Origin of the sequence: Sciscionella marina DSM 45152 (assembly GCF_000379465.1) — a bacterium.
GTDB classification, from domain to species: domain Bacteria; phylum Actinomycetota; class Actinomycetes; order Mycobacteriales; family Pseudonocardiaceae; genus Sciscionella; species Sciscionella marina.
Genome location: NZ_KB905393.1, coordinates 1 through 57,175, shown reverse-complemented (window position 1 = coordinate 57,175; position 57,175 = coordinate 1). Strand labels below are relative to the sequence as shown.

The 57,175-nt window shown below is 65.8% G+C and carries 54 protein-coding genes (1 of these 54 cut by a window edge); 12 read left to right on the top strand and 42 right to left on the bottom strand.

The features are described 5' to 3' along the window. On the top strand, window positions 1–246 hold the end of the coding sequence (locus tag A37U_RS0121175) for a class I adenylate-forming enzyme family protein (protein WP_020498682.1). 1,386 nt of this gene lie to the left of the window's left edge; the window shows 246 of its 1,632 coding nt (coding positions 1,387–1,632); its start codon lies off the left edge, out of view; its stop codon occupies window positions 244–246. A gap of 197 nt (window positions 247–443) precedes the next feature. Here the strand turns inward: A37U_RS0121175 and A37U_RS0121170 are convergent, their stop codons facing one another. Further along, entirely contained in the window at window positions 444–872 is a 429-nt protein-coding gene (locus A37U_RS0121170) for an organic hydroperoxide resistance protein (protein WP_020498681.1), read from the bottom strand. A gap of 159 nt (window positions 873–1,031) precedes the next feature. Between A37U_RS0121170 and A37U_RS0121165 the strand changes: the two genes are divergently transcribed. Beyond that, the gene (locus A37U_RS0121165; protein ID WP_026197447.1) at window positions 1,032–1,475 is read left to right on the top strand and encodes a PaaI family thioesterase; all 444 of its coding nucleotides are present in this window, start codon (window positions 1,032–1,034) and stop codon (window positions 1,473–1,475) included. A gap of 19 nt (window positions 1,476–1,494) precedes the next feature. Here the strand turns inward: A37U_RS0121165 and A37U_RS0121160 are convergent, their stop codons facing one another. From A37U_RS0121160 to A37U_RS44515, 9 genes are read right to left on the bottom strand one after another with little or no spacing between them, the layout of a single operon-like run. Further along, window positions 1,495–2,994: a GMC family oxidoreductase gene (locus tag A37U_RS0121160; protein ID WP_020498679.1), complete on the bottom strand. Its 1,500-nt coding sequence runs from the start codon at window positions 2,992–2,994 to the stop codon at window positions 1,495–1,497. After that, window positions 2,991–4,193 carry an acyl-CoA dehydrogenase family protein gene (locus A37U_RS0121155; RefSeq protein ID WP_020498678.1) on the bottom strand — a complete coding sequence of 401 codons (1,203 nt, stop codon included), beginning with the start codon at window positions 4,191–4,193 and terminating at the stop codon, window positions 2,991–2,993. The genes A37U_RS0121160 and A37U_RS0121155 overlap by 4 nt, the downstream gene beginning before the upstream one ends. Before the next feature lie 26 nt (window positions 4,194–4,219). Continuing rightward, window positions 4,220–5,347: an acyl-CoA dehydrogenase family protein gene (locus A37U_RS0121150; RefSeq protein WP_020498677.1), complete on the bottom strand. Its 1,128-nt coding sequence runs from the start codon at window positions 5,345–5,347 to the stop codon at window positions 4,220–4,222. A 51-nt stretch (window positions 5,348–5,398) separates the two neighbouring features. Beyond that, complete coding sequence (locus A37U_RS0121145; RefSeq protein WP_020498676.1) at window positions 5,399–6,175, bottom strand: SDR family NAD(P)-dependent oxidoreductase; 777 nt, start codon at window positions 6,173–6,175, stop codon at window positions 5,399–5,401. Next, window positions 6,172–6,687 carry an aromatic-ring-hydroxylating dioxygenase subunit beta gene (locus A37U_RS0121140; protein WP_205622979.1) on the bottom strand — a complete coding sequence of 172 codons (516 nt, stop codon included), beginning with the start codon at window positions 6,685–6,687 and terminating at the stop codon, window positions 6,172–6,174. The genes A37U_RS0121145 and A37U_RS0121140 overlap by 4 nt, the downstream gene beginning before the upstream one ends. Next, window positions 6,684–7,964: an aromatic ring-hydroxylating oxygenase subunit alpha gene (locus A37U_RS0121135; protein ID WP_020498674.1), complete on the bottom strand. Its 1,281-nt coding sequence runs from the start codon at window positions 7,962–7,964 to the stop codon at window positions 6,684–6,686. The genes A37U_RS0121140 and A37U_RS0121135 overlap by 4 nt, the downstream gene beginning before the upstream one ends. Then, window positions 7,961–8,821 carry an alpha/beta fold hydrolase gene (locus tag A37U_RS0121130; RefSeq protein ID WP_020498673.1) on the bottom strand — a complete coding sequence of 287 codons (861 nt, stop codon included), beginning with the start codon at window positions 8,819–8,821 and terminating at the stop codon, window positions 7,961–7,963. Before A37U_RS0121130 ends, A37U_RS0121135 begins: the two co-directional genes overlap by 4 nt. After that, window positions 8,818–9,894, bottom strand: coding sequence for a DODA-type extradiol aromatic ring-opening family dioxygenase (locus A37U_RS0121125; protein ID WP_020498672.1), 1,077 nt, complete (start codon window positions 9,892–9,894; stop codon window positions 8,818–8,820). Before A37U_RS0121125 ends, A37U_RS0121130 begins: the two co-directional genes overlap by 4 nt. Next, a complete protein-coding gene (locus A37U_RS44515) occupies window positions 9,867–10,955 on the bottom strand; it encodes an amidohydrolase family protein (RefSeq protein WP_157182940.1) in 1,089 nt (362 codons plus the stop codon). Before A37U_RS44515 ends, A37U_RS0121125 begins: the two co-directional genes overlap by 28 nt. A 207-nt stretch (window positions 10,956–11,162) precedes the next feature. Between A37U_RS44515 and A37U_RS0121115 the strand changes: the two genes are divergently transcribed. Continuing rightward, window positions 11,163–11,882, top strand: a complete 720-nt coding sequence (locus tag A37U_RS0121115) for a FadR/GntR family transcriptional regulator (protein WP_020498670.1) — start codon at window positions 11,163–11,165, stop codon at window positions 11,880–11,882. A 27-nt stretch (window positions 11,883–11,909) separates the two neighbouring features. On the opposite strand, the gene A37U_RS0121110 is transcribed toward A37U_RS0121115, so the two are convergent. The 5 genes from A37U_RS0121110 to A37U_RS44510 all read right to left on the bottom strand — a co-directional run bounded on the left by A37U_RS0121110 (window position 11,910) and on the right by A37U_RS44510 (window position 17,921). Beyond that, window positions 11,910–13,352, bottom strand: coding sequence for an aldehyde dehydrogenase family protein (locus A37U_RS0121110; protein ID WP_020498669.1), 1,443 nt, complete (start codon window positions 13,350–13,352; stop codon window positions 11,910–11,912). Then, on the bottom strand, window positions 13,352–14,452 hold the full coding sequence (locus A37U_RS0121105; protein WP_020498668.1) for a zinc-binding dehydrogenase: 1,101 nt from the start codon (window positions 14,450–14,452) through the stop codon (window positions 13,352–13,354). Before A37U_RS0121105 ends, A37U_RS0121110 begins: the two co-directional genes overlap by 1 nt. Window positions 14,453–14,457: 5 nt before the next feature. After that, window positions 14,458–14,877 carry an SCP2 sterol-binding domain-containing protein gene (locus A37U_RS0121100; protein ID WP_020498667.1) on the bottom strand — a complete coding sequence of 140 codons (420 nt, stop codon included), beginning with the start codon at window positions 14,875–14,877 and terminating at the stop codon, window positions 14,458–14,460. 28 nt (window positions 14,878–14,905) lie between these two features. Further along, the gene (locus tag A37U_RS0121095; protein WP_020498666.1) at window positions 14,906–16,117 is read right to left on the bottom strand and encodes a cytochrome P450; all 1,212 of its coding nucleotides are present in this window, start codon (window positions 16,115–16,117) and stop codon (window positions 14,906–14,908) included. A 217-nt stretch (window positions 16,118–16,334) separates the two neighbouring features. Next, window positions 16,335–17,921, bottom strand: coding sequence for an AMP-binding protein (locus tag A37U_RS44510; protein ID WP_169526916.1), 1,587 nt, complete (start codon window positions 17,919–17,921; stop codon window positions 16,335–16,337). 301 nt (window positions 17,922–18,222) lie between these two features. On the opposite strand from A37U_RS44510, the gene A37U_RS44505 reads away from it, so the two are divergent. Together A37U_RS44505 and A37U_RS0121075 are read left to right on the top strand one after the other, a co-directional pair. Further along, window positions 18,223–19,089 (top strand): IclR family transcriptional regulator, encoded by an 867-nt coding sequence (locus A37U_RS44505; RefSeq protein WP_020498662.1) that lies wholly within the window; start codon window positions 18,223–18,225, stop codon window positions 19,087–19,089. Continuing rightward, a complete protein-coding gene (locus A37U_RS0121075; protein ID WP_020498661.1) occupies window positions 19,086–20,201 on the top strand; it encodes an NAD(P)-dependent alcohol dehydrogenase in 1,116 nt (371 codons plus the stop codon). Before A37U_RS44505 ends, A37U_RS0121075 begins: the two co-directional genes overlap by 4 nt. Before the next feature lie 15 nt (window positions 20,202–20,216). On the opposite strand, the gene A37U_RS0121070 is transcribed toward A37U_RS0121075, so the two are convergent. Then, window positions 20,217–21,656, bottom strand: coding sequence for an aldehyde dehydrogenase (locus A37U_RS0121070; protein ID WP_020498660.1), 1,440 nt, complete (start codon window positions 21,654–21,656; stop codon window positions 20,217–20,219). A gap of 26 nt (window positions 21,657–21,682) precedes the next feature. Further along, window positions 21,683–22,678, bottom strand: coding sequence for an MBL fold metallo-hydrolase (locus A37U_RS0121065; RefSeq protein ID WP_020498659.1), 996 nt, complete (start codon window positions 22,676–22,678; stop codon window positions 21,683–21,685). A gap of 209 nt (window positions 22,679–22,887) precedes the next feature. On the opposite strand from A37U_RS0121065, the gene fdxA reads away from it, so the two are divergent. Beyond that, window positions 22,888–23,205 carry a ferredoxin gene (fdxA, locus tag A37U_RS0121060; RefSeq protein ID WP_020498658.1) on the top strand — a complete coding sequence of 106 codons (318 nt, stop codon included), beginning with the start codon at window positions 22,888–22,890 and terminating at the stop codon, window positions 23,203–23,205. Between the two features lie 7 nt (window positions 23,206–23,212). Here the strand turns inward: fdxA and A37U_RS44500 are convergent, their stop codons facing one another. Genes A37U_RS44500 through A37U_RS0120990 form a run of 14 tightly spaced genes read right to left on the bottom strand, consistent with a single transcriptional unit; the run spans window position 23,213 to window position 38,174 of the window. After that, a complete protein-coding gene (locus tag A37U_RS44500) occupies window positions 23,213–23,803 on the bottom strand; it encodes an RNA polymerase sigma factor (protein ID WP_020498657.1) in 591 nt (196 codons plus the stop codon). After that, entirely contained in the window at window positions 23,772–23,969 is a 198-nt protein-coding gene (locus A37U_RS0121050) for a hypothetical protein (RefSeq protein WP_020498656.1), read from the bottom strand. The genes A37U_RS44500 and A37U_RS0121050 overlap by 32 nt, the downstream gene beginning before the upstream one ends. Before the next feature lie 44 nt (window positions 23,970–24,013). Further along, entirely contained in the window at window positions 24,014–24,226 is a 213-nt protein-coding gene (locus A37U_RS0121045; protein ID WP_020498655.1) for a hypothetical protein, read from the bottom strand. Further along, window positions 24,226–25,281, bottom strand: a complete 1,056-nt coding sequence (locus A37U_RS44495; protein ID WP_020498654.1) for a peptidylprolyl isomerase — start codon at window positions 25,279–25,281, stop codon at window positions 24,226–24,228. The genes A37U_RS0121045 and A37U_RS44495 overlap by 1 nt, the downstream gene beginning before the upstream one ends. Next, window positions 25,278–27,671, bottom strand: coding sequence for an RND transporter family protein (locus A37U_RS0121035; RefSeq protein ID WP_020498653.1), 2,394 nt, complete (start codon window positions 27,669–27,671; stop codon window positions 25,278–25,280). Before A37U_RS0121035 ends, A37U_RS44495 begins: the two co-directional genes overlap by 4 nt. A gap of 4 nt (window positions 27,672–27,675) precedes the next feature. After that, window positions 27,676–28,983, bottom strand: coding sequence for an MlaD family protein (locus A37U_RS0121030; RefSeq protein WP_020498652.1), 1,308 nt, complete (start codon window positions 28,981–28,983; stop codon window positions 27,676–27,678). Continuing rightward, on the bottom strand, window positions 28,980–30,272 hold the full coding sequence (locus A37U_RS44490; RefSeq protein WP_157182939.1) for an MlaD family protein: 1,293 nt from the start codon (window positions 30,270–30,272) through the stop codon (window positions 28,980–28,982). The genes A37U_RS0121030 and A37U_RS44490 overlap by 4 nt, the downstream gene beginning before the upstream one ends. Next, a complete protein-coding gene (locus A37U_RS0121020; RefSeq protein WP_020498650.1) occupies window positions 30,269–31,570 on the bottom strand; it encodes an MlaD family protein in 1,302 nt (433 codons plus the stop codon). The genes A37U_RS44490 and A37U_RS0121020 overlap by 4 nt, the downstream gene beginning before the upstream one ends. Continuing rightward, on the bottom strand, window positions 31,567–32,847 hold the full coding sequence (locus tag A37U_RS0121015; protein ID WP_040588349.1) for an MlaD family protein: 1,281 nt from the start codon (window positions 32,845–32,847) through the stop codon (window positions 31,567–31,569). The genes A37U_RS0121020 and A37U_RS0121015 overlap by 4 nt, the downstream gene beginning before the upstream one ends. A 2-nt stretch (window positions 32,848–32,849) precedes the next feature. Next, window positions 32,850–34,283: an MlaD family protein gene (locus A37U_RS0121010; RefSeq protein ID WP_020498648.1), complete on the bottom strand. Its 1,434-nt coding sequence runs from the start codon at window positions 34,281–34,283 to the stop codon at window positions 32,850–32,852. Then, a complete protein-coding gene (locus A37U_RS0121005; RefSeq protein ID WP_020498647.1) occupies window positions 34,280–35,536 on the bottom strand; it encodes an MlaD family protein in 1,257 nt (418 codons plus the stop codon). The genes A37U_RS0121010 and A37U_RS0121005 overlap by 4 nt, the downstream gene beginning before the upstream one ends. Before the next feature lie 2 nt (window positions 35,537–35,538). Beyond that, on the bottom strand, window positions 35,539–36,369 hold the full coding sequence (locus tag A37U_RS0121000; RefSeq protein ID WP_020498646.1) for an ABC transporter ATP-binding protein: 831 nt from the start codon (window positions 36,367–36,369) through the stop codon (window positions 35,539–35,541). Between the two features lie 48 nt (window positions 36,370–36,417). After that, window positions 36,418–37,266 carry an ABC transporter permease gene (locus A37U_RS0120995; protein WP_020498645.1) on the bottom strand — a complete coding sequence of 283 codons (849 nt, stop codon included), beginning with the start codon at window positions 37,264–37,266 and terminating at the stop codon, window positions 36,418–36,420. A gap of 11 nt (window positions 37,267–37,277) precedes the next feature. Beyond that, a complete protein-coding gene (locus A37U_RS0120990; protein ID WP_157182938.1) occupies window positions 37,278–38,174 on the bottom strand; it encodes an MlaE family ABC transporter permease in 897 nt (298 codons plus the stop codon). A 328-nt stretch (window positions 38,175–38,502) separates the two neighbouring features. Between A37U_RS0120990 and A37U_RS0120985 the strand changes: the two genes are divergently transcribed. Continuing rightward, a complete protein-coding gene (locus A37U_RS0120985; protein WP_020498643.1) occupies window positions 38,503–39,018 on the top strand; it encodes a hypothetical protein in 516 nt (171 codons plus the stop codon). Between the two features lie 38 nt (window positions 39,019–39,056). Here the strand turns inward: A37U_RS0120985 and A37U_RS0120980 are convergent, their stop codons facing one another. Further along, on the bottom strand, window positions 39,057–39,488 hold the full coding sequence (locus A37U_RS0120980) for an AMP-binding protein (RefSeq protein ID WP_157182937.1): 432 nt from the start codon (window positions 39,486–39,488) through the stop codon (window positions 39,057–39,059). A 213-nt stretch (window positions 39,489–39,701) separates the two neighbouring features. On the opposite strand from A37U_RS0120980, the gene A37U_RS44485 reads away from it, so the two are divergent. Together A37U_RS44485 and A37U_RS0120970 are read left to right on the top strand one after the other, a co-directional pair. Further along, window positions 39,702–40,493 carry an IclR family transcriptional regulator gene (locus tag A37U_RS44485; protein ID WP_020498641.1) on the top strand — a complete coding sequence of 264 codons (792 nt, stop codon included), beginning with the start codon at window positions 39,702–39,704 and terminating at the stop codon, window positions 40,491–40,493. Between the two features lie 87 nt (window positions 40,494–40,580). After that, window positions 40,581–42,866, top strand: a complete 2,286-nt coding sequence (locus A37U_RS0120970; protein ID WP_040588323.1) for a LuxR C-terminal-related transcriptional regulator — start codon at window positions 40,581–40,583, stop codon at window positions 42,864–42,866. 582 nt (window positions 42,867–43,448) lie between these two features. Here the strand turns inward: A37U_RS0120970 and groL are convergent. The 9 genes from groL to A37U_RS0120920 form a co-directional block, all read right to left on the bottom strand. Next, a complete protein-coding gene (gene groL, locus A37U_RS0120960) occupies window positions 43,449–45,140 on the bottom strand; it encodes a chaperonin GroEL (RefSeq protein WP_020498638.1) in 1,692 nt (563 codons plus the stop codon). Window positions 45,141–45,187: 47 nt separating this feature from the next. Next, the gene (locus tag A37U_RS0120955) at window positions 45,188–46,213 is read right to left on the bottom strand and encodes an NAD(P)-dependent alcohol dehydrogenase (RefSeq protein WP_020498637.1); all 1,026 of its coding nucleotides are present in this window, start codon (window positions 46,211–46,213) and stop codon (window positions 45,188–45,190) included. Then, on the bottom strand, window positions 46,210–46,938 hold the full coding sequence (locus A37U_RS0120950) for an iron-sulfur cluster assembly protein (protein WP_020498636.1): 729 nt from the start codon (window positions 46,936–46,938) through the stop codon (window positions 46,210–46,212). Before A37U_RS0120950 ends, A37U_RS0120955 begins: the two co-directional genes overlap by 4 nt. Continuing rightward, on the bottom strand, window positions 46,935–47,939 hold the full coding sequence (locus A37U_RS0120945) for an amidohydrolase family protein (RefSeq protein ID WP_020498635.1): 1,005 nt from the start codon (window positions 47,937–47,939) through the stop codon (window positions 46,935–46,937). The genes A37U_RS0120950 and A37U_RS0120945 overlap by 4 nt, the downstream gene beginning before the upstream one ends. A 51-nt stretch (window positions 47,940–47,990) precedes the next feature. Continuing rightward, entirely contained in the window at window positions 47,991–48,368 is a 378-nt protein-coding gene (gene mimD / locus A37U_RS0120940; RefSeq protein ID WP_020498634.1) for a propane 2-monooxygenase effector subunit MimD, read from the bottom strand. Further along, window positions 48,365–49,534, bottom strand: coding sequence for a ferritin family protein (locus tag A37U_RS0120935; protein ID WP_020498633.1), 1,170 nt, complete (start codon window positions 49,532–49,534; stop codon window positions 48,365–48,367). The genes mimD and A37U_RS0120935 overlap by 4 nt, the downstream gene beginning before the upstream one ends. A gap of 45 nt (window positions 49,535–49,579) precedes the next feature. Then, complete coding sequence (locus A37U_RS0120930) at window positions 49,580–50,638, bottom strand: NADH:ubiquinone reductase (Na(+)-transporting) subunit F (RefSeq protein WP_020498632.1); 1,059 nt, start codon at window positions 50,636–50,638, stop codon at window positions 49,580–49,582. 99 nt (window positions 50,639–50,737) lie between these two features. Continuing rightward, complete coding sequence (locus A37U_RS0120925; RefSeq protein WP_020498631.1) at window positions 50,738–52,387, bottom strand: ferritin family protein; 1,650 nt, start codon at window positions 52,385–52,387, stop codon at window positions 50,738–50,740. Window positions 52,388–52,568: 181 nt separating this feature from the next. Continuing rightward, the gene (locus A37U_RS0120920; protein ID WP_020498630.1) at window positions 52,569–52,814 is read right to left on the bottom strand and encodes a hypothetical protein; all 246 of its coding nucleotides are present in this window, start codon (window positions 52,812–52,814) and stop codon (window positions 52,569–52,571) included. Between the two features lie 214 nt (window positions 52,815–53,028). On the opposite strand from A37U_RS0120920, the gene A37U_RS0120915 reads away from it, so the two are divergent. Genes A37U_RS0120915 through A37U_RS0120905 form a run of 3 tightly spaced genes read left to right on the top strand, consistent with a single transcriptional unit; the run spans window position 53,029 to window position 56,302 of the window. Then, window positions 53,029–54,873: a sigma-54-dependent Fis family transcriptional regulator gene (locus tag A37U_RS0120915; RefSeq protein WP_020498629.1), complete on the top strand. Its 1,845-nt coding sequence runs from the start codon at window positions 53,029–53,031 to the stop codon at window positions 54,871–54,873. Window positions 54,874–54,899: 26 nt separating this feature from the next. Then, on the top strand, window positions 54,900–55,520 hold the full coding sequence (locus A37U_RS0120910) for a hypothetical protein (protein ID WP_020498628.1): 621 nt from the start codon (window positions 54,900–54,902) through the stop codon (window positions 55,518–55,520). Then, window positions 55,517–56,302, top strand: coding sequence for a DUF5131 family protein (locus tag A37U_RS0120905; protein ID WP_020498627.1), 786 nt, complete (start codon window positions 55,517–55,519; stop codon window positions 56,300–56,302). The genes A37U_RS0120910 and A37U_RS0120905 overlap by 4 nt, the downstream gene beginning before the upstream one ends. 476 nt (window positions 56,303–56,778) lie before the next feature. Here the strand turns inward: A37U_RS0120905 and A37U_RS49855 are convergent, their stop codons facing one another. Further along, entirely contained in the window at window positions 56,779–57,108 is a 330-nt protein-coding gene (locus A37U_RS49855) for a transposase (RefSeq protein ID WP_476707424.1), read from the bottom strand. Window positions 57,109–57,175: the final 67 nt, after the last annotated feature.

The window sequence follows — 57,175 nt, the reverse complement described above, 5'->3', positions numbered from 1 at the left end:
GACGCCGCGGTGGTCGGCGTCCCCGATCCGGAGGCGGGCGACCTGCCGGTGGCCTTCGTCGTACCCGACGGGAAACCGCCGGATCCCGGCGCACTGACCGAACAGGTCAACGGGCAGGTGGTGCACTACAAAAAGTTGCGGGGACTGTTCGTTGTCGACACGTTCCCCACATCGGCCGTCGGCAAGACGCGGAAGACCACGCTGCGCGAGATGGCCGGCGAACGGCTGAGCAACGCAACCGGTTGAACGGCGGGTGCCGGTACGAACGGATCCGTACCGGCACCCGTACCGCGCCGGTTCAACCATGACATCGCGCGCCCTATGGTGCGGGAGACGCGATCCGGCTGGAGCACCGCACCGGCCACCGTCCCGCCGATCACGGCGGTCCCCGGTGCCGGGCCTGCTCCCGAACATGGGCGGCTTCCGGGAACAGGTGCCCCTGATCAGCCGACTCCAGAAGCGGAACGGATCCGCACGCTCGCCTGTCCCCGGATCGCGTTGGAATAGGGGCAGACCTTGTCGGCGGTCTCGATCAGTTCGTCGAGCGCGGCGGGGTCGATGCCTGGTGCGGTGACCTCGAGAACGACAGCGAGTTCGAAACCACCGGAATCATTAGCTCCGATCGTGACCGATGCCCGCACCGAGGAATCCGAGACGTCCTGTTTCGCTTTCTTGGCCACCAGCCGAAGTGCATTGTGGAAACATGCCGAATAGCCGGCCGCGAAGAGCATCTCCGGATTGACCGCGCCCCCGGTTCCTCCCATTTCCTTCGGCATCGCGAGATCCAGTTCCACGAGCCCGTCCCCGGAGGACACCCGGCCGGAACGGCCATCACCTGTCGCGTTGACTTCCGCGGTGTACAACGGTTTCATCACTTCTCCTCACTGTTGGAACACGGCACGCAACACCGTGGGCGGTCGCCAGGATAACGGCGCGGTTCGGCGTACCGGCGCGTAATTCCGCCAGCCAGAATGCGCATTTTCACGCCTCGAATAAATCATCTGAAGGCGCGGTTCGACTAGACTGTTCTCATGAGTTCAACTGTCCCGGGGGCACCGGCAACGGCCGTCGAATTGCTGAATTCCCGCAGCGGCGAGATGTCCGAGCGGCTCGGCATCGTGGTCGTCGAGGCGAGCGCGGAACGCATCGTGGCGACCATGCCGGTCGAGGGAAACCGCCAGGCGTACGGGTTCCTGCACGGCGGGGCCAGCGTGACGCTCGCCGAGACGGTCGGCTCGGCTCTTGCCGTACTGGCGACGGATTTCGCCAAGACCGCGGTCGGCGTGGAGATCAACGCCACCCACCACCGCTCGGCCACCCGCGGACTCGTCACCGCGACCGCGACGGTGCTCGCCATGAACAGGATGGTGGCCACCGTGGGAATCACCGTGACCGATCAGGACGGTGCTCCGGTATGTACCAGTCGCTTGAGCTGCCTGTTGCGGGACAGGCAGCGGCCCGGCAGCGGGCACTGAGCGGCGAAGAGCCCGCGGACTATCCGGCGGGCATCATTTCGGCTACCCGCTCGGCGAGCATCACACAGCTGAGATAGGTGTTGCCGGATGGGATCGTCGGCATCACCGAAGCGTCGACCACTCGCAGACCGGCGAGCCCGTGTACCCGGCATTGCGTATCGACCACGGCCTCGGCCGGATCCGGGCCCATCGCGCACGAACCGGTCAGGTGGGCATAGCTCGCCAGACCGGATCCGGCGGCCGCGGCGGCCGCCCCCGGGCGGGCGAGCGAAGCACCCCCACCGACCCTGATGATATCGAATTCCCGCGCCACCGCACCGTTTTCCCAGGCATCCAGCACATCGAAGGCGTGCTGCTGCTCGGCCACCTCTTCCGTTCCGGGGGCGGGCAGCTCGATGATCGGACGACGCTGCGGGTCATCGGTGCGCAGCGAGACCCGCCCGGTCGCGCACGGACGCAGTGAGAACACCAGGACGGCGAAGGCCCCGTCCTGCCCGGGCAGCGGCACGGGGAACACGTGCGTGCCGGGTTCGGTTCCCACGCCCGTGATCCACACGGGCTGCGCGGGGCCTCCGGCCATCGGAACCGTGGTCGGCGTCCGGTACACCACCGCCGGGCCGAGATGATCCTGAAGGTTGGCACCGACACCGGGCAGCGCGCGCACCGGCTCGATGCCTGCCTCGCTCAGCAGGTGTGGCGGACCGAGACCGGAGCGCTGCAGTAGCCACGGCGAGCCGACCGCCCCGCAGCACACGATCACTTCGCCCGCGTGGATTCGCTGTCCGTCCTCGGTCTGCACGCCGACCGTCTTTCTGCCCCGCAGGCACAGCCTGGCGACCCGCACCCCGCTGCGGATGCGCAGATTGGGGCGGGCGCGTACGGCGGGAGTCAGATAGGCTCCGCTGACGGTCAGCCGGTCCCCGCTCTCCGGTGTCCTGCTCGCCGGGAAGACTCCGATCCCGCTCGCCGACTCCGGATCGTTCAAATCCGGTACCAGCGGTACACCCAGTTCGGCGAGCCCGTCGTGAAAGGCGGTGTGTGCCGGGGCGAAGGTGTCCGCGGTCCAGCGCTGGACCGTCAGTGGCCCGGAGTTCCCGTGCCACGGGGCTTCCGGGAAATCGAGGTCGTGCTCCGCCTTCCGGAAGGCGGGCAGCACGTCGGTCCACGACCATCCCGGATTGCCCCGAGCGGCCCAGTCCGCATAGTCGGCGGGCCTGCCGCGCACCGTGGCCAGGTAGTTGATCGCCGAGGTACCGCCGAGGACCCGGCCGCGGGCCAGCGGAACCGAACCCGCACCGACGCGCAGCGAAAGCCCCTCTGCGAACCGCTGCTCACGCGAGACGCGCATCGCCTGTTCCGGACGGGTCACCGTGGGGTCGTAGTCGGCGTCCTCCGGCCCTTCCTCCAGCAGCAGCACCGAGCGGCCGGAATCCTCGCTGAGCCGGGCGGCGAGCACGCAACCACTCGTGCCGCCACCCACCACGACCACATCAGCCGAGCCGTTCTCCGATCCGTTCACGCCGGCTGGTACTCCCCGCTACCCAACGACCGGGAAATGACGATGCGCTGAATGTTCCCGGTACCTTCCCAGATGTCCTGGATCTTCAGATCACGGTGCCACTTCTCGACAAGGCAGTCCTCGGAATACCCGTCCGGCCCCATCAGCTGCAGCACCCGCGCGACGACCCGCTCGGCGACCTGTGGAGCATACGCCTTGGCCATCGAAGCATGGCTGGCGTGCGGAAGACCTTGATCCACCCGCCAGGCCACCCTCCTGGCGAGGTGCCGGTTCGTGGTCAGGGCGGTGTTCATCCTGTCCAGCTCGTCGTTGAACCTCGCGGCCCTGGCGACGCTGAACGCGGTCCGGTTCTTCGCGAGGTAAGAGGCCGCTTCGTCCACCGCGGCCTGCGCAAGCCCCGTCGCCATGCTCGCGACCGAACCTCGGGTGGAATTCAGCGTCTCCATGGCCTTGACGAACCCAGCGGCATCCGGATTCGGCCAGCCGAGCATGTTCTCCGCGGGGACGACGAGATTCTCCAGGCCGAGCTCACTGGTGGAGAACACCCGGCTGCCCAGCTTGGATTCGTTGGCCCGGACGACGTTGAATCCCGGAGTGTCCTTCGGCACCACGAACCCGCGGATACCACGCGAGCCCTGCTCGGGATCCACGGTCGCGAACACGACGACGAAATCGGATATCGAACCTCCGGTACAGAACTGCTTGTGGCCGTTGATCACGTAGTGATCCCCGTCGCGAACCGCGGTGGTGCGCAATGCGGCGGCGTCCGAACCACAGTGCGGCTCGGTGAGGGCGAACCCGGAGTAGTGGAACTCGCCGCGGTCCATACCGCCAGCCCACCGCTCGATCTGCTCGTCATTGCCCATCAGGTTCACGACCTTGCCGCCGATGCCGTTGCCCTTGGTGATCACCAGGGCCAGCACATCGCCGTACACCATTTCCTCCGCGACGGCATAGGAGAGCACGTAGCTGCCGTCCGACTCGCTGGCCACGAAGGAGGGGTCGGTTCGCCTCGGATATTCCACCCGGCCACCGAACGGGCTGGTCTGCACCGGACAGGTGGCCAGCGCCCGCACCGCGCCCTCAGGCACCGAGTGGGTCCTGTCGGCTTCCCGCGCGAACGGGCGCAGCTCGCTCAGCGACCATTCCCGCAATTCGGCGAGCAGTTTGGTGGTCTCCGGGGACAGGCTGAGATCCATGTTCGTCCTCCGTTTTCTCGCGCCGGTCAGGCGATGTCCAGGTCGATGGCAAGTGGGTCGAAGTCGATAGCGGACAAGGTGCTCGCCGCGCGGTACCAACGCTCGACCGGATGGTCTTCCAGATAGCCATGCCCGCCGAGGCTGTTCACTCCGATCCTGGTCGTGTCCAAGGCTCGACGGGTGATGCGCTGCACGGTCTGCGTTGTGCGCCATTCGATTTCCGCCGGATCGTCGAGCCGGTCGAGCTCTGCCACGAGGGCGATCAGATCCAGCCGGGCGCCATCCAGGCCCGTAGCGCAGTCGGCGAGAGGGAAGGAGACGCCCTGGTTGGCGAACACGGGTTTACCGAAGGCGATCCGCTCCGTGGTGTAGCGGTGCGCGTAATCCAGTGCCGCGGTTCCCGTTCCCAGCGCAATGGCAGGTACCAATAACCGAAAACGGGCCACCGCGCGGTCCAGTGCCAGCGGGTGCTCACCGGCCAGCCGCTGATGTTCCGGCACGCGTATTCCGGAGAACTCCACGGTGGCGGTGCGGGCGGCGCGCAGTCCGAGTTTCCCGCGCGCCGCATCGTCACGCACCAGCCGCAGGGCGGCGAGTTGTTCACGTTCCAACACGAAGCCGGTCAGTTCACCATCGCCGGTACGGGCGATCAGCACGCCGAGTTCGGCTTCCGCGGCGCGCACTACCGTGCTCTTGGTTCCCCGGAGCACCCAGTCCTGGCCGTCTTTTTCCGCCGTGCTCGTCAGCTCGGAAGGGCCTCGGCCGAATCCCTCGTAGTAGAGAACCGTGGCGCACAGCCCCGGTTCCTCCGCGATGCGACGCAGATACCGTTCCCGTTGCGGTGCGGTGCCCGCGCTGGAGACCAGCGCGCCGAGCTGATGGGACATCAGCAGTTCGAGCGCGGCGCCAGGATCACCGTAGCCGAGCCGCTCGGCTAGCAGCAGGCTCTCGGCCGCCTCCGGAATCCCCTGTCCGCCGTACTCCTGAGCCACGGCGGGGGCGACCCCCATCCGATGCAGTTCACCGAACAGTTCGGCCGGAGTGGCCGCGGCACGCTCGGCCTCCGCCGCGCGTCCACGGATCCGCTCCGCGGCGAAATCCCGCACGACCGCGAGCAGCTGATCGGTTCCTTCCTCGACTGCCAGGCTAACCATATGTCCTCTCTCCTGCGATCGTTTCGTTGTGCCGTAAGGGCTCTGCCAGATTCAGCCCATGCTGCTTCCGCCGTTGACGCCGATGACCTGTCCCGTGACGAACCCGGCGTCCTCCCTGGCGAGGAAGGCGACGGCCGCGGCGACCTCGGCGACCTCGCCCGGCCTTCCCATCGGGATCAGCGCCACCGCCTCGTCGAGCACCCTGGCCAGGGCGGCGGGTATCTGACCGGACCGCTGTGCCTGCTCTACCGAGGGTGTCACCACATAGCTGGGGGCGACCACGTTGACGGTGACGCCCTGTGGGGCGAATTCCCTCGCCAGTCCGGTGGTCAGCCCGTGCACCCCGCCTTTGGCAGCGTTGTAGATGGCGTGGTCGCGCAGACCATTGCGCACCGATTCGGCGCCGATGTTGACGATCCGCCCACCGCCGCGCTCGCACAGATGCGGCAACACGGCAAGGCAGCAGCGGATCGTGGTCCACAAGTTGTTGTTCACCGTCGCCTGCAAGGATTTCTCGGTGTGTTCAAGCGTCGGCCGGATCACCCCGCCCCCCGCGTTGTTGACCAGGATGTCCACCCCGCCGAACGCCTCGATCGCCGACGCGAGCATGGCCCGCGCCCCGTCGGGATCGGCCAGGTCACCGGCGAATCCACGGCACCGATCGGCCTCGCCGGGACCGCCCTCGAGCTCACTCTGGGAGCGCGCGGCCACGAGCACCCGCGCGCCATCGTCGAGCAGCCGCCGCGTGATCGCCGCTCCGATACCGGTGGCTCCACCGGTCACGATCGCGGTGCGTCCGCGCAGGGGGGCGGTCGTCTCCGTACTCACAGGATGATCGCCACGTCGCCCGCCGAGCGCAGCGTGCTCATCGCCAGCACGCACCGCTTGGACCGGATGCGCAGCTGCCCGGAAGACAGCACCAGCCGCATCCGGTAATGCCCGACATAGCAGTCCTCGCGGCCGTTGCGGAAACGCCAGACGGTGAACTCCGCCTTCACCGGCAGTTCACCATCGGCGACCGGAGCGAGCCGCACATTGCTCACCTGATGGCTGGTGTTGGAGTGCGGATATTCGCGGTGTGCCTTGCGGCTCTTCAGCCGGGTCACCCTGGCAACCATGCGGACCCGGTTGTCGTCGATCAACACCATGTCCCTGCCCGATTCGCCACCGGGAAGGTCGTTGGCCGGCACCACATAGGAGGCATCCTCGGTGTAGAGATCCAGCCACTCGTCGAGGTCCCAGCGGTCGAGCAATTCGGCTTCGTGAAACAGCAAATCCTCCACCTCGGCCCGTCCGACGGCGTGCAGCCCGGCCGCGGCTGACTCGGTCATGACGCTCATCGGGCGCTCCCTTCCACAACGGCCTGCCACTGTCGCCAGAAGGCCCGGATCTGTTCCTCGTCATCGTGTTTGGCCCGATCGCGGCCCATTCCACGCGAAATGTCACTCCACTCGACACCGCCGCTGGCGAAACCCTGCTGACAGGACTCCAGTGCCTCGAGGTCGTCCGGGGTCGCGAACCCGCCCGGTCCGAGGAACGTCAGGAAGCTGTCCAGGCGCTGGGCGCGGACGTCCTCGGCTTCGTCGCGCGGAGCCAGCTGCCACGCGTTGACCTCGACGTGGCCGGCGGCGGTGGGCATCAGGGTCCGGACGGTGACCGCCATGATGTCGTTGATGACCAGGTTCGGGAAGATCAGCAGATTGCGGTTGGTGTGGGTCATCGCATGCCCGCGACTCTCGCCGAAGCGCCGCGCCAGATCTTGCGCGGTCTGCTCCATTCCAGGGCGTGCGTTCTCACCGAACAGCGGATCCCATTTGGCGATCGGGCGGCCCCACGGTGCGCCGTACTCGATCACTCCGTGCCCGTTGCCGAGGTCGTACCCGGCATTGCCGCCACCGGCTCCGCTACGGATGTCGGTGCCCTGCGAGACGATGTACTTGATGTAGGTGTCGTGTGTCGACGGTCCGTGGTAGCCGTCGATGCTGTTCTCCACCAGCAACTTCCAGTTGGCGTTGATGCTGTACTGGTTGCTGCCGGCCACGATCTCCGGTTCGCCCATCGCGTCGACGACCAGGTCGAGGTATTCCCTCGCCTGCCCGAGATAGGTCACCAGATCGACCGCTTCGGGGTCATAGCAGGCGAACACGAAACCGCGATACTCCTCGACCCTGGCCACCTCACGCAAGGACAGTTCGGCGAAGTCCGCCCCGCCCTCGTACGCGTCCCTTCCCGGCATCCCGGTCAATCTTCCCTCGGTGTCGAAGGTCCAGGCATGATAGAAGCACTGGAAGATCTTGGTGTTGCCGGTGTCGGCGCGGCACACGACGGCACCCCGGTGCGGGCAGGTGTTGTGGAAGACCTTCACCTGCCCACTCTTGCGGGCGCGCACCATGAAGACCGGACGGCCGCCGACCGAGCGGCGCACGTAGTCGCCGGGCTCGGTCACCTCGGAGGTGTGCCCGACATAGAGCCAGCACCGGTTGAAGATCTCGGCGAGCTCCCGGTTCAGCACCTCCGGAGCGGTCATCGCGCAGCGGTGCACACGGAACCGCCCGCGACCGGTGTCCTCGTCCACCAGGCCGGTTCCGGTGACGACATGATCGTCGAGAAGACTCACGGTTCCTCCTTGGTCCTCGCGCCCTGCGTATCCGAGTCGGCGAAAAAGTCTCCGACCAGTCGGTTGAACTCGTCACGGTGTTCGATCTGGGCCCAGTGCCCGCAGTCGTGGAACAGGTGCAGATCGGCGTTGGGCAGCAGATTGGCCATCTTCCAGCTGATCTCCGCGGAGAGCACCCGGTCGTCGCGACCGTGTACCAGCAGGGTGGGCGTACTGAGCGTACGCACCAGGTCCGGACTGAGCATCGGATTGTCACGCGCGGACTGGCCTGCGTGAATCGCCCGATAGTTCTCCTGTTCACCCGGCTCCGCGCTCGCCTGATACCTGCGCAGAACGAGATCCTCGGTGACCAATGCCGGATCATGGGCGAAATACTGACGGAGCAGGTCCCGCATCCCGTCCAGCGAGGGTTCGTAGGCCCGCAGCGCGCGCAGCCCTTCGGTCATGGTCATCCCGACGCCGGGTGCTCCCATCAACACCATCCTGCGCACCCGCTCGCGGTGTTCCAGGGCAGTGAAGATACTCACGATTCCACCGAGCGAGTTGCCGACCAGGTTCGCCCTTGGCAGCTCCAGCGCGTCGAGGAACGCGATCACGTGGTTCACCCAGGTGCGGATCCGGTACCGCAGCTCCGGCTCCCGCTCGGTCGCGCCGAACCCGATCATTTCCGGGGCAATCACACGATATCGCCCGGCGAGTCCGGGAATCGTCGCGGTCCAGTTCGCCTCGGCGGTGACGCCGGGCCCGGAGCCGTGCAGCAACACCACCGGCTCGCCTTCACCCGCTTCCAGATAGCGGGTCCGCACCCCGCCCGCATCGACGAACCGGGTGGTGAATTCAGTGACGGTCGCGGTCACGCGCCCTCCTGTCCGAAAATCGCGAAGCATTTGTTGGAGTTGAAGATGTAGGTCTCCACCAGCGCCGACCAGGAAAGCGGGGCCTCGATCTCGGTCATCGCGCCGAGCAGGCAGAACCAGTTGAGCATTTCCTGCTGGCCCGCCGCGGCCAGATCGTCGCCGCGGACTCGCAGCCAGGTGTCCAGATCGCCGTCCACCAAGGCCCGATACAGCGCGCGATCGGCATCCATGTCCGGCATCAGGTGCCACTGCTTGTCGTTCAGGAAGGCGTGCGACCAGCTCGATGAAGCGACGATGGCGACCCTGTGCTCGCTCTCGCGCAGAGTACGGGCGAGGGCCCTGCCCATCTCGAAACAGCGCACCGGGGACGGCCCCGGCGGGTCGAGCTCTTCACCGCGGGCGATGTCCGCGAACTTGGCCATGCCGCCCTTACGGGCGATCACATGCCGCCCGTAACAGTTCACCAGGATCGGCAGCATGGGATACGGGAACGTGGCACCCGCGTGCTCGTAGTCCAGGTAGAGCTGGGTGTTCGCGATGGCGTGCGGAAAGTGGATCCCCTCCCGCTGGCGGTAGGCGTAGGACATGTCGAAACCCGCTTCGAGCAGCCCGGTCGCCACCGACTTGCCCAGCTCCGGGGCGCCACGCAGCTCGAAACTGCTGTCCTCCGGCTGGCCCCAGGCGTTCGGCAGGCCGATCTCGTTCATCGGAGCATAGGGCTGCACCTTCACGTCGGGGAGGGCGAGCACGCAGAACGGCGGAATGATCTCCTCACGGAAGTTCTCATACTGGTCATCACCGAAGACGATCAGCGCATCCGGCCGGAACTCGTCCAAGGCCGCACGGCAGCGGCGCAGTCCATCGAGCAGTTCGGCCCGGTGCCCGGCCGCGGCGGCGAGTCCCCGGTCGTCCGACCATTCGGCGCGCATCTGTTCCGGCCAGTTCGCCGGGTCCTTCTCCCGCTCGGGGATGTCCGGGTCCCGCCGCGTCGCGCGCAACAGGGAGGACATGTACTTGTCCTGCACGGCCAGCAACGGGTAGTGCGTCAGGCCGAGGCCGAGGAGCTCTGCCATGATGGTCCTTTCTCGGTCGGTGCGAGGGCGGGTGGTGGGCCCGCGGTGCGCAGTTCGGGGAAGAGCGTGCATGCGTTGTCCCGCCCGATGGCCGCGCGGACCTGGTCCGGCAGCCCACCCGCGGCGGCGTCCACCGCGCGCCCGGCCGGCCGTTCTCGTGCGGGGAACGGATAATCACTGCCGAGCAGCACGTGATCGGGGCCGAACTTGTCCACTACTGTGGCCAGTGCCTGAGTGTCGTAGGTCAATGAGTCGCAGAAAATCTCCCCGGCCCTATCGCCGGCCACTCGCGTCGTGCCGCGATCGCGCAACCGCTCCCCCGCGTCCAGACGGGGCAGTAACGCGGGCAGGGAACCGCCGCCGTGCGCGAGACACAACCGCACCGGCCGACGGCGCTCGTCGACCTCCCGGCTCAGCAGCGCGGCACCCGCGATCCCGGTCTCGGTGGGCATTCCCGCCCCGAATCCGAGCCCGATGGCCGCCAGCGCGGGTTCGACGTCCCCGTCGACCGGGTGCACGAAGACCAGCGCCTGCAGTTCAGCGGCCACAGAGAAGAACGGATCGAGCACCGGATCGGAGAGCAGGCGTCCACCGACCCTGGTGCCCACCTCGACGCCGAGCATCCCCAGCTCGCCGACGCAGCGGCGCAGCTCGGCCGCCGCGGCCGCCACGTCCTGCAGCGGAACCGCGCCGAGGGCGCGCAATCGGTCAGGAGCATGGGAAACCAGCCCCGCGAGGAAATCGTTCTGCGCCCGGGACAGCGTGGCGGCGCCCTCCGGATCCGCACCGTGCAGCAGTGTTCCCGGCATCGGCGAGAGCACCTGGACACCGACCCCGTCGGCGTCCATATCGCGCAGCCGATGAGCTACCGACCAGCAGCGTTGATCGACGTTGCGATACGGCCGCTCGCCCATCAAAACCGCCGCCCGCCCCTCGGCCAGCGGCCGTACCCTCGGCCACCGGCCTGGGTAACGGCCATTGAGGTCGGGAAGCTCCGGGTCGAGCGCATGGGTGTGCACGTCGATCAACCCCCCACGCTCGAGACCCGCTGGATTCGGCAAGGTGCTTTCCTTCCCCTGCAAGGGTTTTGCCAACACTGGAAAGCTAGCCAATTGTTCATGAAGGTTGCAATGGACCGTGCCATCTGATGCAACGCCGTCCGGCACACAACCTTACGGCGGCGGATAAAGCCGTCTTGTCTCGTCACCGATCAAGTCGGAACAATTCGACTCAATGCCGTACGATGGCCCAATGAGGATCGCATCGTCATGACGGCCGAGAAGACCGTGCGCTCTCGTGCGGAGAAAGTCGCCGCCGAAGTCGAGGACGGAATCTATCGATCCCGGGCCGCTGTCGGCACCTTCCTGGGTCGACGTACCGATCTGATCGAAGAGCACGGAGTCAGCCCTTCAGTGATGAACGAAGCACTCCAGTTGCTGCGCGACCGTGGCATGGTCACCGTGCGGCCGGGGCCGAAAGGCGGCATCTTCGTGGCCAGCCAGCCCCCGCAGATCCGCCTCGGTGCGCTGGATCTGTGGTTCCAGGGGCTGAGCACCGATCCGATCAAGCTGTTCGAGACCCGGATGTACCTGGAGAATCTGTTCTCCGAAGTGGCGCTGTTAAGGGCGACCCCGGACGATATCGCCGACCTGGAATGGGCGTTGGAGGAGATGCGCAAGGCCACGGATCCCAAGGCGTTCCTGAACGCGAACATGCGCCTGCACCTGGCGATCGGCAGGGCATCGCGAATCGACATGCTCGTCAGCCTGTACGAGTCGATCGTCGTGATCATCAGTTCCACCCTGGTAAGGGTGGAGGCGACGCACGGATGGAAACGCCCGCACCGGCAAAGCATCGAGGTACACGCCAACCTGGTGAACGCGATCCGCGACCGCGACCGCGAGCGGCTTACGAAAGTAATGTCCTTGCACGATCAGGACATGGTCCGCGCAGCCGACCCTGGGCGCTCACCGCATATCGTCAAGTGAGCGCCCAGGGCCGGTACACGGCGACGCTCAGACGGCCCTGGTGTTGACCACGCGTGCCTCGGTGAAGGCGTGCAGTCCTTCGATTCCCATCTCCCGGCCGAGGCCGCTCTGCTTGACTCCGCCGAAGCAGGCCCTCGGATCCATCGCGAACAGGCCATGTGTGTTCACGTGCACCGTGCCCGCCTCGATCCGCTGAGCGATCCGCGCGGCATGCTCGCGGTCCGTGGACCAGACCGAAGAGGTCAGCCCGTACTCCGACGCGTTGATCAGCGCGATCGCCTGGTCGACATCCTCGTATGGCTGCACCGGCAGCGCTGGACCGAACTGTTCCTGCTGGACCAGATCGTGGTTCTCCGGAGCACCGGTGACGATCGCCGGGCGCAGGAAATAGCCGCGCTGGGTATCGGGGCCACGATCGCCGCAGTACCGCACCCGCGCTCCGGCCGTCTCCGCGTCGGCGACCAGGTCGGTGACGATCCGGTGCTGCCTGCTCGTGGTGAGCGGCCCGAGGGTGGAAGCAGGGTCGAGACCATTGCCCACAACGGAATCGGCCAGTGCGGCCGTCAGTCCCTCCGCCAGCTCGTCGACCCGGTCGCTGCGGATATAGACGCGCTTGATCGCCACGCACACCTGCCCGGTGGTGGTGAAGGCGCCGGTGGCCAACGCACCGCAGAGATCGTCGTCGATCGGCATATCGTCGAGAACGAGCGCGGCGTCGTTGCCGCCGAGTTCCAGGGTGACGTTCTTCAGCGAGGGTGCCGAGGCCGCGACCGCGATCCGGCCGGTCGGAGTGGACCCGGTCAGCGTGATCTTGCGGACGTCGGGGTGAGCGAGCAGTGGGCGGGAAACCTCCTCGTCGGTACCGGTGACCACCGAGACGACACCGCGCGGGAAGTGACCGACAAGCGCGGCAAGCGACTCCAATGTGGACAACGGCGTCACCGGGGATGGTTTCACCACCACCGCGCACCCGGCGATCAGCGCGGGAACCAGCTTCATCGCCATCAGGCCGAGCGGGTAGTTCCACGGGGTCACCGCGGCGACGACGCCGACCGGGCGCCGGTAGCACACTGTATCCCCGAGCGCGTCGGACAACAGCGATTCACCCTCGTCGAGCCCACCGGCCATGCCCGCGTACGCGTCCGCGAGCGCCTCGTAGTATCCGAGTTCGAAGGTGGCCTCCCAGCCGACCTTGCCCTGCTCGCGGATGAGGATCTCGTCTATCCCGTCCAGCGCGGCCACCTTGTGCGCGCTGTCGAGCACCAGCTTTGCCCGCTCCGCGGCCGGCGTCTGCGCCCATTCCCACTGGGCATGGCGAGCCGAGGCCACTGCGCGGTCCACTTCTTCCTTTGCCAGCAACGGATACGTACCGACCACTTCGCTGGTGTCCGCGGGATTGTGCACCTCGCCCCGCCGGGGAGCGTCCACCAGCTCGCCATCGATGAGGCACCGGCCGTAGATCTGGTCCATCAGAGGTCTCCTTCGAACGAGATCACCGCGCGACCGGGAGGAAGCGGGTGATCAGGACTCAGCAGCCGAGGTACCTCGTCGAGCGGGTAGGTCTCGGAGATCAGCACATCGAGCGGAAGCTTGCCGTCGGCATAGAGGTCCAGTGCGGCCGGAATGTCGATCTGTGGGATCAGCGAGCCGGCGAAGGTACCCGTCACCCGCTTCTGCATCAGCAGGCTGTAGAGATCGAGCTCGACTTCGTTGGTGGCGTCGTCGATCCCGATCGCCACCACATCGCCGCCGGGGCGTACACACTGGAACGCCAGTTCCACGGTCCCCTGCGCGCCGACCGCGTCGAAACCGAAGTCCGCGCCCCTGCCAGTGATCGCGTTGACCTCGCGGAGTACCCGATCCTTGCCTGGATCGAATGCGTGCGTGGCCCCGGCCTTCTCCGCGAGTTCCCTGGAGACCGGGTTGGGGTCCACGGCGATGATGGTGGTGGCACCTCGGACTCTGGCGCCCATGATCGCCGCCAGCCCGACACCGCCGCAGCCGACGACCACCACGCTGGACCCGATCGCGACCTGCGCCCTGCGTGTCGCCGCTCCGTACCCGGTTCCCGCGCCGCAGGCCAGCAGTGAGGCGGCAGCGAGCGGGACGTCCTTGCGGACCGGTACCGCCGACCGCGCGGAGACGACCGCGTACTCGGCGAGCGAGGATTGACCGAGCAGGGAGTACAGGTCCTCGTCCCCTTTGGTGAGCCGGGTGGTTCCGTCCAGCATCAGCCCGCCCGGCGACATCGCCGAGCCGACCTCACAGATCGACAGATTGCCGAGCTGACACTGATAACAGGTTCCGCAGGAGACCACGATACTGAGCACCACGTGGTCTCCGACCTGGACCGAGTCCACACCGGGGCCGACCTCGGCGACCACTCCGGCACCCTCGTGCCCGAGTACCAGGGGCAACGCGGCCGGGATACCGCCCCCAGCCATCGTCTTGTCCGTATGGCACACCCCGGTGACCGCCAGCTTGACAAGGACCTCGCCCATCTTCGGCACAGGGCGGTCGATCTCCTCGATCGCCACCTCGCCCACATCCCGTAGCACAGCCGCCCGCACCGCAGTCAGCCCTTCTCGATCAGGTCGTTCCGGCCGCTTTCGCGCAGCAGGCCTTCGTAGGCAGCGAACAGCGGCTTGGTCAACGGCAGCAGTTTCAGTGCCTTGGCTGTGGATCCCTCCATCGTGACCTTCTTCCTGGCCATCGCGACCGGGAAATTGAGCTTCCCCAGCCAGAAGGAATGCGCGTCATCGGATTTCATGTAGAGGTCCACCGTGGCGTTCGTGGCCGAAGCGGCCTCCTCGCCGTAGCTGACCTGCTGGCCGGGGAAATCCACCAGCATCACCGTGTCCGGGTCGGTGTAGTTGAGCCGGACCACCAGACCGGAGCCCTCCGTCGCCGTGACGAACTCCGGCTTGTCCACCACACTCTCGAACATCTTCCCGATGTAGGTGTTCACCTCGTCGGTGTCCGCGAAAATAGGCACCGGCTTCTCCTCTCTCGATAACTGAAACTCACGTGGTCTTCCAGGTCACCGGAAGACTGGCCACCATGCGGTTCTGCCCACCGTTGAACTGCACCGCCGACTCGTCGGCGACGCAGTAGTCGGGCAACCGTCCGAGAATCTTCTCCAGCACCACCCGCATCTCCAGCTGCGCGAGCGGAGCACCGACACACCGGTGGATCCCATCGCCGAAACCGAGATGACGGTTCCCCGTCCTGTCCACATCGAAGACCTCGGGGGTGTCGAACTGCCGGGGATCCCGGTTGCCCGCCGCGAACAACAGCCAGACCTTGTCCCCCTCCTTCATCTCCCTGCCGCGCATACAGACGTCCTCGGTAAGCGTCCTGGCGATGCCCTGGATCGGCGCCTCCATACGCAGTGCTTCCTCAACCGCCTTCGGGATCAGCGCGGGATCGGCGCGCAAGCGTTGCTGTAGCCCGGAATCCCGGGCGACATAGAGCAACAGCGAGCTGATGCCGCCGACGGTGGTCTCATGTCCGGCAACGACGGTGAGCAAGGTCAGCCCGAGTGCCTCGTCCTCGGTGATCGGACGACCGTCGATCTCGGCCTGCGTCACTCGGGTCAGCATGTCGTCCTGGGGGCTGCGACGGCGATCGTCGAGCGCTTCGGCAAGGTAGGTGCAGAATTCCAGAGCCGCCTCGATGTTCGATTCCAGATCGCCGGACTTGGCGGTCTCCAGCATGCGCTCGCTGTACTCGCGGAACATTCCCCAGCCTTCACGCGGGAAACCGAGCAGCTGGGCGATGACGATCGAAGGCAGCGGGGAACACAGCTCGGTGGCCAGATCAGCGGTGCCCTCCGCGACGAACCCGTCGATCAGCTCGTCGGCGAGGTTGGCGATGGCCTCCTCGAAGGCCGCCATCCGCGGGCGGGTGAACTCGCGCTGCAGTATCTTGCGGAACACCGAGTGCAGTGGTGGATCGGCCTCGATCGGAACCATCGGGACCGGTGAGCCGAAGTTCGGGATCGTCACGCCCCCTGCGCTGGAGAATGTCCGCGGGTCTCGCGCGGCGGCGACGACATCCTCGTACCTGCTCAGCACCCAGAATCCGTCGAATCTGCTCGACCTGGCGACAGGACATTTCTCCACCATGGTCTGGAACAGCTCGTAGGGCTGCTGCATGAACTCCTGGTCGGTGTGATCGAAGTCGATGTCGACTGTCTCGCCGGGATTCTGCTCGGCCTGCATACGTTCTCCCATCAGAGCTCTGTCGATGTCTCAGCGCTTGCCGCGCTCTGCCGTCCCACGGTGGTCTCGGCGACCGGAAGCCGCGGGATAGCCGGACCGCCGGTGATGACTGTCGGCGCGACGGCGGCGGCCTGTGCCGATGCGCCGAGCCTGGCAGATCCCGGCACCTGCCGGGAGATCGGTTCCATCTGCCGAAATCGGATGCGAGCCAGATCACCGGGACCAGTGTTCACTGCGCGCCTTTGGAAACCGGCTCCGTACCGACGAGGTGCAGTCCACGCGAAGTGACCCGAATCCCCCCGTCGAGTTCGGCATCCCAGGTCTCTCCTGAATTTCCGCGTTCGCGCAGGAGGAACTTCTGCACCTTCATCGAGGGATTTTTCGGCAGCGCTTCGGTGATCTCGTAGTAGCGGGGCACCATGAAATGCGGCAGCACCTCGACAAGGCGCCGCAGCACCTGCTCGAAGTCGAGGCGGGTATCCGGATCACGGACGATCCAGATCTTGATCTCATCGTCGACACCCACCGGCGAGGGAACCGCTACACAGGCGGCCTCGATGATCCCGGGGTAGTCGAGTACCGCGCGCTCGACCTCGAAACAGGAGACGTTCTCACCACGGCGGCGCACCGCGTCTTTGGCCCGGTCGACGAAATAGTATTCATCGTTTTCGTTCTGCCGGAACAAGTCTCCGGTGTGGAACCAGCCATTGCGCCAGGCACGGGCGGTGCCTTCCGGGTCGCCGACATATTCGGTACTGATCGCCCAGGGAACATCGTGACGAACGATGAGCTCACCCGCGGTGCCCTGTGGGACGGGGATATCGTTCTCGTCGACGATCCGCGCGTGATAGCCGGAATGGAAACGGCCGCATGCCTGGGGTTTGACCGGTTCCCCGGTCGGTGTGGACATCGCGGTGGACAGTTCGGTTCCTCCGTAGGCGCCGATCAGCTCCGGAATCCCGAACCGCCGCATGAACTCCTGCGCATCGGCCGGAATGGGAATCGAGATGAGAAAGCGCAGCCGGTGATCGCGATCGGCGTCCGACGGCTCGTGGGACAGCAGGAACCCGACCATCGAACTGAGGATCACGGCGATCGTCGCCCCCGTCTCCTTCATCGTGGCCCAGTAGTCGCGCAGCTCGGGCCGCGCCCGTACGGCGATCGGCGTTCTGGTGAGCAGACATCCGCCGACCATGCCCAGCGCGGCGGTGTGGAACAGCGGAAGGTCGATCAGGAAGACGTCGTCGGGGCCGAGACCCCGGTCCACGGTTCCGTACAGGCCGAGATTGTGGAAATGCAGATGCGAGCAGCGGGCCGCTTTCGACGGGCCGGTGGTCCCTCCGGTGAGCATCACGTGGTGGGTGTCCCAGAACTCGATGTCACGCTCCGGCACGGGTTCTTCGTCCCTGCCCGTGGACAGCAGCCGCGCTTCAATGCGGGCGGTCGGGATACCGGCCAATACCCCGGAGCGCTCTTCGTCGGTGACGATGAGCGCCGGCCGGGTGGTGCGCACCAGATGATCCAGCATGACGCCCTTGAAAGCCAGGTTCACCGGCACGATCGCCGCGCCGAGCAATATCGTGCCCAGCCAGGCGGCGAGGAAATCGGGGCCGTTGGGCAGGAGCACCGCGACGAGGTCGCCCTGGCGAACGCCGTTGTCGTGCAGAGTGCTCGCACTGCGCCGGGCCACGCTCAACAGCTCGGCGTAGGTCCACACCGTGTCGTCCTCGAACTTGGCCGCGGTGGCGTCCGGATATTCCGCGGCGTTGCGCCGCAACACATACGGCGTGACAACATCGTCACGTGCTGGCGTCACCACTATCGACCTCCACGAACACGGCAGTAAGGGACAGCCGAGTCTGGACGAAGACATCGGCAGACACAATCGACCGTTCCACGGAGCGAAAACGCTCGCCGTGCACGGCCGACACAGACGAGACACAGCTATTCATCATGATGGATCGTGTCGATGAGAACCAGGATTGCCGTCTTCCAGACCGAATGTGGACATCATGTCGACACGTATCGGCAATCAGGTTGAATTGTTCATGAAGGATAGCTACCGTTGGCGGACACAGCACTGAGCGATGGCGCCCGTAGGAGGAACGATGCAAGCCATGGATCCGCTGGGCGACACGAAACAGCACCAAACACCGCCTCTTCAGGAGACGAAACAGGTGAAAGTGTCCGCCACCACTGCTTCCTCGACCGCCGTCGGAAAAGCGCTCGCCCTGCTGGACGCCCTCGGATCGGGCCGTTCGGCCGAACCCTTGGCCGCCTTGGCGACTCGCGCTGGACTACCGAAGAGCACGGCCTGCCGGATTCTCGGGATGATGGAAGACCTTGGTTTCGTCGGCCGCCGGGATTCGTTGTACTGCCTGGGGGATCGGATTGCCGAACTCGGCAGGCAGGCGGGCGTTTCCGGCCACAAGAACTTGCGCAATGCCAGCCTCGGGCCGTTGGAACGCCTCTACGGTGAGGTGCGAACGACGGTGCATCTCGCTGTGCTCTCCAACGCCGAGGTACTGTATCTCGAGAAGATCACTGCGCCAGGTGGCAGCGGGATCCCGACCCGCGTCGGCCACACCGCTCCCGCGACCTGCACCGCCCTAGGCAAAGCGCAGCTTGCTTTCTCGGACACCGAATCGATCGACGCGGTACTGCGCCGACCGATGGCGCCGCTGACCGCGAGGTCGGCACGCAGCAAAAATCAACTGGTCGAGCAGCTCGCCGAGGTGCGCCGTACCGGGCTCGCCGTCGACCACGAGGAGTTCCGTAACGGCCTGTTCTGCGTCGCCGCTCCGATCGTGGTTCGGGGCAGGGCAATCGCGGCGGTCTCGGTGAGCAGCATCGGCGGCGGAAGCCAGACCAGCCGGCGCGCCGTGTTGGTTCGCGAGGCCGCGAGACGGATCAGCGGGCAGCTGGACCGAGCCGCGATCGTCGCGCCTTATCCTTCCCCCGCCCGGGAACAACAAAAACGATGAGCGCGACGATCCCGATCCGGGCGGCGGTGCTGCGCGCTGCCGATGCACCGTTGCGGATCGAGCGGCTGCGCCTGCCTGCCCCCGGCCCCGAGCAGGTGCTGATCCGCGTGGCCGGAACCGGGCTGTGCCACACCGATCTGCTTCCCCGCTCGGGCGGTCCGTGGGGGAGGCCACCGGTAATCCTCGGGCACGAAAGCGCGGGCATCGTCGAGGCCGTCGGCGAGCGGGTGGAGCGGGTAAAGCCGGGCGATGCGGTGATCGCCTCGTTCGCCTCGTGTGGCCGCTGTGGGCATTGCCAGACGGGCAGGCCGCCCTACTGCGAACACTTCTGGACGCTGAATTTCACCGGGGCCCCGGAAGGAGCTGAGCTTGCCGTCGACTCCGCGGGCAAACCGGTTTCCAGTCGCTGGTTCGGCCAGTCCTCGCTCGCGACCCACGCCGTCATCGACGTCGCCTCCGTGGTACCGGTCCGGCACACGCTCCCGCTTGAAAAGCTGGCCCCGCTCGGCTGCGGGATCCTCACCGGAGCGGCGGCGGTGCTGTGCGGGCTCGCGGTCCCGCCGGGAGCTCGCCTTGCGGTGCTGGGCACCGGTTCGGTCGGACTCGCTGCGGTGGCCGCGGCGCGGCTGGCCGGGGCCACGGAGGTCACCGCGGTGGACCAGCACGATGCCCGGCTCGACCTGGCGGCGGAGTTCGGAGCGAACCACCTGCTGCGGTCGGGCGAACCCGGTGAGCTCGGCGCGCGACTGCGCGGAGCGGTTCCGCGCGGGTTCGACTACCTCGTGGACACTACGGGGCTGCCCGCTGTCGTCTCTTCCGGCATCGAAGTACTCACCGCGACCGGGGTCGCCGGTCTGCTCGGCGCGCCGAAGGGTCCGCTACAGCTCGACAGGACCGCGCTCGCCAGCGGCAGAACGGTGCGTGGCATGTTGTTCGGCGATGCCGATCCCCAGGTCTGGATCCCACGGCTGATTCGGTACTGGAACGAAGGACTCTTCCCCTTCGACCGTATCGTCACCACTTATCCGCTCGACGAAGTCGATCGCGCGGAGCGGGACACCGTCCGCGGAGCGGTGATCAAACCGGTGCTGGTCCCGGAAACCGCCCGCTGAACGGCGCCGGTGCGGTCAGCCCAGGTAGACAGACTTCGCCGACTGGTAGCTCGCCAGCCCCTCGGGCCCCAATTCGCGCCCGAGTCCGCTGTCTTTGACTCCGCCGAACGGAGAGGCGAGATCGATCTGGTAGCCATTGATACCGACGCTGCCGGTGTGCATACGTGCCGCGATGTCTTTGGCGCGATCCACATCCGCTGACCAGACCGTCCCGCCCAGCCCGTACGGTGAATCGTTGGCGATGCGAATCGCCTCGTCCGTATCGGAATAGGGTGTCACCGCGAGAACGGGCCCGAACAGTTCGCGGCGGGCCAGGGCCGAGGAATTGTCCACATCCGCGAAGACCGTGGGCTCGAGAAACCAGCCGCGGTCGAAGCCAGGTGGACGGCTCCCGCCGGCTACCAGCCGGGCACCGTTCTCGATCGCGGAACCGATCTCGGCCTCGATCCGCTCTCGCTGGGCACGGGTGACCAGCGGGCCGATCTGCGTCGCCGGATCCAGTGGATCTCCGACGACAAGCGAACGAGCGAGATCCGCCAGTGTGTCGACGACTTCCGTATAGCGAGCGCGCGGCGCCAGGATCCGAGTGCTGAGATAACAGGTCTGGCCGTTGTTGGCCAGGCATGCGCCGAACAGCCGGGCCGTCTGCGTCCGCAGATCGGCATCATCGAGCACAACGGCGGCGGATTTCCCGCCCAGCTCCAGACTTACCGGGCGCAGCAGGCGGCCGCATTCCTCGGCGATTGCCCGTCCCGCCGTGGTGGATCCGGTGAAGGCGACCTTGTCCACACCGGGATGCGCGACCAGGGCCGCGCCGGTCTCGCGGCCCCCGGGGAGGATGGCGAGCGTGCCGGGCGGCAATCCGGCCGCTATCGCGGCCTCGGCGAGGACATAGGCGTCGAAAACCGTTTCCGGGGCAGGTTTGAGCACGACAGGACACCCGGCTGCCAGCGCGGGAGCCAACTTGAAAAAGGCGAGCGTCTGCGGATAGTTCCACGGCACGATCGCGGCAACGACGCCGATCGGTTCCTGACGGACGAAAGTGCTACCCCCGGTCAGCGACGTACGTTCCTGCTCCATGGGATGGTCCCTGATCAGTTCGGCGTAGTATCGCAGCAACGCCGCGGGCATGATCGCCTCGCTACGCTTGCCCAAGGTGACCGGCATGCCGTTCTGCGTGCTGACCGCACGTACCGTATCCGTGGTCCGTTTTCCCAATTCGTCCGCGAGTCGCTCCAGCGCTCTTGCCCGCTGCACCGCGGGCAGGGCGGACCAACCGGCAGGGTCCTCGAACGCCGCTCGCGCGGCGTTCACCGCGGCGTCCACGTCGGCATGGCAGGCCTGCGGGACCGCGCCGATCACTTTTTCGGTGACGGGTGAGGTCACCTGGATCTGTGTGCTCCCGGCAGGCGAGCGCCAGTTTCCGTCGATGAACAGCACGCCGTGTTCTTCCATGACTTCCTCTCGGTTTGACGGACAGATCAGCGTTGCGCGGCCGAGGAGGGCCAGTACCGGAAGGTGCCGCCGGAGTCCGTGGAACCCGTGAGCATGCCGTCGCCGACGAGCAGGTCCAGGTGTGCACCCGTCTCCAGCACGGCGAGGCCACGGTGCACCAGGTCAAGTTCGTCCAAGGGCAGATCGCGCCGGGTCCAGCGCAACGCCCCGGCCACCGCGAGAGCGGTCTCCTCGCCCGCGCCGACAAGCCCTCGTACCGCGGCAAGCCGGTCCCCGTGGTGGACTAGCAACTCGTCGACTCTGCGGTGAACACCCGTGTCGACCGGCCCATGTGCGGGCAGCATGGTGAGGTTGGGAAGCGTGCGAATCCTGCGCAGCGAATCGAGAAAACTGCTGACCGGCAGCGGCTCGGGCGCCCGTTCGAAACCGATGGAGGGAGTGATGCGCGGCAGTACGTGGTCACCAGAGAAGAGCAGACCGGCCTCGGCGATCTGGAAAACCAGGTGTCCGCGAGTGTGCCCCGGAGTCTCCAGCACGTCGAGCATGTACTCGCCCACCCGGATGCGCTCGCCATCGCTGAGCCACTCGTCCGGCTCGGCCCAGCGCACCAGCTCGGCCGGAAGTTCTTGATCCCGTAGCGCCCTGGCGAATTCCACGACCATGCCGGACGCCCCGCAGCGGCGAAGCAGACCTTCCTGGGCGAGCGGCCCGGACCGGAAACCAGCCAGCACGGTGGGGCGTTCGTGCTCACCGAGCAACACCCGGGCGCCGAATCGCTCGCGCAGCGACAAGGCGAGCGTGTAGTGGTCGTGGTGCGCGTGGGTCACCAGGACCCGCCGGACGTCATCGAGCTTCCTGCCCAGCTTCCGCAGCGCGAGATCCAGCGCCTCCTCGCTTTCTTGCCCCGCCCAGCCGCCATCGATCAGCGTGATCCCCGCGTCGTCCTCGATGGCGTAGACGTTCACCGCGTGCAGACCGGGATCCGGGACGGGCAGCGGGATCCGGTGGATCCCCGGAGACACTGGGTACGCACCAGGACGCGACCAGTCCCGCACACATATCACCTCCTCGGTTGCTCGAGAGTCGACCACAGCCGGCGGCCGAACGGTGGGTCCGATTCCGCTCAACGGCACCGAACCCACGCGATCCCCCCGATGCAGGGCAACATGACGATGATCGCTGAGACCGAAGCAACCGCGCCGAGGCGCGGTGGCCCGGAGGGAGAACAACCATGACCTATGTCGTCGCGATGCCGTGTGTCGACATCCTCGACAGGTCCTGCATCCAGGAGTGCCCGGTCGACTGCATATACGAGGGCGAGCGGATGATGTACATCCATCCTGACGAGTGCATCGACTGTGGCGCCTGTGAGTCGGCCTGTCCGCAAGAGGCGATCTTCTACGAGGAGGACGTTCCGGAGAAGTGGTCGGCATTCACTCAGTCCGCCACGGACTTCTGCGCCGATCTCGGTTCCCCGGGCGGAAGCGAGAGTGTCGGCAGGATCGGCACCGACACCCCTATGGTGGCCGCGCTGCCCCGCGACGACTGAGCCGGTCTCACCGCCGTAGCAGGTGTTCGCCTGCCGCGGCGGTGAACACGATTTCGGCGAGCTTGCGGACCGCCCGCATCTGCAGTGCCTTTGTCGCGCCCACCGTCCGGCGCATCGAGCTGGCGGTCTCGGCGACCGTCCGCCCTTCCACGAACCGCAACTCCAGGCAGCGGCGGTGATCGGGAGCCAGCCGCCGGACCGCGGACAGGATTTCCCGGCGTAGCATCGTGGCGAGGAACTCGCTTTCCGCGCTTGCCTGCGCCTCGGGCCGGTCGGGTACGTCCGAAACGGTCAGTTCTCGGCGCGTTCTGGCGGACTTCCAGCGATCGAGTATGATGTTGCGGGCGATCACCCTCAACCAGGCCCCGGGGTCGACGCCCTGGCGCTGCACCCGCCCGATCGCGCCGAGTGCCCGCACGAAGGTGTCCTGCACGATGTCCTCCACCGCCCCGGCGTCGTCACTGATCTTCGAACGCACGAACCGGTACACCATCGGGGCGAACTCACGATAGAGCCCGGCGAGCGCCTCCTGGCTGCCCTGCTGCGCCTGTCCTACCAGTTCCCAGCTATCGGCCTGCGGAGCGCCGGTCGTCGTCATCGTCGTCCCCTTCGTTCTTCTTGCCCGGCGGACCGAACAGCATCAGCAAATCGACCCCGATGCCGGGGATCGCGAGCACCAGCGCGAACACCAGCACCTTCTCCGGTGGGTAGGCAGGCTGCCCGCACAACAGCACGACAGCGACGACGCCGATCAGTACGGTCATCCCCGGCTCCGCTCCGCAACGCCGGGCCGGGACGGGTTCACGCCCTACGCCCTGATCGCCGTAGCCACCACTGCGACAGCCACGAAGATGGCGGCGAAGACCAGATACAACGTGGCATTGCGGCGCAGCCGACGCACTCGCAGCGCCCGCTCGTACGGCTCCATCCAGCTCGGCACCAGATCCGGCGCTCTGACCCGGCCCCACCAGCCGATTCCGAGCAAGCCAACGCCGAGCATCAACCACAGCAACTGGTTCATCACTTGGTGATGTCTCGGGGTGGGGAATCGGGATCGGCGGGCCGATAGGCAGACGCGTACTCCACCGCTGCCGAACGGATGGCTCCGGCAAGCCACTGAGACCACACCTTCGCTTTCGCCTGTTGCTGCAGCTCGTCACGTAACTCGTCATGCACCTGGGCAAGTGTGCGCGGCTTGGCCGGGGTGATCGACACGATCTGGCCGACATTCCAACCGTGCTGGGTCTGCACCGGCCCGAACAGTCCACCCCGTGGGGCGGCGAATGCTGTGTCCGCGTAGGGTTTTTCCAGCTGTGCGGCGCTCACCGAGCCGATGTCACCACCTTTTGTCTTCGTGCTTTGATCGGCCGAGCTCTGTTGCGCCAGTGTCGCGAAGTCCGTCCCTGCCTTGGCTTTGGCGAGTACCTGCGCCGCGGCGTCCTTGCTGGAGACGACGATGTTGCGGATCTCGCGCTTTTCGGGTTCCGCCATGTCCTTAGTGTGCGCGGCGTAGTAGTCCTTCACCTGCTGCTCGCCGACCTGCGGGGTTTTCGCGGTCATCCGGCCGAACAACTCGGTGCTCGAAAGGGTCCGCTTGATCTCACCAAGCACATCGCCTTCCGAGAGTCCGAGCGCACCCAGCTGCGCGACGAAAGCGTCCCGCCCTCCTTGGGTCTGCTGGATCACCGCGTTCAACTTGTCCCGCGCGGAGGAATCGGTGATCACAATGCCCTGCGCTCGAGCAGCCCTGTCGACGATGTCGGTCACCGCGACGGTCTTGGCCGCGGTGCGGTTGAATTTGTCCCGCGTGGCGGCGTCCCGCGGGACCTGGACTCCGTACACCGCGGTGAGAATGTGCAGCCGTTTGGCGAACTCCTGCTGAGTCATGACCGTGCCCTGAGCGCGGTACACCGCGCCGGAGGGCAGGTCGGTGATCCGGTGCACCACGATGGCACTCGCCGAGCCGGCCGAGACCAGTAACAGCAGGGCGACCAGGAATACTTCGAGGCGGGAGCGCCGTGCTGGCAACCGGACAACGCGGCGTGCCGACCGGATGACGACTTCCGGGATTTTCACGATGTGACCTCCTCTAATCTGTGTGATCGCGAAGCCGCCACGGGACGGGGTGACGGCGTGCGCGGCGGCGGCCCTGGGAGTAGCCGGATCACCAACAATGCCGACAGGTACGACAGCACGACCGCCCCCGCGAGCAGTAATCCGAAATCGCGTAGCGCGGTGAGCCCGGCTGCGGTCAGTACCAGGTAGCCCACAGCAGAGTTCGCGCACGCGCTGCCGACCCCCCAGAACATCGCCCGACTGTTGGTACGCCGTGCATCGGCGACAAAGACCGTGAACTCACATCCCACTGCAGTGGTCAACGCGCCAAGCCCGACGGTCAGCGGAGTGAGGCTGCCGCCGGCGATCCAGAGGATCGCCAGCCCCCACCCCGTTGCCAGCACACCGGCCAGCACCGCCCGACCAGCATCAGCCCTGCGGCGCAGGCCGAACACCAACACGACCCCTGCACCGAGGATCCCGCTCAACGTCGTCAGATAGCGGCCCCCGGACACGATGTCGTACGCACGCGCGGCAGCGACCGGCAGCCCGGCCACCTCGGTGTGCATACCCGGCGGGGCGGGGGGCATGGCCGCGCCGACCTTGGCCAGCGCGGCGCGCTGCACAGAGACATCCTGCAAACCCATGCCGAACACCATCAGCGCACTGTGGCGGTCCGGGGTGATCACCGCGGAGGTGAGATAGCGAGGGACGAGGTCGAGCGCGGCGGAGACTTGAGCACGATTCGGCTGGTTCCCGAGGAACTGCATCAGTTCTCCTGCGCCGACCAGTGGCCGTACCTGATCGCCCGCGGCACTGATAACGGAGTTCCGCGCCCGCTGATACCACGCCAGGGTCTGTGGACTCAGCACATCAGGTCCGCGCACCACAACACTGAGCTCTTCCGCCGAGCCGAGCACGGACTGCACATGCGCGGCGTCGTCTATAGCGGGCAGGCCCGACGCGAGTTGCTGGGGATCGGCGTTCACCTCGAGCTTCGGCAGCGCCACCCAGCCGAGTGCGGCGACGATCGCGGCCGCGGCGAGAACAAGCGCGGTCACCGACCGTCTTGGCCGCCGCCACGGTGGAGACGCGGCGCCCTGCTCCAGTGCAGCGCGAGGCACCAGTCCCCACCTGGCGAGCAACAGGCACAGCACGAGCACCAATACGATCCCGGCGGCCAGAGCCAGCCCCAGCTGGCGCACGATCGGCAGCGGACAGACCGCCAGGCAACCGGCAGCCGCTGCGCTGGCCAGCCCGACCACGAGAACCGTGTGCCGGGCGGCGCCCTGTATGAGATAGAGCGGGAAGTCGGTCCCGACACCGAGCAGGATCGGCAGCAGGGCAAGAACGCCGACCGATACCGGGAGCCCCACCCAGCCGAAGCTCGCCAGTACTGTCGCGGCCGAGGCGGCCATCACTGTCAGCGGCCAGAGCCGCACGCGCCATCCGCCCCTGCGCGGTACCAGAGCGAGCACGATCCCGCACCCCAGCATGGCCAACCCGGCCAGCCATGGAAGCACTGAGCGGATCGTATCGGCGAGAGCCGTGCTCACCACGGGGACACCACTCAATGTCGTCTTGGCCGGGGCTAGTCCGGCACCGGCGATCTCCCCGCGCACCCGCTGGATGAGCTCGCGGTTGGCCTGCTCACTGAGTCCAGGATGGGGCCGGACGAGGAGCGCCACCGCGTTCTGGTTGGGGACGATGACCCGCCACTGCTGTTTCGGCTCTCCGTTTCCACCGAAGATCACCGTCTGCACGAAATTCGGGTTGTACAGGGTCGGAAGCCCCGCGGGCAGGCTACGCACCAGGAACTGGCCATAGCGCAAGTCGAACTGTGCGAGCGCACGCTTCCCGGTCTGTTGTGCCGATGCCTTCGACGCGCCGCGCGCACGAGCCTGTCGTTCGGCGAGCTGCTGCACCGAGTGCCGCCTCCCACCGATCGAGGCGAGCATGTTCTTGGCGGACGAGGCGATCTGATTGAGTACCGTCCCGGGACCGTACACCGATGCGACGCCAGGCAACCTGGCAAGTTTTCCCTCCAGCTGCACCAGTTTCGGCAGCTTCCCTTTGTCCACGAGCAGTTGGCGTGGCTTGGCCGATTCCAACAGTGCCACCACCGGGTCTGCTCCGAAGCTCTTGTTCTTGGCCTCCAGCGAATGCATCGGCGCCTCGTCGCGCGGCAGCAGTGAGGACACGCTGGTGTCCAGTTCGATACGCGACAGTCCGCCGATTACGCCAGCGGCGAAGGCGAGACCGAGCAGGCAGACAAGCGAACGCCGCCATCCCAGCCTGCGCAACCAAGGGATCAGCCGGGTGGGCAGTCGCAGCGACCGTCCGGCGGACCGCAGCAGAAAAGCCAACCCGCGGACAAGACGGCGGCCGGAAGCGCGTAGCCAGACAATCATGTCGTTACTCCGGATCCTTCACTAGGCGCGGGAATTTCCCATTGAACGGCCCAAGATGCGACTGTTCACCGGGAGCCGGATAGGGGTTGGACTGCGTGAAAATCCCCTTACCGAGGTTCAGGGGATTACCCCGCACGCTCTGCTCGTTGGCGACGGTGAACAGATCGAGCACATTGTCGCCATTGGTGGTGGTGTGAGCGAACGACGAGCCGAAATTGGCCACGAACGAGCCGATGTCCTTGCCGTACGGCGAAAGGTAACGAAGCATCGGGTTCAGATCCCGAAGCCGCTCGCGCAACTGTGGCAGTGCGGCATTGAGATCGCCTGCAACGGTCGGGATCCGGTTGAGGGTGGCCGGTGCGCGGTCGAGGGTACCGTTCAGTGCGGGCAGCATGGCGCGCAGCTCGGATGTGGTGCCCGGAAGCTGACGCAACGCGGAGGACAGCGCAGGCGCGGCGGTCCGCAGGTTCGAAACCACCGGCGCGAGAGAGCCGGACAGCTGGCCGAGTTTGCCGGATGCGGTGCGGACTTTGCCGAGTGTGCCGGGCAACAGCCGCACCGTCTGTTCCAGATCGGCCCGTTGTCCCGAGGTGGCCTTGGCGAGCTGATCGGCAGAGTCCACCAGCTTGCCGAGATCGTCCTGGCCGCTGTTGAGCGCGTCGAGAGCAACTGGAAGCTGACGTGCCAGCCCCTTCAGATCCTCCGATTGCGCGGCGATGGCGTCCAATGCGGTCGAACCGGAGGCACCGAGCCTTCCGAGACCGTCCACGAGCTGGTGCAGATCTGTATGCGTGCCCCGGGTTCCGGCGCTGAGTGAGCGCACGGTGTCGCGCAACGCGCCGCGGGTCGGCGCGTCCAGACTGGCCAGCACATCGTGCAGCTGCACGCTCGGCTTCACCGAGGAGGCGGGCAGCACCGTACCGGAAGGAACCACCTGCCCGTGCCCGTCGGTCAATCGGATGTAAGGCTGGCCGACCAGCGATTTCTCGCTGACCTGGATGGTGGCGCCCTGGTGCAGTGGCGCCACCTCCGGGTTCACGCTGAACTCGACCCGCGCGGAACGCCCCACGTGGTGGATGGAAGTCACCTTGCCGACATTGATCCCGGCCGCTTCGACATCCGCGAACGGCACCAGGTTGTCCACATCGTTGATATCAGCCGACACACGGTACCCCTCGTCTGTCGAGGAGACACCCGGGATCGTGCCGCCCGCCTGCGTCCACAGATAGCCGATCAACACCAGGCAAGCGACGACGAAGGCGATGACTGCGAGCAGTCGCAGCCGGGACCGGCGCAGGCTCAGAGAACTCACCGCTGACCTCCTGGCAGACAGGGCAGGTAGCTGGGCAATGGCGCACAGCCATGCGGGCCGAACCCGAGCGGTTGCAACGGGTTGAGCGTGAGCTGACCGCGGACCATGGTTCCGTTGGTGTCGCTTGCCGCGGTCAGCGAGCTGGTGTTGTAGACGAAGGCGGCCACACCGTCGAGGTATCGGACCAGCTTGCCGGTTGCGGGATCCAACTGCCGGGTCACCGGACGCAGGTCGGTGAGACTCCCCTGCAGACTGGTGACGACCGGGCGCGCGTCGGCGACCACCGGCCGCGCCTTGTGCACTACCGGTGCAGCCTTCGGCACTGTCTGACCGAGTTTGTCTGCGAACGTGGTCAGCCCCCGCAATGAGCTGGGCAGGCGGTTCGCCGCCTGTGAGAGGTTGTCCAGCAACGGGTTGAGCTGGCCGGTCAGTCCGGAGGTTTTCGAGAGGGCGGAGCGCAAATCCGCGCTGAACTGGGGAAGCTGGCGCAGCGATTCACCGAGCGGGGTCTTCTTGTCGTCGAGTACACCGAGGGTCTGCTCGGTGGAGTCGACAAGATGACTCAGCCTGCTGTCGTTGTTTCCCACCGCGGTGGAGATCTGGGACAGGCTGGTCACCAACGTCTGGATCTTCGTCCTGCGGGTCTGTAGCGCGGCGACGACGGGTTGCAGGCTTCGCAACGTGGCATCCGTGGACTGCAGTCCCGCGGGCAGTGTCTTGTCAGCTCCACGGAGTGCGGTCGTGGAATCCGCGAGCAGGTTCGTCAGCGCGTTGCGGGCCCGCACGTCGAGGTGTCCGAGTGCCTGGTCGAGCTGGGTGGGCGTGGACGTCCGCGCGGCAGGGAGGATTCGATCACCGAGTGGCTTGCCCGGTGGACTACCCGGTCGCAGATCCACGTACATCTCGTTGAGCGGATTCGTCGGCCGCAGCGTCGCGTGTGCGTTGTCGTAGACCGGCTCGGCGTTGTCCAGTTCCAGGGTCAGTACCGAGCTGTTGTGGTCGGTGGCCCGTGCGTCGGTGATCGTGCCCACCGGCACTCCGGCGATGCGCACCTGCTGATTCTTGGTGGGATTTACCGCGACGGCGTTGGCGAACTCCACGTGCACGGTCTGTTCCGGGCTCTGCCACGGCAGACGGCCGATCTGGTTCTCCACGATGATCATCGCGGCGACCAGGCCGACCACCACCACACCCGCCAATGCGGCCACATCACGGCCGAGACCGGGCACGGTGCGCAGCCGCTGCCAGTAGCCGCGCAACCGCCGGGCGGACCTCGATCCTGCGCTCACTTCGGCGCTCCTCCGATCTTGGTGAGATCCAGCAGCAACCGGTCAAGCCCCGGCACACCGCCGATCGAGTTCGTGCCCGCACCGGCCTGCAGGTTGGCGAATGGCCCGTTGCGGTCGTGGTATTTCGACAGATTGTCGAAGCGCGCGGCGAGGTAACCGAGCTCCTGGAAGGTGGTGTGCCCATTGGCGCCGTCCCCGGCGAACGGCCCGGTGCCGCGCCACTGCTCGTTGAGTTTGCTGATGACCGGCCCGTTGACCCGGTCGAGCACCGGGCCCCGCACGTCGTCGAGTACACCGGTGGCCAGTTGGCTGGTCGGCACCAGCTGATCGACCAGCGGACGTGCCTCGGTCAGCAGCGGGCGCAGGTCCGCGACGAGCGGACGGGTTTTGACCAGCACCGGGTCGAGGTGGCTCAGCGTGGTGTTCAGAGTCGTGGCGGCCGGTTGCGCCTTCGGTGCGGTGACCGCCAGCTTGTCCAGGGTGGCGCCGAGGTCGGTGATACCGGCACGGGTGCTGCGCAGCGTCGCGGGCAACTGAGCGACGGTCTGGCCGAGCGCGCTGCTGCCCGAGCGCAGCCCGGCGGCTGTGCCTTGCAGCTTGTCCAGCACCGAGCCGAGCTGTCCGCTGCGTCGGGTCAGGGTGGTTGCCACCGAGTCCAGGTTGGTGACCAGTTGTGGTAAGTCGGTATCCGGATGCTGGCCGCGCATGGCGTCGAGCGTCCCTGCCGCGGGGCCGAGGCTGCCGGGCGCGTCGCGGGTGAGCGACTGCAGTGCGGTGGAGCCTCCGTTGCGCAGCGATCCGTCCAAAGTAGACACCGTCTGTCGGAGTCCCTGTCGCGAAGGCGGTTGCAGCGCAGAGAGAACCTGGTCGAGATCGACGGGAGTGGTGGTGTGCCCGAGGGCGATGTTGTCACCGGTGAACGTGCCATGGGCACCGCCAGGGGCGAGCTGGACGTAGTAGCGCCCACCGAGCAGGGTAACCGGGCGAACCGCGGCGGTCGGGGCGCTGCCCAGCTTCGCGCGCGTCCCGTTGTCGACCTTCATCGAGACGACGATCTTCGACGGAGTCGAGGTGTCCACCCCGCTGACCGTGCCGACCTTGGTACCGGCGATTTTGACCTCGCTGTTGCCCTGCTGAAGACCGACATCGCGATCGAACTCGGCGGTGATCGTCTCCCCAGAGCTGGCCCAGGTGAGCAAGGTGGGCTTGGCGAAAACCACGATCGCCGCGACCACGAGGACGGCGAAGAAGGCCAGTCCGTACACGACGGCACTGCGGGTGGATCCTGCGGACTTCATCGCCCACCCCCGAGTGGGTTGTAAGGACGGCCTGCTCCGTCTTGGTCGGCCGTTCCCGGTGCCGGGTACGGGTTATAGCCCTGCTGGGTCAGACCGGCCACCGAGCCCGCCGAGACCACGGGGAAGATGTGCACGTAACCGAACACGAGGCCTTGCTTGTCGTAGTAGCGCCCGTTGGCGAAGTTCGCGCCGCGCGCGGCGAGCGTCGGAAGGTCCACCGAGTACGGGGCCAGCGCGGCCAGGAACGGGTTGGCGCTGCTCAATGCCGCGGTGACGCGCGGGACCACCGGACGCGCGTCATGCAGTGTCGTGGTCAGGCCCTGGACCGCCGGATTCGCTGCGGTGGCGACGCCCGGTACCTTGCGCAGCGGGGTGACCCCGTGGGCCAGCACCGCACGCAGGTCGGGGGTGGCCGCGGCGAGTGACCGAATCCCCGGCGCCAATCCGGTTACCGCGGACCGGGTGTCGTCCAGTGGACCGTGCAGCGTGCCGGCGATCCGGCGTACGTCGGTGAGCGTATCCGGCAGCCCGGAAACCGTATCGCCCAGCGGACGACCGCCGTCGACGTTGACCGCTTGCAAGGTCGTGGTGGCTCGGCGCAGCAGATCGCGTAGCTGCGGGGTCCTGCCGACCAGCGTGGTGGACAACCGGTTGGCGCTGGCCAATAACGAAGGCAGATCAGCATCGCGTGAGCCGAGCGTTCCGGCGATCGCGCCGACATCGGTGAGCACACCGGGCGCACTGGTCAGAAAATCATGTAGTTGTACGCTCTGCCCGGCCACCCCGCTGCCCAACTCACGGACCGCGGAACGGGTAGCATCCCTCGTTTTCGGGTCGAAGGTGTCCAGCAACTGATCGATGTCCGTAGCGGAGGCCGTCTGGGTGCGCGGAACAGTCCGGTCACCGAGCCGGCCACTACCCGGCGATCCCGGTTCGAGTTCGACGAACTTCTGCCCCAAGGCGTTCACGTCCCACATGGCCGCCCTCGCGTTGCGGTAGACCGCGTAGTCACCGTGCAGGTCCATCGTCACCAGCGCCTGGTCACCGGAGTGCCGGATCTGTTGCACCTGCCCGATGCGGACGCTATTGCGCCGCACATCCGCTCCCGTATCGAGCTGGCCGACATCGGCGAACGCAACCGTGATACGGGTGTGTTCTTGGGCGGGCGGACCAGAGCCCGCGGTCAGCGCCACGTACCCACAAGCCACTACAACGGCCAGTAACGCGACCCCGACCAGCCATGACCGGCCCCGCGCCTTCGAGACGCGCACCTTCATGATCACTGCCCTCCGAAAATCAGCTGCTGCACGGAGTTCTCCTGTTGCTGAGTCAACCCGGTGGCACTGGTCGGGTCGGCCGAGACCGGTGGCTGCCGGCCGGATTCAGACTGCGCTGTCCCAGGCTGAGCGGATCCTGAACGTGTCGGTCCACTCCGCGTCTCCCCGCTCGCCGCACCGGAGTCCGACTGCGGTGGCGCGGATTTCGCAGCAGCGCCCTGGGTTCCGGGGCTGCCCGGCGCCTGTCCGCCGAGCAGCTGCGAGGGCACGAGATCCGGGGCGACTGTCTTGATGGTGTTGGCGTCGATGGGCACGTCGGCACGGAAGAAATGTCCGATCGCGTCGTAGCCGGCCGTCGCCAGCGCCCATCCGGTGACGAACTTGAGCAGATTCTCCAGGCTTCCCAGTGCCGCCGTGCCGATCGGCCGAGCCGATGCGGCGACACTGCGCAGCGTACCGCTGGCACCACTGAGCTGGCTTACCACCGGCCGTGCCTCGTCGAGCAGACTGTTCGCCCTGTCCAGCACAGGCCCGAGCGCCCCGAGCGCCGGTGTTCCCGCCGCGGTGAACTCGCGCAGTTCGTCGCTGATCGCGCTGAGATTGTCGGTGACCGGTCGCGCCGAACGCAGGGCCGGTGTAGCGGCATCAGCGACGCCGCCGAGCTGTGCGAGCACCTGCCGGGCATCGCCCAGGGTCTGTGGCAGCTGGGCTACCGCCGAACTCAGTTGCTGGCGCTGGCTGCTCACCGTGCCCAATGTCTTGTCGGCTGCCTGCACCAGGCTGTCGATGGTGTGTCCGTCATCGGCTGCCACCGCGGCCGCGACCGGGCTCGCCCGGTCGATGAGCTTGTCCAGCAAGCCGTTCTGCTGACGCAAAATCGTGGCGAGCGTGCTTGCGTTGGTCATCGCAGGGCGCAGCGCCTTGATGGCCGAGGCGACATTGGCGGCGTTGCCGTGCATTCCCTCGCCGAGTGTGGTCACCAGCGAGGCCAACGCCGTCGATGTCGGGGTGTCGAGCGTGTTGATTAAGTCCTGCACGTCCACCGATGTGCTGGTGCGGTTCTGCGCGATCCGCAGTGGCGCCGACATCACGGGCGCCCGTGGCGAGCCACTGTCGAGACTCACATACTGTTCGCCGAGCAAGCTGACCGGACGGATCTTCGCGGAGGCGTCGGTGTGCAAGGGAAGGGCACTGGGATCCAGCTCCATGTCCACTCGTGCGCGGCCACGATCCAGGGCCACGCCCCGAACGGAGCCGACGACGATTCCTCCTGCCCGAACGGTGTTGCCCGCGATCAGCGAGCCCGCATCCGCGAAGTAGGCCACCAATTCGCCGGAATCCGCGGAGGCCGGTGCGGTTGTCACTCCTGTCGCCGAGACCATCGCCACTACCGCGAGCAGGACGGCGCCGATGGTGAGATTCCTATGCCTGCTCATCGGATGGGCTCTCCACTCGCGTCGGTCCACGGCTGTCCAGCCGCGGTTCCAGGTGCGGTCGTTCGGTCGAAATTAAGGCCAGGCGGTTTGATCCCGGGGTTGTTGTTGACCGCGGTCGCCGAGAGCGTGAGCAGCAGATGTCCGTAGTGCCCCTGAGAGCTGTAACCGCCGAACACTCCGGCCCAATTGGACAACCAGCCGACGAGATCCGGTGTGTACGGCCGCAGAAAATTCAGCGCTGGAGCCAATCCGTTCAGCGCGGTCGTCACGCCAGGCACCACCGCGTGCGCGCTGTCGAGCAGCGAAGGTGTCTTGCGCAGCAACACGTTGGCGGATCGAATCGTCGGCGTCAGCTCGGCGACGGTGGGCCGTAGCTGCTGGAGCAGCGGGCTGAGATTCGCGGCGACCGAGGGCAACCGGGCGGCGGCCGGCCGCAACGAGGCGAGCAGGGGCCGGGTCGTGTCCACAGCGTGCGGAACCTTGTCGAGGGTGCCGTCCGCGGCGCGCAAGGTGGTCGGCAACTGGGCGAGTCCGGATCGCAGTTGCTGTTGATGCGCGGCGACATCCTGTGTCACTGTGGCGAGATTCGAGACCGCGGAGGACACGTCCCGATGCCGTGAAGCGACCGCCCCGACCATGCCGTTCAGCCGGGTCACCAACTGGTGGATGGCCGGGCCGTCGGATCCTACCGCAGCGAGCACCTGACCGAGGGCCTGCACCGCCGGTCCTGCGGTGCGCACCGTGGAGTTCAAATCCTGCTCGTGCCCACCGAGCGTGGTCTTGGTCTGCTCGAGAAGCGAGCGCAGATGCGCCCTCGTAGGGGGATCGAGGGTCTCCAGTAGATCCTCGATGTGCACCTGTGACCAATCGGTCCGCACTGTGCTGCCGTTCGCCAGCGGTCGTGCGCTCACCGGGCCGGGCTGCAGCTGTAGATAGTCCTCGCCGATCAACGAGCGAGAGGTGATCACCGGCCGCGTGCCTTGATGAAGAGGCGCCCGATCGGCGTCGATCCGGACCTCGACGACCGCCTTGCCGGACTGCGGATAGACATCGGTCACCGACCCGACATTGACGTTGGCGATACGGACCGGGACGCCGTTGAAGATGCCTGATGCCTGTGGCAGCACCAGCCGCAGGCGATAACCGGACGATGTCGAGACCCCGATCACCACCGCGGCCACGATCAGGAGAGCGACGACCAACACGGCCGTCAGCTTCCCTGGGACACGCAGCGGAACTCTCTTCGTGATCATGCTCAGTTCATCCCGAGGGGGCCGGCCGATTCGCCACGGAGAAATTGGCGCAGGAAGGGATCCGATGAGGCAAAGGCAGCCTCGGTTGGGCCGTAGTGCACCAGCCTGCCCTGCCAGATCGCGGCGACGTAATCGCTGACCTTGCGGGCGGTCGGAATGTTGTGGGTGACCAGGATGTAGGTGCCACCGTGTTCCGCGTGCATCTCCAGGATGAGATCGTTGAGCAGGCTGGTACGCACTGGATCCAACCCCGAGTCCGGCTCGTCGAACATCACGATATCGGGATTGAGCACCAGCGCGCGGGCGAATCCGGCTCGCTTGCGCATTCCGCCGGACAGTGAACCCGGCTCCTGCAGCGCAGCTCGTTCTAGGCCGACCTCCTTCAAACGCAGCATCACGATATCGCGAATCTCCTCTTCACTTTTATCGGTGTGCTTGCGTAGCGGGAAGGCGACATTGTCGAAAACGTTCATGGAGCCGAAAAGCGCGCCATCCTGGAACAGCACACCGAAACGCCTTCGTAACAGGTCCTGTTTCCTGCGGTCCAGCGACCAGATATCCTGCCCCAGAACAGTGACCGTTCCCCTGTCCGGCTCCAGCAGACCGACAATGTGCTTGAGCAGAACACTTTTCCCTGTTCCGGACGGGCCGAGCACCGTGGTCACCGAATCATCGACAAAATCCAGAGTAAGTCCACGCAGAATATCGAAAGAGCCGAACGACTTGTAGACATCGCGGATTTCTATCGAATTCTTGGTGCCAGGAGCCGGATCCACGACCGCGGTCAGGGTCTCCGTCGCAGGATCGTCCTGGTAGTGCGCCGGTCGGTTCATAGCCAGTTACCTCCGTGGGATGCGCGGGCGGGAAACGCGCCGCATCAGTCAGTTCGCGATGGGGGAGTTCGGGAATCCGCCCCAGAAAAGCTGTTCGAAAGCCATGCCGATGACACTGATCAGCACCATGTTGACGATCATGGACTTGGCCGTGTTGCGCCCGACACCGACCGGCCCCCCCTTGGCGGTGTATCCGTAGTAGCAGGAGACCAGGATGATGACAGTGCCAAGGGTCATCGCCCAGATCAACGAGAAGAGCAGATCCAGCGGGCTCTGGAACGCCCAGAAGGTGTGACCGTAGCCGCCGGAGGAATCCGTTTGCATGACCATGACCACGAAGAGCCAACCGGAAAGATATCCGAGACCCAGTCCAACCAGGTAGATGAACGGCATCGCGATCCACGCGGCAACCAGCCTGGTGCCCACCAGATACGGCCGCGGCGGAACACCCATCACATGCATCGCGTCGACTTCCTCGTTGATTCGCATCGAGCCGAGTTCGGCGACTATGCTGCATCCGACCTTCGCTGCGAGGATCCACCCCCACATTTCCGGAGCCGTCCCACGCAGCCCGACCAGAGTATTGACGCTGCCGATATAGCTGCGCACACCGAACTGCGTTGTCAGGTAATGATCATTGATCGAGACGACCGCCCAGATGGTTATCTGCATGAACCAGATGACCACGCCACTGGACAAGATCAGAATACCTGCCTGGCGCAGAGTCTCCGTAACATAACGCCAGGTCTGGCCGACCGATCCGACTGCCTGCAAAGTGAACGAGACGATCTCGCCCGCGCCGGCAAGCCCGCGGGTAACCCGCGCACGGATCGCGGTGCCCTGTCCGCCTCCCCGTTCGCTGCCCGTCGCCGTCGTATCGAAAGCGCTGGTGCTCATCGGTTCCTTCCTCAGCGGGCCGTGTTCAGGCTGGGCGTCCAGCCGAGCATCGTTGTAGTGAAAAAGAAGTCGATGACGAAAATGACCACGAAGGAGAGCACAACGGCCTGGTTGACCGCCCGCCCCACACCGATCGCACCGCCGCGGGAGTTGATCCCCTTGTACGAACAGATGACCCCGATCGCCACCCCGAACAATGCGCTCTTGAACAGCGCGAGCGCGATCTCGATCGGCGTTATGTTGGAGAAGAGGGTCGCGAAGTAGATGCCCGCGTCGACCTGCCCGACCCACCCGACCCCGATCAGTCCGGCGACGGTCCCGGCTACCACCGAGACTAGATTCAGCAGGCAAGTCATCACGATCGCGGTAAGGATCTTCGGCAAGACCAGCTCTCGGATCGGATCTATCCCGAGCACGACGAAGGCGTCGAGTTCCTCCCGGATTTTGCGGGCACCGAGGTCCGCGGTCATCGAAGCGCCGACGACCCCGGCCACCACCATGGCGTTGATCCATGGCGAGAAGGCACGCATGTTGTAGATCAGGAAGTACTGGCCATAGCGGTTGCTTGCCCCGATCAAGATCAACAGGGTCAGCGCGAGAATCGCGAACAGCAGGCAGAAAGTCAACGAGGACAGAATCAGCGGAAACCAGCACAGGCGAAGAGTTCGGTAGATTTCGTCCTTGACCGCTCCCCAGTAGCCGATCGGCCGCCGGATCGCGTCCCAGGCCGTCCTGCCGAGAAGCTGCACCATGGCCCCCGCTTCCGCGACAGGATGCAGTGCGGGGCCGGGAATCCGTCCGACAATGGCAGCGGATGGCTCCCGTAGAGGCGGAGGCGGGCCCACCTCGGGAACCTGGTACTCAGAAACCTGCGCGGCCGTCGCGCCACGGTCGGTGCGCTCGGTCATCCGGTTACCTCAGACTTCCTTGTCCTGTGCGCTGGTGCGCGATGCTTCACCGGTCACCAGAATCGCGGGGGTATCAGTGCAGACGAGTCACCACCGGGGGTCTCCCGGACGAGGGAGTGGCCCACGCCGACCGGTCGATGATCGTGAACGGCAGCCTCGACGCCACTCCCTTCGCTGTTGCCTGAGACACAATGCGATGTCGCTGCGAGGTCCACAAGCAGACGTTCCGTGGGTTGGAACACCGCTTGCTGGAGCGGATCACGCTCCTGCACGCTGACCGGTACAGCGCTACCTCTGGCGCGTTCTCAGCCCAACGGGAGGCAAATCCATGACGATTCTCGTACTGCTCGTCGTGGCGACCGCTGCGTTGGTCGTCGGACTTTTCACCCATGTTCTCGGTCTCGTCTGGGTCGCACTCGGCGTCTCGCTGCTCGCCATCGGTTTACTAGCGCTGCGCCGGATCCTGCACCGGCGTCGGCAGGTCGAACACGCCACCGAGACCGAAGAGCGGCCAGACGAGGCGCCAATCGAGGAAGCCCTGGAGACCGGACAGGAATCGAACCTCCCCAGCACCACGGCGGAACAGCCCGAAGATGAGAAACCCAAAGGAACACAAGCACCGCAGGAAGAAGCGGGCCCAGGAAACGAAAACCCTCCGCCTTCGGATACCGTGTCCAGCTTCGGCGTCGCTCGAAGCGCAGAGCTTGTGCGGATCATCGAAGGACGCCGCCGCTATCACCTGCCTGGCTGCCGCACACTCCAGGAGCATACGTACGAAGAGATCACCCGCGATGAGGCGCAGGACGAAGGATTCACCGCGTGTACGGTCTGCGCAACCAGTTGAGCCGCGCACGCTGACGAGGGGTTCGCCTCCAGTGTTCGCTATCGTCCGCCAAACAATTCCACCACGTCGAGGATAGGCGGACCGTCCACCGCGCGAATTCGCTCGATGAAAGTCCCGGTCGAGATCACCAGCGCCGGGTGGGCCAACTGCAGTGCGCGAGCCAGAGCGCGCCCTGCGGTTCCTGCGTCCAGCGATACCAGAGCCGCACCCACCATGCAGATTCCCAATCTCGCGCCGACCGCGGCAGGACCCTCCGGTAACAACACCCCGATGTGGTCACCCTCCCCCACACCGCTGGCTACCAGCGCATCCCCCGCGCGGCGGGCGACCCGCAATCCATCACGATAGGTCCAACGACTTCCGTCACCGAATACGGCCATGATCGCGTTCGGGCGCTTATCCGAACCCGCGTACAGCGAGGTCAACGTGAGGTCCTCTTCCGAAGACACTTCCATGGTCGTCTCCGTCATCAAGTGGGCACAGTGCGCTCTTATCCTGTCCTGCGGCCAGAAGCCGTGGGGATTCTGATCGAACAGCCGATATCTCTCAACGCACGGTTCCATTCCGCAAAATCGGATCAGTTCGTACCAGTTCTACGTAGTCATCTACGTAGTTTCGCGACTGTGATCCAGGGCACCAAGAGGCAAGGTAGTCGGAACCCGAACTGACCAGAGGAGGCCCGAATGCGGAACAGCGCAGACCTTGCTGCCTTCGCCTACTTTCCGGAACAAGACAGGTCGACCGCGCCGAGCGCCGTGAGCAAGGCGCTTTGCCTGCTCGACGCGCTCGGCTCGGGAAAAGAGGCCGAACCACTCGCTGTCCTGGCCGCCCGCGCGGGACTACCGAAGAGCACAGCCTGCCGATTGCTCAAGACGATGGAGACGCTGGGATTCGTGGCTCGTAAGGAATCACTGTACTGTCTTGGTCCGCGCATCCTCGAACTGGGCACGCAGGCGAACGTGGCGAGTCACCATGAACTGAGGACTGCCAGCCTGCCGATCCTCGAACGCCTCTACGAGGAGGTGCGCACCACGGTGCATCTCGGTGTGCTCGTCGGCAGCGAGGTGCTGTACCTGGAGAAGATCACCGCACCAGGCGGAGTCCGTATACCCACCAGGGTGGGCACGACCCTGCCTGCCGGATACACCGCGCTGGGACGTGCACAGCTGGCGTTCAGCACCGCTCGGGTCACCGCGGGCGGTCCGTCCTCGCCCGCGAATATAGGGCAACATCGTTGGCTCGCGGCCGTTCTCGGTGAGGTAAGGCGCAACGGCGTCGCCGTCGACCGTGGCAGCTACCGCGCCGGCCTGACCTGCGTCGCCACCCCAGTCACGGTGCACGGGCGCGTGGTTGCCGCCCTTTCCGCCAGTAGTACAGGGGAAGTTGCATACAGCACACTGCGCACCGAGCACGTACGGGCCGCCGCTTCGCGCCTTGGACGGCAACTTGAGCGATACACACAGCACGTCGGTTGACCGTGTATCAGCGCTGATCCCCCGTTTCAAGCGCACTCTTGGCCCGGGCTGAGAATTCCGCCTTGACGGGCGAACTAAAATCTCGGCGTGGCCGATGGCGTCCGAGGGAACCTGCCTATCGAGCTGACCAGCTTCGTTGGTCGGCGGCAGGAGTTGACGAGGGCCAAGGTACTCATGGAGCACACGCGGCTGCTGACCTTGGCCGGACAGGGCGGAGTCGGCAAGACACGGCTGGCTATACGTCTGGCCGCCGAACGTGCCAGGGCGTTCCGCGACGGCGTCTGGCTGGTGGAGCTGGCAAACCTGCACCAGGGCGAACTCGCAGCCCAGCTGGTCGCGGACGTACTCGGGCTCAGGCACGACTCCACCACGCCGCTGGAACAGCTGTGCGACTACATCCGGGACCGGAGTCTGCTACTGGTCGTGGACAACTGCGAGCACCTGATCGAGGAAACCTCGCAGCTGATCACGACGCTGCTCAGCGTTGCGCCGCACCTCCGCGTCGTCGCGACCAGCCGCCAGTTCCTCGGTGCGTCGGGAGAGCAGGTACTCCCGGTCACCCCGCTCTCATTGCCGTCCGCCGATACGAACGAACCCGTCCGCACCGCCGATGCGGTCTCACTTTTCACCGACCGCGCGCAAGCGGCGGATCCTGAGTTCCGGCTCACCGAGGCCAACAGCGACACCATCGTCGGCATCTGCAACCGCTTGGAGGGCATCCCGCTGGCACTGGAACTCGCCGCCGTGCGATTGCGCGCTTTCACCGCCGAGCAGATTCTCGCCCGCCTGGACGACACACTGGGGCTGTTGAACACCGGGCTGCGCACATCACCGGTGCGCCAGCAGACGCTTGCCAACACGGTCCAATGGAGTTACCGGCTGTGCACTCCCGCCGAACAGCGGCTGTGGCGCCGCCTTTCGGTGTTCTCCGGCGGCTTCACCCTCACCGCAGCCGAAACGGTGTGCGCCAGCGAGGCGAAAGAGCCGGTCTTCGAATCACTGTATGGTCTCGTCGAGAAGTCCATCGTCACCAGAACCGACACCGACGGCACCCGCTACCACCTCTCCGAAGTGCTTCGCCAGTTCGGTTCCGGACTGCTCACGGATTGGGGCGAGGCCTACGAAATCGAACTGCGCCATCGCGAGCACTACCACCGCCTCGCGGAACGCGGCGATCTGGACTACTGCAGCCCCCGCGATCTCGAGTGGTTCACCGAAGTCCGGACCGAGCATCCGAACCTGCGCACAGCGCTGGCCCATGCGCTCTCCACCGAGGACAACCAAACCGCGCTCGACATGGCCTCAGCGCTGCGCCGGTACTGGACGCACAGCGGTTTCACCCTCGAAGGCTTCACCTGGATCACCACCGCGCTCGACAAGGTCACCGACCCCAGCCCCGTACGCAATCGTGGACTGACCGCCGCCACCTTCCTCGCCATCATGCTCGGCGAACAGCGGCAGGCCAACGAACTGTACGAGCAGTGCCTGCTTGCCGAGCAGACTGATCCGTCCGAACAGCTGCACGCGGAGAACGTCTTCCATTCCGCGCTGATCACCTTCGCCTGTGGCGATGTCCCCGAGGCATGCGATCTCGCCCAAGCCGCGATGAAGCTGTGCATCGCCACCGGAGACGACGCACTGATCGGCGAATGCGTTTCCGGCGCCACGATCCTGGCCTTCTCCGCTGGCGAAGTGCGAGCACGAAGCGCAGCCGAGGACTTCCTCGCGATGGCCACCGAGCGAGGTTCCAATCTGCTACGGTCCATCGCTTTGTGGATGGTCGCTCTCAATCACTGGCACGACGGTGATCTCGAGCAGTGTCAGGGACACATCGAGGAGGCGATCAGGACCTTGATTCGCTTCGACAACCGGGTGTTCCTTGCCACCTGCTTCGAGGGGCTCGGCTGGGCCGAATCCAGCCGGGGCAACCACAGCCGAGCCGCCACCCTGTTCGGCGCCACCGACACTATTTGGGACAGCACCAAATTCCGGCTGGCGCAGAACATCGTGAACGTCGTCGGCGAAGAAGTGCGGGAACAAACTCACTCCGCTATCGGCGACGCGACGTTCTCCGCGGCCCTGGCGCGCGGTGCCGCCATGACGACCGGCGAAGCCGTGGAATTCGCGATCGGGGAATCCAGCCGACTGGACAGTACCCGGAAAGACACCACTACCCGGCCGACGCTGACCCGGCGCGAGGAGGAAGTGGCGAACCTGGTCGCCGCGGGCCTCAGCAACAAAGAAGTCGCGACCAAATTGGTGATCTCGATACGAACCGCAGAGGCGCACGTCGAGCACATCCTCAGCAAGCTCAATTTCACCTCACGTTCGCAGATCGGCGCCTGGCTCAACAACCACGTCCATTCTGGTTGAAGTCGCTCGTGGGGACTGTCGGCTGAATGGTCGGGTGGCCCGGGGGTGCGATTCCCCCGGGCCACCCGACCAACCGGCTGACACTCCCGGTAAACGCCAGCCCCTGCTCCTGCGCTTGGGCAACCATCGTAGCCGCCCACCGCTCCTACTCCGCCGACGAATCCCCGCAGGCTCGGCGGACCCCGCCGAGCCTGCGGGGCGCGATCGGTTGTCAACGATGTAGGTGCTCCGCCGTCAAGCAAGTGCGGCAGGAGAACATGTAACCGGTTGATGACCTGGGTTCGGCGTTGGACGAGCTAATCTCAGTGTTCGCTGAGTGGCCGAAGGGTTACAGCCCGGAAATACCGCTCATGCGAAAGTCCCGCGCGTCGGCCAGTTCAGTCTCGGCGGCGATCTATCTCGATGATGTGGCGATGGTCGAAATACACGAAGCGTATGCGTCCCGGCATTGATGACGGATCCGGCCGGGGAGAAGGTGATCGCGTTGTCGAGCGGGTTGAGCAGCAGGCCTTCCGGTGCGCCCGCGTCGCCGATCACCTGTGTGCCCGAGTTTCTCCACGAACCGTTCCCGTTCCGGTGAGCTCAGCCCACGGACGGCCCCATGCCGAGGGACTGTGGGGTACTGGCATCCGGTGAGGGCTGGCGTAGTCCTTCGTCGAGTTCACCGAACTCACTCATCAGCGCCGGATCGCCGCCCCATGGGGTCTGTGCCTCGGCGATCAGTGAGTTCGTGGTCAGCAGCAGGCCGGCGACCGAGGCGCCGTTCTGCAGCGCGGAGCGGACCACGCGCAGGGGGTCGATGATACCCAGCTCGATCATGTTTCCGTAGCGTTCGCGCAGCGCGTCGAAGCCCTCGTCGTCGGCGAGCTGGCGGGTGTGCGCGGTGATCTCGGCGGCGTCGTAACCGGCGTTGCCCGCGATCAGCGCGCTCGGTTCGGCCAGCGCGCGGTGCACGATATCCGCGCCGATGGCGTGGTCGCCGCCGAGGTCCAGGGCATCGAGTGCCCGTTCGGCGTGCAGCAGTGCGGCACCGCCGCCGGCCACGATGCCTTCGGCCATTGCCGCCCTGGTCGCCGACAGTGCGTCCTCCACCCGGTGCTGGAGTTCCTTGAGCTCCGCCGGTGTCGCCGCGCCCACCCGGATGACCGCGACCTTGCCGGTCAGCGCACCGATTCGCTCGGTGAGTACATCCTCATCGACCCCGTACTGCGCGCGTTCCAGTTCGGCGCGTAGCTGATGGACGCGGAATTCGAGGTCCTCGGCCGTTCCGGCACCGTCGACGATCGTGGTGTTGTTCTCGGTGACCCGGACCTGGCGGGCCCGGCCGAGCTGGTCGAGGGTCATGTTCGCCATGGAGAACCCGGACTGTCGGGAGAGGACCTCGCCTCCGACGACCGCCGCGATGTCTTCCAGTTTGTGCAGCCTGCGATTGCCGAAGCCCGGAGCCTGTACCGCCACCGCTTGGAACGTGCCAGTGGTGTGGTTGTGCACCAGCATCGACAATGCGGTGCCCTCGACGGTCTCGGCGATGAGCACCAGCGGGCGCGGGGCGCGCATGATCTTGTCCAACACCGGCATCAGGTCCTGTACCTTGCTGACTTTCTCGCTGCACAACAGGATGTACGGGTCCTCGAGCACTGCTTCGAGCCGGCCGGGATCGGTGACGAGGTACGGCGAGAGGTAGCCGTTGTCGAATTCGAAGCCTTCCACGAAGTCGACACCCATGCCGATCCTGGGTGATTCCTCGACGGTGACGATCCCGGTGTCGCCGACGGTGTGCAGTGCCCTGGCGATCACGGTGCCGACCTCCTCGTCGTTGTTAGCCGCGATGGAGGCCACCCGCGCGTAGTCGGCTTCGCTTTCCACCGGGTGGGCAACCGCGTGCAGGTGATCGACCAGGGCCGCGACGGCGCGGTCAATGCCCCGTTTGATCATGACGGGGTTGCCGCCCTTGGCGATCGTGTCCATGCCCTCATGAATGATGGCCTGCGCGAGAACGGTCGCGGTGGTGGTGCCGTCGCCGACGACGTCGTTGGTCTTGATCGCGGCTTCCTTGACCAGCTGCGCGCCCATGTTCTCGAACTGGTTCTTGAGGTGGATGTCGCGGGCGATGGTGACGCCGTCGTTGGTCACCTCGGGCGAACCGGTGATCTTCTCGATGATCACATTGCGCCCTTTGGGGCCCAGCGTCGACTTCACCGCCGCGGCGAGCTTGTCCACTCCGCTGCGGAGCAGATCTCGGGCATCGGTGTTGAAGCGCAGGTCCTTGGCCATGATTGTGCTCCTCTGCGTGCTGGATTGGCCGGTCGTGGCAGTCGGAATCAGGGGGTGAGGATCGCCCGGCCCCGGATCCGTCCGGCGTCGAGGTCGGCGAGCGCCTCGCACGCGGCGTCGAGCGGGTAGGTGGTGGTGTGCAGGGTGACCTTGCCCGCCTGCGCGAGCGTCATCAGTTCGACGAGGTCGTTGTAGGTGCCGACCAGGTTGCCGATCACGTTGCGTTCGGTGGAGATGATCTCGATCGTCGGAATGTCGATGTTGTCGCCGTAGCCGATGACGAAATGCGAACCGCCGCGGCGGGTCATGGCGAACGCGTCGTGCTGGGCGCCCTGCTCGGCGACGAAATCGAGCACTACCTCGGCTCCGTTGCCACTGGTGAGGTCCTGCACCGCCGCAACGTGCGAACCGTCGGCGAGCACGGTTTCCTCGGCGCCGAGCTGCTCGGCGAGTTTGAGGGCGTCGGCATTGCGGTCCACGACGACGATCCTGGTGGCGGTCAGTGCCATCAGCGACTGGATGCCGATGTGGCCCAGTCCGCCCGCGCCGTTGACGACACAGGTGGTGCCCGGGTACAGCAGCGGCGCCGCTTTGCGCACCGCGTGGTAGGCGGTGATGCCGGCATCGGCCAGTGCGGCGACATCCTGTGGGCGGGTGCCGGGGTCGAGCTTGATGCAGGCCCTGGCGGAGGTGAGCAGGTACTCGGCCATCCCACCGTCGCGGTCGATGCCGGGGAATGCGTTGTCGCTGCAGTGCATGTCATCGCCGGCACGGCAGGCGTGGCACAGTCCGCAGGTCGGTGTGGGGTGCAGGATCACCGTGTCCCCCACGGCGACATTACTGACCGCCGAGCCGACCTCGGCCACCCAGCCCGCGTTCTCGTGTCCGAGGGTGTAAGGCAGGCGAACACCCGAGATCGCCGCCCACTGTTCCTCGATGACGTGCAGGTCGGTCCGGCACACTCCGGCCCCGCCGACCTTGACCACGACATCGAACGGATTGCGCGCCTTCGGCTCCGGGACGTCCTCGATCACCGGCTGTCGGTGATATTCGTGCACGCGCACGGCTTTCATGGCGTGTCCTCCTCACCGGGATGCTCGGTTTCGCGGTAGCGGGTGGCCAGCAGCCCCCTGCAGAAGTGGGCATTGCCGTCGATGCTGACCCGTACCGCCTGGGCGAATCGCAGCCGCAGGCTGACCTGCTCGGCGGGCACGGGGTTGCCCTCGTCATCGACCAGGAGCAGGGAATCCGGGCTAGTGGAAAGGCCGAGATCGGCGCGCCGCCGCAGCAGGCCGGACTGCTCCGGCGAGGCGGGCACGTCGCCCAGGCTCAGGTCCGCCAGTCCCTCGATCTGCCAGCCGTCGGCGAGTAACCGGCGGCACGCGCGTTCCAGGCACGCGGTGTGTGCCTTGCGGCGGAACGTGCGCCGCAACTCGTCCAGCTCCGCGTTCGCCTCGGTGGCGTAGGTGTCCGCGAATCCCGCCTGCGCGGCGACCCCGGCGTTGATCTGCTCCGCGTCGTGGTGGTCCTCCAGGCGTACGTCCACGCTTTCCACTCCCGGCAGTCCCGCTACCGCCTCGTAGGCGTCCGCGGTCATCAGGTACGCGAAATTCGGCGCGCAGAAGGCCGTCGGCAAACGGAGACGCACACCCACATCCCCGCCGCGCACCTCGCACAGCCGCACGAAGCCGAGGTCGGTGATCGGTTGATCCAGCTCCGGATCGACCACCCTGGCCAGGGCCGCCCACACCGCATCGCGGAGTCGGGTATCGGTCAGCTGCTCGGACGTCGCGGTCATACCGGCACCGCCTCCGCGAGCTGGAGCTCACCGGGGACCTTGATCGTGGGATACAGCGCGGCCGCGTTCAGGCCGAGAATCTTCCTCTTGATGTCGGGCGTCAGCACTCCGTACTCGGACTGCATGTCCTCCGGAATCTGGAAGTCCACGAACTTTTCGATGAGCCACTTGGGCTGCCAGAGCGCGTAGTCGGAGGAGAAGACAAGCCGGTTCTCGTCGAGCCAGTACAGCAGCTCACCGATGATCTGCGCGAAGTACCGTGGCCGGGTGTGGATGAACGGCATCGCGACCGACAGTCCGCCGTAGACATTGGGTTCCTGCACGGCGATCCAGCAAAAGTCCTCGAGCCTCGGCAGGCCGACGTGTTCCACGATGAAGTTCAGATCGGTGAAGTCGGAGGCACAGTGATCGATATCAGCGACATCGAACGCATCCCGGTCGAGTGGACGCAGCGTCGGCCCCTTGTGCACGTGGATGTTCTTGATCCCCAGCTCGCGGCACTTCTCCAGATACCGGTAGGCCCAGGGATCACTCATCTTGAAACCGCGCGAATCACCATGCCAGGCAGCGGTGTAGATCTTGACTCCCTGCAGCCCGAACCGCGCGGCGTCCTTCTCCAGCTGTTCCAATCCGGCTTCGCCGTCGCGCGCATCCCAGGTTCCGTTGAGGGTGAGTTTGCCCGGATGCTGCTGCACGCCTTGCCAAGCCTCCTCGGTGCGCGCGAAACCACGGTGGAAGAAGTCCCAGAGGTACACGCTGTTGTGGATGGCATGATCGGCGTAGCCCACATCGAACAGGTCGTGCATGAAGTCCTCGGCGCTGTAGCGCTGGAACTTCCGGTAATCCCACACGTACTCTTCCGGGGATAGATTCCGGTGATAGTCGTAGAAGCACTCGATGAACTGGTGTCCGTGTATGTTCCTGCAGTTGTCGTCCGAGCCGTCCCACAGGTGCACGTGCCCGTCTACGATGAAGTAGTTCTCGCCGTCCTTGGTGTACATCGGTTCCTTCTCCCTTGAATGTCGCGATGTCGTTCTCGGTATGATGTGGCGCTACCGGACGGGTGTGAGATCGAAACCGAGTTCCTCGGCGGCGTCCTCCGGGTTGGCGAACAGGACAGCCCGGTCGTCCTGGAAGATCATCCGCCCGTAATGGGTGGAGATGTTCTCCTCGAACTCCGACTGGTCGAACCAGCCCTCCTCCTCACCGGCAGCCTCATCGACCTCGGCAAAGTCGACGTCGATACGGTGTTTGCCGTCGACGCGGATCATGGATGGCAGCGGTGTCACCTTCACGTGTTCCTGGTGCCGCATCACCTCCGCGATCACCTCGCCGACCTGGTTGTTCATCAGCGTGAATCCGCACATGTTCGAGGCTGTGGCATCGGATTTGAACGGGCTTTCCGTGGCTTTCTTCAGCTGATAGGTCACTGGTTCAGCTCCTTCGGAACTCGCAGGCTCAACTCGGAAACGATGGCGGTGAAACGGCTCTTGGCGCGGTCGAGTCCATCCTCGAACCGTGGCGGTTTGGCATCGGGCTGCGACCACAGCGGCTGGAGCGTGCGAGCTACTTCGAGGCAACGCGGCAACCACGACTGCAGCCACGACTGCAGGATCCCGGTGTTGTGCTCGGCGAACTCGCGGTCGGAGACCATCGGTGCGAACATCGCCTTGGTACAGCGCAGATCCCGCTCGGCGTAGTCGTATTCCTCGGCGCCGATCAGCGTCGGGGTGATGAAGTCGCCGTTGGCCGGTGCGGCCTGCTGCACCAGGTTACTGCGGAACAGTTCGCCCACCAGCGGTTCGAACACCAGATTCGTCGCAAAGACCGCCTCGGCCCAGTCCCAGGTCGAGGTGAGTTGCTCGGCGACCTCGCGCACCCCCTGCCAGGCCGGGTCCGAAGACCAGGCCTGCACGTGGGCGCCACCGTCGAACGCGTCGATCTCTTCGGACAGAGTCAGGTTGTACAGAGCAAGATCCTGCGCCGAACGGATCCGGTGGGTGCTGTTCACCGCGAGCGCGGTGTTGTGCATATTGGTCGGGCCACGCCGGTTGGCGTTAGCGAACAGATACAGACCGAGACCGTGGTCCACGTGCATCCACGCGCCGACGTGCCGGGCGACGAAGTCGACCCAGTTCGGGTTCCACTGCTCGAATGCCTTGGACTGCCGTGCCGCGTCGATGTTCTGATTGAGCTGGCGCACGACGTTCGAGCTGTTGCGGTAGATCGTCTGTTCCCACTCCTCGTTGGGATCACGGAACTCGTGCCATCCGTGCGCGGGCCATTCGTACCCGGCACCGCCCGATCCCGGGCTGCGCACCGGCTCCGGCCGGTCCTGCCCCCATGCCTTGAGCGCGGTCCAGTCGAGCGGATAGCCGCCGCGGCCGTCGGCGAACCCGTAGATCCACCCCTGGGAAAGGTAGTGCCGCGGGTCGGGCTGTACCTCGACGGTCACGTCCTCGTAGTGGGACTGTTTGCGTTTGGCGGAGCTGAAGTAATTGAACCGGCGCGCTTCGGAGTCGGGGAATGTCCTCGCTCCGGCTTCGGCATCGGTGAATGCGGGTTTCGGGACACTGCGTTCTTGCGTGGTTGTCATCGCATTTCGTCCTTGTCTGCGAATCGGACGGCCACCCGGCGCGGTTCAGCCCGCGTCGGCATCGCCGGTGGTGGTGAACTTGTCGTAGAAGACTCGGCTCTCGTCAACCCCCAATGCGGGTAGCAGCTCCACGGCGGCCTCTACCATCGGTGGTGGTCCGCACACGTAGGCATCAGCGCCGGCCAGGTCCGGCCCGGCCCGCTTGACGATGTCGGTGATCAGGCCGATCTCGCCGTCCCAGTCGTCCTCCGCGGCCGGCTCGGAAAGCGCTGGCACGTAGCGAAATCCCGGCAGGGTACGTTCGAGAGCACGCAGCTCCTCGGTGAAACACAGATCTCTGCGGCTGCGCGCGCCGTAGTAGAAGGTCGCTCTGCGGTCGATGCCGCGTTCGGTCATCGACCGCAACAGCGCCAGGATCGGCGCCATCCCGGCCCCGCCGCCGACGAACACGAGATCCGCGTCCGGGTTGTTGCGCAAAGTGAACATCCCGTACGGGCCGGTCACGTGCAGTCGATCCCCGGCTACGAGCCCGGTTTCCAGGAACTGCGAGAACAACCCGCCCGGATAGACCTTGACGACGAACTCCAGCTGTCCGTTCTGCAGGCTGGAGGTGTTGGCCATCGAGAAGGACCGGGTCTCCCCGGTACCGGGCACGGCGAAATCCATGTACTGGCCCGGGAAGAACTTCACCGTCGTGGGCTCGACGAGGCGTACCACGAGCTGCCGCATGTCGTGCGTGACCGGCTCATTGGCCGCCACCTCGACCGTGGCCTCCTGGATCGGCAGCCCGGAATGGATCATCTCCTCGTCGTAGTTGAGCAACTCCACGACGAGATCGTCGTAGGCGCGAGTACGGCACAGCAGCGTGTATCCCTCGTCCTTCTCGAAATCGTTGAGCGCAAACGTGGAATAGCGGTCGAGCTCGAATTCCTCGCCCTCGTCCCCCTCGAGCAGGAACGATTTGCATGAGGCGCACTGCCCCTCTTTACATCCGTGCATGAGCATCACGCCCTGCCGGAATGCCGCGCTGAGGACGTTCTCGCCCTCGTTCGCCTCGATCTCGATGCCGACCGGTTCGAAACGCACCGTATGTGTGTCTGCCATGGCTTTCTGCGGTCCCTTCCGAATGGAAAGCGATCCGGAAACCGGGCCGGGAGCCCAGCCGCACGCGCGTGGATCTCCCTGCCCGGTTCCGTGCGGCGGTCAGCTCGCCGGCGCCGGACGCCCTGCCGGACCCTGGCGGACGTAATCGGCGCGGAACGCCTCCCGCTCGGCCTCGGTCATCTCGTTCAAGGTGACGTTCGGGCTCGGGAACGGCGGGCAACGCCGCAGGTGCTCCAAGGTCCACATCTTCTTCGGGTCCAGATCCAGATGTGGCTGGGCGGTCAGCGTGTTGCCGTCGTCACGGACGAAGCCCATATCCTTGACGATGTCGGCGAAGTTCCAGTTGTGGTATAAGGTTTCCCACTCCCGGCTGCCGATCAGCTTGCCCATATTGGGCGTCTGCCTACCCTGATAGGTGGGCCGGAAAGCGACCTTGTCGGTCCAGTGGCACGGCTCCGAGCAGTAGGTGCGCCACTGCCCGTCGACCTCGTCCATCACCATGTCCTCGCGGATCAGGCACGGCACCATGCAGGTCCAGCACCGGTGCGGGTAGACGTAGTCGACGTCCTCGAAGGCGATCGGTTTGTGGCCGTTCGGTACCGAAAGGCGGTTGTAGTTCTCCCACCAGGCGCCGTACTTGTCGTACCAGCCCGGGTACTTGTGTTCGAACCACTCGAAGTCCTCGTCGGTCATCGGGTCGATGCGCCAGTAGTTCGCGATCCAGCCCGTGGCGAAGAACTGTGCGACCTCGTGGACATAGCCCTTGTTCCAGATCCGGTTCCAGGATTCCTCGATCAGATCGTGCGGGATCTCCAGTCCGTACTTTTCCAGCGGGACGAGGTAGCTGCGGTAGTAGTCGTCGTAGATCCACCGCCGCCACATCTCGGCGTAGCTTTCCCGGTCCTTGCGGCGGTCCTTCGTGCCGTACTCGATGAACGTGCCGATCGCCGCGTCCACGACACAGTGGTTGTTCCACCACGCGTAGCGCAGGTCCCTGGCGAGAAGCTGATGGTTGCTCTCGTCGGACAGCGCCATCAGGAGGGTGGCGTAGCCGTTGCTGATGTGGCGGGATTCGTCGGACTGCACCGAGTGGAAGACCGTCGGCAGCAGGTAGTCACCGTTGGCTGCCGCCTCGCCCGGCATGGCCACGAACAGCGTGTTGGTGAACGCGGTCTCGGCGACGATCGTCAGGTAGATACTCGCCGCAGTGATCGCATCGCCGGTGATGAACCCTTCCGCGAACTGCCGCCCGATCGTTCCGGCATAGTCGTTCTGGAATCCCCGCAGGCTGGAGTTGAACCCCGCCGGGTCGATGTAGTTGTTCATGTACAGGCGCTTCAGGTTCTGCTGAATTGTCGAATGGCGAACCTCGTCGATCATCTGGATGGCCTGGCCGTTGTGCAACTCCGGGTTCGGCACCGTACGGAACAACAGCGGCATCGCGCGGGCGGCGGAGATCTCCGGCAACGGGATGATGGACAGGAACAGCTTCTGCCACTCCATCCAGCGCTGCTGCACCTGTCGGAACATGTTCCCGCGGATAGCACCGTCCTGGGCCCCGTAGACCCGGTTGTCCTTCTCCTCCTCCATCGGGAAGTACGAGCGCAGGACCTGCTTGAGCGGGTCCTTCTTCTTCGCCTTGCGGAACGTGTAGTCGGTACCGTAATGCGAGACCGGCTCGTGATAGGCCGGTTCCCAGGACAGTTCCTGGATCTTCTGGTGGGCTTTCGCCACGCTCTGGCGGCTCATGATCACTCCTTCCCGCCGCCACACAGCGGCGGTGACCGTTGCACCTTTTCCGTCGGGTCTGTCGCGACAGACCCGGATGCTTTCGATACGAAGCGGTGCCCGTCGGCGCCTCTCCGACGACTTCCAGCACACCAGATGTCAACGTGTTTTCTGTCTCAATTCCAAGACGACGAGGGTGCGGTCAGGACTCGTCGAACATCGTCTTGCGCAGTGCGGCCAGCTCCTCGCGCACGCCTTCCTGTATCCGTGTGTCCGGTTTCACCGAGGGATGGATGCCCAGCGCCCGCAGGAGTTCCGCGGCGGGAGCGCTCGGATCCCCACTCTCTCCGAATGCCGGGTGCAGCCCGCGGTCAGCCAGGTGATCGAACACCAGATGGACCACGCTCCACGGGTTGTAGGTCTCCCGGTCCGAGTTTTCAGCGGACAAAGCGCACCTCCCATGGGGCCAGGACTGGCGGCTCCACGATCACCGCCCCGGCGGATGCCGGGATCCGGTGCTCCATGACAACTCCCCGGGCCGCCACCAGCTGTCTCAATATTGAGACCACGGCATGGTTTCCCTGACCCGTATCCTGTGACCCAGGGCACAGGATGTGTCCAGCTGGTCTGTGCCCAGGGTTCCGGAGAGGAGGAGCGCCACCGTGAATGCCACCGAGCCCGCCCCCGGCTCGGCACTCCAGTCCGAATCGCAACAGTCCGATTCGCAACGCCTACTAGCCCGCAACCGGGTCCGGTTCCTCACCGCCGAGCCGGTAGACGCGAACCAGGTCCGTGAAGAGATCCTGACCTCCTGGTGGCGATCGAAACGGTCCCAGGTTCCCACCGACCGCATCGAACTGCCCTACTTCGCCGACCGAGACAGCGACACACCCCTGCTGCACGGCGCCGAACCCGTGCTCGCCCGGCTCGGCGAGCAGCTCGACGGCCAGCCAATCAGCCTGATCCTCACCGATCCCAGCGGAGTGGTGGTCAACCAGCACACCGGCGACACCGAACTGCACCGGCACCTCGAACGCGTCGAGCTCGTGCCCGGCTTCAGCTACGGCGAACAGTTCGTCGGCACCAACGGCATCGGCACCGCCTTGGAAGACGGCCGTCCCACCCACGTGTTCGGTCACGAGCACTACGCCGAACACCTCGAGGGACTGGCCTGTGCGGGTGTCCCCATCCGCCACCCGGTCTCCGGCGTCATGCTCGGGGCGGTCGATTTGACCTGCCGCAGCCGCGATGCAGGGAAACTGCTGATCGCCCTGGCCCGCAGCACCGCCGAACAGATCAGGCAGTCCCTGCTCACTCACACGAATACGCGCGAGTTCGCGTTGCTGCAGTCCTACCTACAGGGCTGTCGGCACACCACCGGCATCGTCATGGCCTTCAACGACGACCTCGTGATGATCAACGATTGCGCCCGCCAACTGCTCAGTGCCGACGACCAGGCGATGCTGCTGCAGCAAGCGCGGCAGGTCCTCGCCGAGACGCACAGCAACTCCGCCACGATCACCCTGCCTACCGGTATCGCCGCGCGCGTTCGGTTCCGCCGCATCGTCGGTCACCGCGACGATGACATCGCCGGTGGCATCCTGAGCGCTCAGCTCGTCGACCACCAGGAAAGTGAGGTCCCCGGCACCAGTCCGGCGGTGCCGCTCTACCTGCCGGGGCTGGTGGGAACCTCCCTGGCATGGCAGCGCTGTTGTCAGCAGGTCGACGCCCACTGCCGAGACGGCGACTGGTTGATCCTGGCGGGCGAATCGGGTACCGGCAAGCACACCCTGGCTCGTACCGTCCACCAGCGCCACACCCCGACCGGTCACTGCCGCGGCATCGATGCCACCGGTGAGGAGAACGTGCTCGCCCAGCTGCGCCAGCATGTTTTCGACGACCCGGTCGACACCGTGATTCTGCGCCACCTCGACCGGTGCCCGGACACCACGATCGCCGCGGTCACCGAACTGCTCGGGCACGCCCGCGCTCGCCCGCTCCCCCCTTGGGTGGTGCTGACCCTCGAACCCGACCCCGAGACCGATCCCCGGCTCACGGCACTGGTCGCACTGTTCCCCTACACCGTCGCCGTGCCGCCCCTGCGACGCCACCTCGCCGACCTCGACCAGCTGATCCCCTTCCTGCTGAATCGGCTCAGCCATGGCAACCAGCTCAGCTGCTCGCCGAGTGCGCTGCACCTGTTGATGCGCGCCAACTGGCCGGGCAACGTCACCGAGCTTTACGGAGTTCTCAAGCGCATCACCCGGTACCGCCGCAGCGGCACGATCCGGCCTGCCGATCTGCCCGCCCGGTTCCGCACCGCCTCCCAGCGGGAACTGAGCCCGATCCAGGTGTCCGAGCGCGACACCATCGTGCAGGCACTGCAGGACGCGGACGGCAACAAGCCGCAGGCCGCCAAGCTGCTGAACATCTCGCGGGCCACGATCTACCGCAAGATCCACGATTTCGGGATCGTCGTCCCTGACCAGTCGCGGAAACGTCACTGACCGCTTCGCCAGGACAGGAGTTCTTTATGGCCACCACGCCGGAAACCCCCACCAGCGTACGAGAACTGAACACTCCTGCCGCACTCGAACTGGCCGAGCTCACCGCCGTCCTCGACGACCTGCACACGGTGCTGCGCTGTTGCGAACGGCTGCTCGCCGACCTCGCTCGCCAGGAGCCCGATGACCTCGTCATCGAAGCGCTCTGGAGCACCGCATTGCTCTCCTACAACCGCTGCTTCACCACCGATGTCCGGAGTGCCGCCCTCACCGAGGCAGACCTCGAGGCGACGTCGCTGCGGGGCGAGGTCACCGAGTGGCATGCCGTCCTCGGCAAACTGTGCGAGCACTACACCAACCCTGCCGCCAATCCCAGGGAGAGGTTCAGCGTCGGCGCAGCCCGCGACGAGCACGGTGCCGCCAGCGGGATCGCGATCACCTCCATCCCGCAACCGCGACTCGACGAGACCACCGTCCAGCAGACCGGGGCACTGGCCTACCAGCTCACCCAGCAGGTGGAGCGGCGAATCGCCGAACGACAGGCACAGGTGCACGCCGCGACGGCGGCACTCACATCCGCGGAACTCGACCAGCTGCCACGCATCGATCTCACCGCCGCCGAGCACGGGCCCGGACTCGCAGACGGATGACACCCGGCCGGAAGCACGCCCATCCCGGCCACGGAGGGCAGATCGAGACGGTGACCTGGAACCCGACAAGCGGGTGCGACACCGTCAGCCCCGGCTGCGAGCGATGTTACGCACTGATCTTCGCCAAACGACTGAAAGCCATGGGCAATCCGGGTTACCAGCACGACGGTGACCCCCGTACCAGCGGGCCGGGCTTCGCGCTGACCCTCCACCCTGACCGGCTGGACCGGCCGCTGCGCTGGCGCACACCGCAGCTGGTGTTCGTCGACTCGATGAGCGATCTGTTCCATCCGAGGGTCCCGGACGATTTCGTCGCCGCCGTACTCGACACGATGCGGCGAGCCGAGCGACACACGTTCTTCACCCTGACCAAACGCCCGGCACGCATGGCCCACTTGCTCAACCGGCTCCGACCCGAGCCGTTGCCGAACGCCTGGTGGGGTACGACCGTCGAGGACAACGACCACACCCGTCGCTGCGCCCGGTTGCTCGCCACCCCCGCCTCGGTGCGGTTCCTGTCGTTGCAGCCGCTGCTCGGCCCATTGCCGGATCTCGATCTCACCGGCATCGACTGGGTGTACGTCGGCGGCGAGTCCGGGACCGGGCATCGCAGGATGCATCCCGACTGGGTCCGCGATATCCGTGACCGCTGCACGGTCGCCGGTATCCCGTTCCTGTTCAAGCAATGGGGAGGACGCACGCGCAATGCCGGTGGCCGGGTGCTCGATGGCCGCACCTGGGACCAGACGCCGCCCGCCTACCGAAACCCGGATGGCAACTGACCGGTACCACCCGCTGAACGCGCTCTCCAGCGAACCTGGAACCCACCAAACGCCCAGTCGCAGCGGTTCTCGTACGCGGGAACTGCGCGATCCCACCACCGTCGACATAGTCGAGGGCGGTGCTTATGCGTACTGCGCGCTGACAGCACTCACTACCTCCGCGAAGCCGTCGAACACCCTCAACGGTCAACCCGCGAACGCGCGGACCAAGCTTCGGTCGCCACGAGCGACCGTCACCAGCGGCTTACCGTCGCCCGGAGAGTGTCAGCCGGTGGCCGACAGTCCTCGCCGAAGACGACGGATGAGCAAATCGGCCAAGGGCATTACCGGGTACACGGCCACTCCCGGAGACACCGAGCGGACGAACCGCCTATTTTCCACAGAACGTGTGAACCGTGTCCTGCGATCAGTCGAGTTTCAGGATGGGCCTGCGCAGATCGAGCCAGGTGGGGGACTGTCGGAACTTTGGCTCTGGCTCACTTTTCGTGATTGGTTCTATGCGAGGAGGACTCGTTTTCTGGGGAGGTCGAGGTTGGCTCGGCCGTANATTTGTCTTTGATCATTTTGATGCGGTTGACGTTGCCTTCGGTGGGGCCGTTGCTATGGGTCTGGGTCAGGCCAGCGACTATTGCTGCCTCGTCCTTGGCTAGTCCGCGGGTGAAGGAGTGTAGGTAAAAGAGATCGGTAGCACGGACTGTTGTGATCCAGTGTTGGAACCGGTTTTTGTTGTGTTGCCGGGGATTGAGCATTTCCGCGAATCCTTGAACGGCGTCGGCGAGGTCTATCATTTCTGGGCATGAGCTGATCGGTTCCTGCCGTAGGTTGCGTTGGGTGTCGCTGAGATTTTCTGGCCGGGTGAGGATCAGGCTGGTG

Excerpts from the sequence above, each read along its gene's own strand:
- A37U_RS0120905 (WP_020498627.1), top strand. The coding sequence starts at position 55,517 with ATGACACCCGGCCGGAAGCACGCCCATCCCGGCCACGGAGGGCAGATC.
- A37U_RS0120945 (WP_020498635.1), bottom strand. The coding sequence starts at position 47,939 with ATGTACACCAAGGACGGCGAGAACTACTTCATCGTAGACGGGCACGTG.
- A37U_RS0121155 (WP_020498678.1), bottom strand. The coding sequence starts at position 4,193 with ATGGATCTCAGCCTGTCCCCGGAGACCACCAAACTGCTCGCCGAATTG.
- A37U_RS0120925 (WP_020498631.1), bottom strand. The coding sequence starts at position 52,387 with ATGAGCCGCCAGAGCGTGGCGAAAGCCCACCAGAAGATCCAGGAACTG.
- A37U_RS0120935 (WP_020498633.1), bottom strand. The coding sequence starts at position 49,534 with ATGACAACCACGCAAGAACGCAGTGTCCCGAAACCCGCATTCACCGAT.
- A37U_RS0120930 (WP_020498632.1), bottom strand. The coding sequence starts at position 50,638 with ATGGCAGACACACATACGGTGCGTTTCGAACCGGTCGGCATCGAGATC.
- A37U_RS44505 (WP_020498662.1), top strand. The coding sequence starts at position 18,223 with ATGGATCCGCTGGGCGACACGAAACAGCACCAAACACCGCCTCTTCAG.
- A37U_RS0121170 (WP_020498681.1), bottom strand. The coding sequence starts at position 872 with ATGAAACCGTTGTACACCGCGGAAGTCAACGCGACAGGTGATGGCCGT.
- A37U_RS0120990 (WP_157182938.1), bottom strand. The coding sequence starts at position 38,174 with ATGACCGAGCGCACCGACCGTGGCGCGACGGCCGCGCAGGTTTCTGAG.
- A37U_RS0121140 (WP_205622979.1), bottom strand. The coding sequence starts at position 6,687 with ATGAGCGTCATGACCGAGTCAGCCGCGGCCGGGCTGCACGCCGTCGGA.
- A37U_RS0121070 (WP_020498660.1), bottom strand. The coding sequence starts at position 21,656 with ATGGAAGAACACGGCGTGCTGTTCATCGACGGAAACTGGCGCTCGCCT.
- A37U_RS0121110 (WP_020498669.1), bottom strand. The coding sequence starts at position 13,352 with ATGGACCAGATCTACGGCCGGTGCCTCATCGATGGCGAGCTGGTGGAC.
- A37U_RS0120995 (WP_020498645.1), bottom strand. The coding sequence starts at position 37,266 with ATGAGCACCAGCGCTTTCGATACGACGGCGACGGGCAGCGAACGGGGA.
- A37U_RS0121010 (WP_020498648.1), bottom strand. The coding sequence starts at position 34,283 with ATGAGCAGGCATAGGAATCTCACCATCGGCGCCGTCCTGCTCGCGGTA.
- A37U_RS0120980 (WP_157182937.1), bottom strand. The coding sequence starts at position 39,488 with ATGACGGAGACGACCATGGAAGTGTCTTCGGAAGAGGACCTCACGTTG.
- fdxA (WP_020498658.1), top strand. The coding sequence starts at position 22,888 with ATGACCTATGTCGTCGCGATGCCGTGTGTCGACATCCTCGACAGGTCC.
- A37U_RS0120910 (WP_020498628.1), top strand. The coding sequence starts at position 54,900 with ATGGCCACCACGCCGGAAACCCCCACCAGCGTACGAGAACTGAACACT.
- A37U_RS0121115 (WP_020498670.1), top strand. The coding sequence starts at position 11,163 with ATGACGGCCGAGAAGACCGTGCGCTCTCGTGCGGAGAAAGTCGCCGCC.
- A37U_RS0121150 (WP_020498677.1), bottom strand. The coding sequence starts at position 5,347 with ATGGTTAGCCTGGCAGTCGAGGAAGGAACCGATCAGCTGCTCGCGGTC.
- A37U_RS44485 (WP_020498641.1), top strand. The coding sequence starts at position 39,702 with ATGCGGAACAGCGCAGACCTTGCTGCCTTCGCCTACTTTCCGGAACAA.
- A37U_RS0121020 (WP_020498650.1), bottom strand. The coding sequence starts at position 31,570 with ATGAAGTCCGCAGGATCCACCCGCAGTGCCGTCGTGTACGGACTGGCC.
- A37U_RS0121015 (WP_040588349.1), bottom strand. The coding sequence starts at position 32,847 with ATGAAGGTGCGCGTCTCGAAGGCGCGGGGCCGGTCATGGCTGGTCGGG.
- A37U_RS0121095 (WP_020498666.1), bottom strand. The coding sequence starts at position 16,117 with ATGGGAGAACGTATGCAGGCCGAGCAGAATCCCGGCGAGACAGTCGAC.
- groL (WP_020498638.1), bottom strand. The coding sequence starts at position 45,140 with ATGGCCAAGGACCTGCGCTTCAACACCGATGCCCGAGATCTGCTCCGC.
- A37U_RS44500 (WP_020498657.1), bottom strand. The coding sequence starts at position 23,803 with ATGACGACGACCGGCGCTCCGCAGGCCGATAGCTGGGAACTGGTAGGA.
- A37U_RS0120985 (WP_020498643.1), top strand. The coding sequence starts at position 38,503 with ATGACGATTCTCGTACTGCTCGTCGTGGCGACCGCTGCGTTGGTCGTC.
- A37U_RS0121045 (WP_020498655.1), bottom strand. The coding sequence starts at position 24,226 with ATGAACCAGTTGCTGTGGTTGATGCTCGGCGTTGGCTTGCTCGGAATC.
- A37U_RS0121165 (WP_026197447.1), top strand. The coding sequence starts at position 1,032 with ATGAGTTCAACTGTCCCGGGGGCACCGGCAACGGCCGTCGAATTGCTG.
- A37U_RS0121000 (WP_020498646.1), bottom strand. The coding sequence starts at position 36,369 with ATGAACCGACCGGCGCACTACCAGGACGATCCTGCGACGGAGACCCTG.
- A37U_RS0121125 (WP_020498672.1), bottom strand. The coding sequence starts at position 9,894 with ATGGCAGAGCTCCTCGGCCTCGGCCTGACGCACTACCCGTTGCTGGCC.
- A37U_RS0120950 (WP_020498636.1), bottom strand. The coding sequence starts at position 46,938 with ATGACCGCGACGTCCGAGCAGCTGACCGATACCCGACTCCGCGATGCG.
- A37U_RS0121075 (WP_020498661.1), top strand. The coding sequence starts at position 19,086 with ATGAGCGCGACGATCCCGATCCGGGCGGCGGTGCTGCGCGCTGCCGAT.
- A37U_RS0121035 (WP_020498653.1), bottom strand. The coding sequence starts at position 27,671 with ATGATTGTCTGGCTACGCGCTTCCGGCCGCCGTCTTGTCCGCGGGTTG.
- A37U_RS0121050 (WP_020498656.1), bottom strand. The coding sequence starts at position 23,969 with ATGACCGTACTGATCGGCGTCGTCGCTGTCGTGCTGTTGTGCGGGCAG.
- A37U_RS0121005 (WP_020498647.1), bottom strand. The coding sequence starts at position 35,536 with ATGATCACGAAGAGAGTTCCGCTGCGTGTCCCAGGGAAGCTGACGGCC.
- A37U_RS0120955 (WP_020498637.1), bottom strand. The coding sequence starts at position 46,213 with ATGAAAGCCGTGCGCGTGCACGAATATCACCGACAGCCGGTGATCGAG.